53 protein-coding genes and 1 pseudogene (1 of these 54 cut by a window edge) are annotated in these 56,917 nt (G+C 69.2%); 25 read left to right on the top strand and 29 right to left on the bottom strand.

What is annotated here, in order from left to right; translation table 11 throughout:
• The coding region (locus tag GRC12_RS04580; protein WP_244372019.1) for a CPBP family intramembrane glutamic endopeptidase at positions 1–901 on the top strand (901 nt) is incomplete at its 5' end.
• 381 nt (positions 902–1,282) lie between these two features.
• On the opposite strand, the gene GRC12_RS04585 is transcribed toward GRC12_RS04580, so the two are convergent.
• Positions 1,283–1,651 carry a hypothetical protein gene (locus GRC12_RS04585; protein WP_208777534.1) on the bottom strand — a complete coding sequence of 123 codons (369 nt, stop codon included), beginning with the start codon at positions 1,649–1,651 and terminating at the stop codon, positions 1,283–1,285.
• Between the two features lie 218 nt (positions 1,652–1,869).
• On the opposite strand from GRC12_RS04585, the gene GRC12_RS04590 reads away from it, so the two are divergent.
• Positions 1,870–2,754 (top strand): nuclease, encoded by an 885-nt coding sequence (locus GRC12_RS04590; protein ID WP_208777536.1) that lies wholly within the window; start codon positions 1,870–1,872, stop codon positions 2,752–2,754.
• Positions 2,755–3,070: 316 nt separating this feature from the next.
• Here GRC12_RS04590 and GRC12_RS04595 read toward each other — a convergent pair whose 3' ends face one another.
• From GRC12_RS04595 to GRC12_RS04625, 7 genes are all read right to left on the bottom strand, one after another.
• On the bottom strand, positions 3,071–3,847 hold the full coding sequence (locus tag GRC12_RS04595; RefSeq protein WP_208777538.1) for a polysaccharide deacetylase family protein: 777 nt from the start codon (positions 3,845–3,847) through the stop codon (positions 3,071–3,073).
• A 173-nt stretch (positions 3,848–4,020) separates the two neighbouring features.
• Positions 4,021–4,437 (bottom strand): response regulator, encoded by a 417-nt coding sequence (locus tag GRC12_RS04600; RefSeq protein WP_244372020.1) that lies wholly within the window; start codon positions 4,435–4,437, stop codon positions 4,021–4,023.
• Between the two features lie 639 nt (positions 4,438–5,076).
• Positions 5,077–5,649: a transcriptional regulator gene (locus tag GRC12_RS04605; protein ID WP_208777540.1), complete on the bottom strand. Its 573-nt coding sequence runs from the start codon at positions 5,647–5,649 to the stop codon at positions 5,077–5,079.
• A 95-nt stretch (positions 5,650–5,744) separates the two neighbouring features.
• A complete protein-coding gene (locus tag GRC12_RS04610) occupies positions 5,745–7,271 on the bottom strand; it encodes a helix-turn-helix domain-containing protein (RefSeq protein ID WP_208777543.1) in 1,527 nt (508 codons plus the stop codon).
• Complete coding sequence (locus tag GRC12_RS04615) at positions 7,271–7,582, bottom strand: helix-turn-helix domain-containing protein (protein ID WP_439959867.1); 312 nt, start codon at positions 7,580–7,582, stop codon at positions 7,271–7,273. The genes GRC12_RS04610 and GRC12_RS04615 overlap by 1 nt, the downstream gene beginning before the upstream one ends.
• Before the next feature lie 257 nt (positions 7,583–7,839).
• Positions 7,840–8,727: a pyridoxamine 5'-phosphate oxidase family protein gene (locus tag GRC12_RS04620; protein WP_208777545.1), complete on the bottom strand. Its 888-nt coding sequence runs from the start codon at positions 8,725–8,727 to the stop codon at positions 7,840–7,842.
• 14 nt (positions 8,728–8,741) lie between these two features.
• The gene (locus GRC12_RS04625) at positions 8,742–9,185 is read right to left on the bottom strand and encodes a VOC family protein (protein WP_208777547.1); all 444 of its coding nucleotides are present in this window, start codon (positions 9,183–9,185) and stop codon (positions 8,742–8,744) included.
• Positions 9,186–9,291: 106 nt separating this feature from the next.
• Between GRC12_RS04625 and GRC12_RS04630 the strand changes: the two genes are divergently transcribed.
• Positions 9,292–9,837: a CGNR zinc finger domain-containing protein gene (locus GRC12_RS04630; RefSeq protein WP_208777550.1), complete on the top strand. Its 546-nt coding sequence runs from the start codon at positions 9,292–9,294 to the stop codon at positions 9,835–9,837.
• Between the two features lie 181 nt (positions 9,838–10,018).
• Here the strand turns inward: GRC12_RS04630 and GRC12_RS04635 are convergent, their stop codons facing one another.
• A complete protein-coding gene (locus tag GRC12_RS04635; RefSeq protein ID WP_439959869.1) occupies positions 10,019–10,264 on the bottom strand; it encodes a hypothetical protein in 246 nt (81 codons plus the stop codon).
• 87 nt (positions 10,265–10,351) lie between these two features.
• Here GRC12_RS04635 and GRC12_RS04640 point away from each other — a divergent pair, with 87 nt between their 5' ends.
• Entirely contained in the window at positions 10,352–10,783 is a 432-nt protein-coding gene (locus tag GRC12_RS04640; protein WP_208777568.1) for a type II toxin-antitoxin system PemK/MazF family toxin, read from the top strand.
• Positions 10,764–11,576, top strand: coding sequence for a class I SAM-dependent methyltransferase (locus GRC12_RS04645; RefSeq protein WP_208777570.1), 813 nt, complete (start codon positions 10,764–10,766; stop codon positions 11,574–11,576). The genes GRC12_RS04640 and GRC12_RS04645 overlap by 20 nt, the downstream gene beginning before the upstream one ends.
• 140 nt (positions 11,577–11,716) lie before the next feature.
• On the opposite strand, the gene GRC12_RS04650 is transcribed toward GRC12_RS04645, so the two are convergent.
• Complete coding sequence (locus GRC12_RS04650; RefSeq protein WP_208777573.1) at positions 11,717–12,799, bottom strand: class I SAM-dependent methyltransferase; 1,083 nt, start codon at positions 12,797–12,799, stop codon at positions 11,717–11,719.
• A 324-nt stretch (positions 12,800–13,123) separates the two neighbouring features.
• Here GRC12_RS04650 and GRC12_RS04655 point away from each other — a divergent pair, with 324 nt between their 5' ends.
• Positions 13,124–13,792, top strand: coding sequence for a Type 1 glutamine amidotransferase-like domain-containing protein (locus GRC12_RS04655; protein ID WP_208777665.1), 669 nt, complete (start codon positions 13,124–13,126; stop codon positions 13,790–13,792).
• A 169-nt stretch (positions 13,793–13,961) separates the two neighbouring features.
• Here the strand turns inward: GRC12_RS04655 and GRC12_RS46330 are convergent, their stop codons facing one another.
• Positions 13,962–14,096: a hypothetical protein gene (locus GRC12_RS46330; protein WP_280117417.1), complete on the bottom strand. Its 135-nt coding sequence runs from the start codon at positions 14,094–14,096 to the stop codon at positions 13,962–13,964.
• A 267-nt stretch (positions 14,097–14,363) separates the two neighbouring features.
• On the opposite strand from GRC12_RS46330, the gene GRC12_RS04660 reads away from it, so the two are divergent.
• Positions 14,364–15,305, top strand: a complete 942-nt coding sequence (locus GRC12_RS04660) for an aminoglycoside phosphotransferase family protein (RefSeq protein WP_208777575.1) — start codon at positions 14,364–14,366, stop codon at positions 15,303–15,305.
• A gap of 36 nt (positions 15,306–15,341) precedes the next feature.
• Here the strand turns inward: GRC12_RS04660 and GRC12_RS04665 are convergent, their stop codons facing one another.
• On the bottom strand, positions 15,342–16,106 hold the full coding sequence (locus GRC12_RS04665) for an NUDIX hydrolase (RefSeq protein ID WP_208777577.1): 765 nt from the start codon (positions 16,104–16,106) through the stop codon (positions 15,342–15,344).
• Between the two features lie 119 nt (positions 16,107–16,225).
• Between GRC12_RS04665 and GRC12_RS04670 the strand changes: the two genes are divergently transcribed.
• The gene (locus GRC12_RS04670; RefSeq protein ID WP_244372021.1) at positions 16,226–16,438 is read left to right on the top strand and encodes a hypothetical protein; all 213 of its coding nucleotides are present in this window, start codon (positions 16,226–16,228) and stop codon (positions 16,436–16,438) included.
• A gap of 4 nt (positions 16,439–16,442) precedes the next feature.
• On the opposite strand, the gene GRC12_RS04675 is transcribed toward GRC12_RS04670, so the two are convergent.
• The 3 genes from GRC12_RS04675 to GRC12_RS04685 all read right to left on the bottom strand — a co-directional run bounded on the left by GRC12_RS04675 (position 16,443) and on the right by GRC12_RS04685 (position 19,186).
• Positions 16,443–17,876: a hypothetical protein gene (locus tag GRC12_RS04675; RefSeq protein WP_208777579.1), complete on the bottom strand. Its 1,434-nt coding sequence runs from the start codon at positions 17,874–17,876 to the stop codon at positions 16,443–16,445.
• A 104-nt stretch (positions 17,877–17,980) separates the two neighbouring features.
• Positions 17,981–18,145 carry a hypothetical protein gene (locus tag GRC12_RS04680; protein ID WP_208777581.1) on the bottom strand — a complete coding sequence of 55 codons (165 nt, stop codon included), beginning with the start codon at positions 18,143–18,145 and terminating at the stop codon, positions 17,981–17,983.
• Positions 18,146–18,634: 489 nt separating this feature from the next.
• Positions 18,635–19,186, bottom strand: a complete 552-nt coding sequence (locus GRC12_RS04685) for a hypothetical protein (protein ID WP_244372022.1) — start codon at positions 19,184–19,186, stop codon at positions 18,635–18,637.
• Positions 19,187–19,567: 381 nt separating this feature from the next.
• On the opposite strand from GRC12_RS04685, the gene GRC12_RS04690 reads away from it, so the two are divergent.
• The 3 genes from GRC12_RS04690 (at position 19,568) to GRC12_RS04700 (ending at position 23,150) form a co-directional block, all read left to right on the top strand.
• Positions 19,568–21,232 (top strand): FAD-dependent oxidoreductase, encoded by a 1,665-nt coding sequence (locus GRC12_RS04690; protein ID WP_208777585.1) that lies wholly within the window; start codon positions 19,568–19,570, stop codon positions 21,230–21,232.
• 174 nt (positions 21,233–21,406) lie between these two features.
• A complete protein-coding gene (locus GRC12_RS04695) occupies positions 21,407–21,796 on the top strand; it encodes a hypothetical protein (RefSeq protein WP_308286473.1) in 390 nt (129 codons plus the stop codon).
• A 232-nt stretch (positions 21,797–22,028) separates the two neighbouring features.
• Entirely contained in the window at positions 22,029–23,150 is a 1,122-nt protein-coding gene (locus GRC12_RS04700; RefSeq protein ID WP_208777589.1) for a PP2C family protein-serine/threonine phosphatase, read from the top strand.
• Positions 23,151–23,285: 135 nt separating this feature from the next.
• Here the strand turns inward: GRC12_RS04700 and GRC12_RS04705 are convergent, their stop codons facing one another.
• Complete coding sequence (locus GRC12_RS04705) at positions 23,286–23,963, bottom strand: HdeD family acid-resistance protein (protein ID WP_208777591.1); 678 nt, start codon at positions 23,961–23,963, stop codon at positions 23,286–23,288.
• A 512-nt stretch (positions 23,964–24,475) separates the two neighbouring features.
• On the opposite strand from GRC12_RS04705, the gene GRC12_RS04710 reads away from it, so the two are divergent.
• The 7 genes from GRC12_RS04710 (at position 24,476) to GRC12_RS04740 (ending at position 32,241) form a co-directional block, all read left to right on the top strand.
• A complete protein-coding gene (locus GRC12_RS04710) occupies positions 24,476–25,534 on the top strand; it encodes a hypothetical protein (RefSeq protein WP_308286474.1) in 1,059 nt (352 codons plus the stop codon).
• 194 nt (positions 25,535–25,728) lie between these two features.
• On the top strand, positions 25,729–26,976 hold the full coding sequence (locus tag GRC12_RS04715; RefSeq protein ID WP_208777594.1) for an MFS transporter: 1,248 nt from the start codon (positions 25,729–25,731) through the stop codon (positions 26,974–26,976).
• Between the two features lie 543 nt (positions 26,977–27,519).
• On the top strand, positions 27,520–28,128 hold the full coding sequence (locus GRC12_RS04720) for a hypothetical protein (protein ID WP_208777597.1): 609 nt from the start codon (positions 27,520–27,522) through the stop codon (positions 28,126–28,128).
• A 13-nt stretch (positions 28,129–28,141) separates the two neighbouring features.
• Complete coding sequence (locus GRC12_RS04725; RefSeq protein WP_208777599.1) at positions 28,142–29,482, top strand: Dyp-type peroxidase; 1,341 nt, start codon at positions 28,142–28,144, stop codon at positions 29,480–29,482.
• 27 nt (positions 29,483–29,509) lie between these two features.
• Positions 29,510–30,598: a catalase family protein gene (locus GRC12_RS04730; RefSeq protein ID WP_208777601.1), complete on the top strand. Its 1,089-nt coding sequence runs from the start codon at positions 29,510–29,512 to the stop codon at positions 30,596–30,598.
• Positions 30,599–30,620: 22 nt separating this feature from the next.
• The gene (locus GRC12_RS04735; RefSeq protein WP_208777604.1) at positions 30,621–31,157 is read left to right on the top strand and encodes a TetR family transcriptional regulator; all 537 of its coding nucleotides are present in this window, start codon (positions 30,621–30,623) and stop codon (positions 31,155–31,157) included.
• A gap of 313 nt (positions 31,158–31,470) precedes the next feature.
• Positions 31,471–32,241, top strand: a complete 771-nt coding sequence (locus GRC12_RS04740; RefSeq protein WP_208777606.1) for a methyltransferase domain-containing protein — start codon at positions 31,471–31,473, stop codon at positions 32,239–32,241.
• Between the two features lie 265 nt (positions 32,242–32,506).
• Here the strand turns inward: GRC12_RS04740 and GRC12_RS04745 are convergent, their stop codons facing one another.
• Positions 32,507–32,752: a hypothetical protein gene (locus tag GRC12_RS04745; RefSeq protein WP_439959868.1), complete on the bottom strand. Its 246-nt coding sequence runs from the start codon at positions 32,750–32,752 to the stop codon at positions 32,507–32,509.
• 405 nt (positions 32,753–33,157) lie between these two features.
• Between GRC12_RS04745 and GRC12_RS04750 the strand changes: the two genes are divergently transcribed.
• Entirely contained in the window at positions 33,158–34,711 is a 1,554-nt protein-coding gene (locus tag GRC12_RS04750; protein ID WP_208777608.1) for a hypothetical protein, read from the top strand.
• A 177-nt stretch (positions 34,712–34,888) separates the two neighbouring features.
• Here GRC12_RS04750 and GRC12_RS04755 read toward each other — a convergent pair whose 3' ends face one another.
• Positions 34,889–35,758, bottom strand: coding sequence for an alpha/beta fold hydrolase (locus GRC12_RS04755; protein WP_208777610.1), 870 nt, complete (start codon positions 35,756–35,758; stop codon positions 34,889–34,891).
• 245 nt (positions 35,759–36,003) lie between these two features.
• The gene (locus GRC12_RS04760; RefSeq protein WP_208777671.1) at positions 36,004–36,309 is read right to left on the bottom strand and encodes a hypothetical protein; all 306 of its coding nucleotides are present in this window, start codon (positions 36,307–36,309) and stop codon (positions 36,004–36,006) included.
• Between GRC12_RS04760 and GRC12_RS04765 the strand changes: the two genes are divergently transcribed.
• On the top strand, positions 36,278–38,311 hold the full coding sequence (locus GRC12_RS04765) for a transglycosylase domain-containing protein (RefSeq protein WP_244372023.1): 2,034 nt from the start codon (positions 36,278–36,280) through the stop codon (positions 38,309–38,311). The genes GRC12_RS04760 and GRC12_RS04765 overlap by 32 nt on opposite strands.
• Before the next feature lie 48 nt (positions 38,312–38,359).
• A pseudogene (locus GRC12_RS04770) lies at positions 38,360–38,835 on the top strand (helix-turn-helix domain-containing protein); the annotation flags it as partial.
• Here GRC12_RS04770 and GRC12_RS04775 read toward each other — a convergent pair.
• On the bottom strand, positions 38,807–39,052 hold the full coding sequence (locus GRC12_RS04775) for a magnesium transporter (protein ID WP_244372024.1): 246 nt from the start codon (positions 39,050–39,052) through the stop codon (positions 38,807–38,809). The pseudogene GRC12_RS04770 and the gene GRC12_RS04775 sit on opposite strands and share 29 nt — an antisense overlap.
• A gap of 146 nt (positions 39,053–39,198) precedes the next feature.
• On the opposite strand from GRC12_RS04775, the gene GRC12_RS04780 reads away from it, so the two are divergent.
• Entirely contained in the window at positions 39,199–40,218 is a 1,020-nt protein-coding gene (locus GRC12_RS04780; protein ID WP_208777615.1) for an Lrp/AsnC family transcriptional regulator, read from the top strand.
• A 47-nt stretch (positions 40,219–40,265) separates the two neighbouring features.
• Here the strand turns inward: GRC12_RS04780 and GRC12_RS04785 are convergent, their stop codons facing one another.
• From GRC12_RS04785 to GRC12_RS04815, 7 genes are all read right to left on the bottom strand, one after another.
• A complete protein-coding gene (locus tag GRC12_RS04785) occupies positions 40,266–41,717 on the bottom strand; it encodes an MFS transporter (protein ID WP_208777619.1) in 1,452 nt (483 codons plus the stop codon).
• Positions 41,718–42,070: 353 nt separating this feature from the next.
• Positions 42,071–44,173, bottom strand: a complete 2,103-nt coding sequence (locus GRC12_RS04790; RefSeq protein WP_208777620.1) for a SpoIIE family protein phosphatase — start codon at positions 44,171–44,173, stop codon at positions 42,071–42,073.
• Positions 44,174–44,289: 116 nt separating this feature from the next.
• On the bottom strand, positions 44,290–46,137 hold the full coding sequence (locus tag GRC12_RS04795; protein ID WP_208777623.1) for a phosphatidylglycerol lysyltransferase domain-containing protein: 1,848 nt from the start codon (positions 46,135–46,137) through the stop codon (positions 44,290–44,292).
• A gap of 655 nt (positions 46,138–46,792) precedes the next feature.
• Entirely contained in the window at positions 46,793–47,545 is a 753-nt protein-coding gene (locus GRC12_RS04800; protein WP_244372033.1) for a tetratricopeptide repeat protein, read from the bottom strand.
• The gene (locus GRC12_RS04805; RefSeq protein ID WP_208777627.1) at positions 47,500–48,006 is read right to left on the bottom strand and encodes a hypothetical protein; all 507 of its coding nucleotides are present in this window, start codon (positions 48,004–48,006) and stop codon (positions 47,500–47,502) included. The genes GRC12_RS04800 and GRC12_RS04805 overlap by 46 nt, the downstream gene beginning before the upstream one ends.
• Before the next feature lie 141 nt (positions 48,007–48,147).
• Positions 48,148–49,170: an SDR family oxidoreductase gene (locus GRC12_RS04810; protein WP_208777629.1), complete on the bottom strand. Its 1,023-nt coding sequence runs from the start codon at positions 49,168–49,170 to the stop codon at positions 48,148–48,150.
• Between the two features lie 157 nt (positions 49,171–49,327).
• Entirely contained in the window at positions 49,328–50,377 is a 1,050-nt protein-coding gene (locus GRC12_RS04815; protein ID WP_208777632.1) for an aldo/keto reductase, read from the bottom strand.
• Positions 50,378–50,453: 76 nt separating this feature from the next.
• On the opposite strand from GRC12_RS04815, the gene GRC12_RS04820 reads away from it, so the two are divergent.
• Both GRC12_RS04820 and GRC12_RS04825 read left to right on the top strand, forming a co-directional pair.
• Entirely contained in the window at positions 50,454–50,990 is a 537-nt protein-coding gene (locus GRC12_RS04820) for a TetR/AcrR family transcriptional regulator (protein ID WP_208777634.1), read from the top strand.
• A 135-nt stretch (positions 50,991–51,125) separates the two neighbouring features.
• Positions 51,126–51,809 (top strand): class I SAM-dependent methyltransferase, encoded by a 684-nt coding sequence (locus tag GRC12_RS04825; RefSeq protein WP_208777637.1) that lies wholly within the window; start codon positions 51,126–51,128, stop codon positions 51,807–51,809.
• A 19-nt stretch (positions 51,810–51,828) separates the two neighbouring features.
• Here GRC12_RS04825 and GRC12_RS04830 read toward each other — a convergent pair whose 3' ends face one another.
• Positions 51,829–52,071, bottom strand: coding sequence for a DUF5302 domain-containing protein (locus tag GRC12_RS04830; protein WP_208777639.1), 243 nt, complete (start codon positions 52,069–52,071; stop codon positions 51,829–51,831).
• An 84-nt stretch (positions 52,072–52,155) separates the two neighbouring features.
• On the bottom strand, positions 52,156–54,588 hold the full coding sequence (locus tag GRC12_RS04835; protein ID WP_208777642.1) for a SpoIIE family protein phosphatase: 2,433 nt from the start codon (positions 54,586–54,588) through the stop codon (positions 52,156–52,158).
• Positions 54,589–55,095: 507 nt separating this feature from the next.
• On the opposite strand from GRC12_RS04835, the gene GRC12_RS04840 reads away from it, so the two are divergent.
• Positions 55,096–56,917, top strand: the 5' end (the start) of a protein-coding gene (locus GRC12_RS04840) for a beta-galactosidase (protein WP_244372025.1). Its footprint extends 2,249 nt past the window's final position; only the first 1,822 of its 4,071 coding nucleotides appear in the window; the start codon lies at positions 55,096–55,098; its stop codon lies beyond the right edge, outside the window.

A 56,917-nucleotide genomic window follows, 5' to 3' on the forward strand; every position in this document is an offset into this window, starting at 1 on the left:
GTGGGAAAGAGGGCTTGCGGCCGGGGCGGCGTGGAGCAGGTGGATTCCGTCATTCCGTATCAGCACAAGTCCCGTGGCTCCGCGATCTCCTGGCTACGCTCAGCCTGTGATGGATCGGTGGAGGAGCCACGCGAGTCGCCATCCGGTGTGCGGCGCCGTCGAGTTGACACTTGCCTGGCATGTCGTGCTGGTGCTGTTCGCCAAGGTGATCCTGCCGCCATTGGCCCCGTCCTGGTTTCCTGGTCTCGGCGCTACGGTGGTCAACGCGGTGGGTTTCGCGGGCGCCTGGTTGGTGCTGTGGCGTTGGGGGTGGCTGCGGACGTCCGGGGTGGCGACACTCGGCCGGGGGCGGCGCTGGTGGCTGGCCGTGCCCATGCTCCTTGTCGCCGGCTCGTACGCCATCGTGGGCCTCGACGGCAGTAGGACCGTTCTGGTCAGCTCATTGGTCTCGTTGTTGTGGGTCGGTGTCAACGAGGAAGTGACCAGCCGGGGCCTGGTGCAACAGGTCCTCGTTCCGCTCGGGGCGCTACGGGCGGCGATCGGCGTCGGTTTCCTGTTCGGTGTCGGCCACGTGCAGAACTTCCTGTTCTTCGGCGCCCCGTTGAACGACACGCTGTGGCAGATGCTGTCCGCCGGGCTGTTCGGCTTCGCCTGCGCCGGGCTGCGCTTGGCGATCGGCTCGGTCTGGCCGATGGTCGTAGTGCACGGTCTGGACGACTTCTTCCAGATCCGTTCGCCCGGTGCGGCGCCGGACTGGTGGCAGGTGTGCGTGTACGTCTTCCACGTCCTGTTCGGGGTGTGGTTGGTGCGACGATACGGCAGCACGGCCGCCGCAGGGTCGTACGGTGCCGCTGACGCGAAGCACGACGGGCGCCCCGATCAGGCCGAGACTCTTGACTGACCCCCTCCGGTGCGGTCGCAGGCAGCCCGAAGCGAGGCGGCAGGTCATCAAGGCCGACCATGCAGGTGGTTGTTCGGTGCGCCGAGGGGGCCGGCAGGGACCGGTGATGCCGGCAGAGCGGCCGACCCCGGTACAGCAGGTGCCGTTGAGGATGATCGTGGGATTCTTGTGTGCCACGACGTCGCCCCAGTCGGCGCCTGGTCTGGCCAGGGTCCACCGCTCACCGCCCGGGAGTTGACGGGAAGGTACAGGGGGCGGTCCCGTTGGCGTGCTGTTCCGCGGCAACGGCGCAGCCAACTCCCCATCCCCGTGTTCATGTAACTGCCCAGGTGGCGGCCGTTGCAGCGGTCGGGCCCCGCTGGTGACGCGGGGTCCGATGGATCAGTCCTGCCAGTCCAGCTGTGGCTCGGGGATGCCGATGGAACGCGCGTAGTCCTGCGCCTGCCGACGGCCTTCCGCCTGCTGACGTGGATAGCGGAAGACCTTGTCGGCGAAGACCACGAACGCCTCCGCCGTGGTGTTGTAGTTGACATACCAGCCCCCGGTCGGTGCCAGGCAAGCAGCCAGCTGCTCGGCCAGACGCTCGGCATCGGCCTCCTCGGCAGCGAAGTCCAGGAGAGTCCACTGCTGCGGCTGCTCGGCCGCCGCGTTCTTCACCTCCACCCTGGCGATCTTGGTGATGTGCAGCGGGACTCCGGCCAACTCGGTTCCGATCCGCAGACTTTCCGCGATCAGCACGCCTTCAAGCACCCGGTCCTCCTTGATCTCGACGCGGTGAGACTAGCGAGGACGTGTGACAGTGGCGGACCGGGATCGCGTCAGCCCCAGGGGAATGCCTTGGTCCCCTCCGCCGCCCCGCAGGGCGGTCCGACTCCGGCAGTCGCGGCCCATCAGATGATTCCCCTGCGCCGATATGCACTCTATGTCATTATCGAACACGTACGGTAATCATCCGTAAGGGAGTCGCCATGCCTATGCTGCTCATCAAGGGCTCGTTCAAGATCTCGGAGAGGGCCAAGCCGGACGGCGACACCGTCCCGTTCATCCCGGACAACGTGGCCGACTGGAAACTCGTACCCGGGTGCAAGCCGATCCTGCCCGCCGCCGACGGCCACGCCAACGTCCGGCTGGAGGGCATCGACGCGCTGGAGACCCACTACGGGGGCAACTACGGACCCGACCAGCACCAGCCGATCGGCCTCGCGCACCAGGCCGCGGACGAGTTGCTGTCATTCCTCGGCTTCACCAACATCGTCCGCAAGCCGGACGAGACCGTCACCCTCACCCCCGCCAGCGTGCCCGGCTTCATCCTCACCCGGGGCACCGACGTCTACGGCCGCTGCGTGGCCCTGGTCGGGCGCGGCACGCCGCCCGGGTGCAGCGGCTACGAGATCGAGGTCGACGACGCCCTGCTGAAGAAGACCGCCAACCACCACCTGCTCTCGCTCGGCCTGGCCTACCCGACCTTCTACACCGGATTTCCCGTCTCTCTGCGCAAGGTCCTCGCCGCCGCCGCCCAGCAGGCACGTCAGTCCACGCCACCGCTGGGCGTGTGGGGCAAGGACGTGACGCAGTCCGGAGTGAAGATCACCGGCATGGCCTCGCTCACGGCCGACGACGGAGCGGTCATCCTCCCCAAACTGTTCCGCCGGCTCAAGGAATACCTCGATCTCAACCCCACGGATCCGTCGTTGGCCTGCCTCCCCTCCTATCTGGGCGGAGGCGCCGACAAGTTCCACATGCCGCCGACCTCAAAGGAGATCACCGGTCTGCAGCACGCCATTGAGATCACCAACGGCAACACCGTGAGGATGACCCATCAGCCCGAAGAGATCATCTTCGTCGAGAAGTGACCAGGCCGTCAGCCTCCGCGTTCTGACTCTGAACCGGCCCTGAGCCCGTGAGCACCGACACCTGCCGCACGGCTCACCGGCGTGTTCCCGCGGTCTGCCAGCCTGCTGCATACGTACGTCCGGGTCGCAGCTGGCCGCCGGGGACCTGACCTACGCCCACCCGTGTCCGGCGGGGGCACCGAGGCGATGCCCCCGCCGTGCACCGCATGTGACAGGCTGTCGCCCCTCCTCCCGTGAAGGAACCGGGGCCCCTGCCCCCGGGTGACGCGGCGACCCATGAGGCGGACGCATCGCTGTCAGCTAGCCAGGCAGTCAATCACCTGTAGATCTTGCCCGGCTCGGCCTTGGCCGGAGCGAGGAGCTGGGAGACGGTCACGAAGGTGTAACCCTGCTTGCTCAGCGCCTGCAGGATGGACGGCATGGCCGGCACGGTGCCCTTGTGCAGCGGGTGGAGCAAGATGATCCCGTCGCGGCTGGCGCCGTCGAGCACACGTTTGATGATCAGCGCGCTGTCGTCCGTCTCGTAGTCCTTCGCGGTCACCGTCCACAGCACCTGCGCCATCCCCATTTCCTTCGCGACCTTGGAGACGCGGTCGTCGGTGCGGCCCTGGGGCGGGCGCATCAGCGTCGGTTCGCTGCCGGTGATTCCGGAGACGGCCCGTGCCGTGCGGCGCAGTTCGTCACGGATCTGCGCGTCAGAGACATCGGTAAGCACCGCGTGCGTCCAGGTGTGGTCCCCGATTTCGTGGCCGTCCGTCGCGATCCGCCGCACCACGTCCGGGAACTTGTGGATGCGCCGGCCCTCAAGGAAGAACGTCGACGGCGCCTTGTACTGCTTCAGGAGGTCCATGAGCCGGTCGGTGGGTTCGCCCGGGTTGCCGTCGAAGGTGAGCGCGATGCACTTGGCCTTGCGGCAGTCCACTTGCCCTGACGGTACGCCTGTTCCAGATGCCACCCGGTCACGTTCTTCGCGCGGGGAAAGGGTTTCCATCTTGTTCGCCTGGATGACCATGGCGACGGTCACCGTCACGGCCGCCACCACGGCCAAGGTCAGGGATATGAGCAGGCGAGGCCGCCTTCTGAGGATCTTCACATGAAGGAGAAGATTTCAGCGTCGTGCGGGTTGCTCGGCAGCCTCGATAGTGAGGTAGAACACATGTGCGTCTCGTCGGCCTTGCCGTGGCACAAGCCCTCTTGGCCAGCGCAAGCCCTCTGCGCTGAAGCGTCGCAGCAGTTCCTTGTCTACGAGCGGGGGTGGACTGTCCGTCATGTGACCGATGAGCGCGGCCGTCGCGGCGGCCGACAGCGCGCCGCCACCGCCCACGACCTCGGCGATTCCGACGACGAGTAAGAAGGGCTCACGGTCTTGCTCAGGAAGCCGTTGGCGCCCGCGCGCAGGGCGGCGAGGACGATGTCGTCCTGGTCGAAAGTGGTCAGCACGATCACCCGCGTCTTCTCGGGTGGATGCTCTGCCCGGATCCGGCGGGTGGCTTCGACACCGTCGATGCCCGGCATCCGGATGTCCATCAGCACCAGGTCGACGGGGTGGTCGCGGAGGAAGGGGACGACCTGGAGCCCGTCGGAGAGATCCCCCGCGACGACGAGACTCGGGTCGAGCTGAAGCAGCGTCCGGATCCCGGCCCTGATCTCATCCTGGTCGTCGACGATCAGAATCCGTGTCATCGGACCACTTCTCCCAGCGGGCTTAACACCGCGTGGACCCGGAATCGCCCGTCGTGACTGTCGATCGTCAGCCGCCCTCTGGAGGACTCGACGCGTTCGCGCGTCCCCACGAGGCCAAGCCCGTGACGCGGATCCTGCCGTCGTGCTCGCGCACATCCACCGTCGCCGTCCCCTCTCCGTGCCGGTGCGTACGGCTGGGCGCACATGAGCGTGCTGACTGCGGGGGTGGAATGGGCGTCGCGTCGACGACGGTGCGCGCGGTGAACGGGTTGACCGCGTGGTGGGTGGGCGCCTCGGAGGGGGAAAGGCGTTCTGGCGGCGGGGGTGTGGCCGCTGCTGGCCCACCTCGCCGACGGGGCCGAGGGCGCGGGTCGGGCCAGCTGACCGAGGCTCTCGGGCTGCCTGCCGGGCAAGCGACGGCCGCGGCACGCGAGTTGCTTGCCGCCATGGGCACCATGCGGGGACTGGACACGGCTCTGGAGCTGTGGACGAAGCGCACGCTACAGCTGAGGCAGGAGTGGAAGAAGGCCTGTCGGTCGACGCCCATGGGGTACCCACCGGGGATCCCGTGCGCGACCACGAGGCGCGGACGCCTGGACGGTGAAGCGACTGATGTCAGCCCAGGGAGCCGGGACCCGCTCAGGCGGCGAAGCCGATGTTCGTGACGTACTCGTACTGGCCCCACTGCGAGCCGAGGTCGATGACCTGATCGATCCAGGCGTTGTCCAGCTCCGGGTCATCGCCGGCCGCCCAGGCGGCCACGATGCGGTCCCAGCGGCGCACGTTGAGGGTGCGGAACTCCACGACGCGCTGGCGGGGGCGGTCGACGCCGGACTGGTTGAGGGGATGGATCTCGACGCGGGTGCCGCGGCCCTCGCGGTTGAGGCGGGCGGTGAGATAGCGAGCGATGTTCTGGCGGCGCACAGTGCGGTAGGCCTGCTCGATCCGCTCGAGGTTGCGCCTCGAGGGCGCGCGCCGGCCCTCGAGCCAGGCGCGCAGGGTGCGGTCGGTGACCGTCAGGCCGGCCACGCGGGCGGCGGTGCGGGCGTGGTCGGTCCGGGTGAGGTAGTGCAGACGCGCGAGCAGGCCTCGGCGGACGGTGACTGGGGTGGTGATGTAGCCGGCGAGGGCGTCCAGCTGGCGGGCGACGGCTTCGTGGCCCTTGATGCCGCGCGCGCCGTACTTGCCGAACTCGATGTTCCGCTCAGGCATCAGCTCTTCCGGTCTTCCGGTCACTCGTTGTGTGGATCACTGTAGGGGGTGTACGGGCCGTACGAGCGGTCGATGCCGCGCCGGTCCGGCCCGGGTCAGCTGTCGTCGGCGGGGTCGGGACCGACGCCGACGGTGTAGACGTCCTTGACCTTCACCTCGGTGACGCCTCGGCCCTCGGGGAAGACCGCGCGCCAGTCGCCGATGACGTGTAGTTCGTCGGTGCCCATGGCGCGGACCACCATCAGGCCCTCGTCGTAGGCGCGGTGGGCCTTCCACCACAGGTTGGCGAAGGCCTGGGAGCGGATGAGGTGCATCCAGTCGGTGCGGTACAGCTCCCGGTTGTAGTTCGACTCCCCCAGCGTCGAGACGAACTTCGAGTACATCGCCTTGACGTACTCCAGCGTCACCTCGTCGCCGTCGGCGATCGCCCGCTCGCGGGCGTCCTTGAGGGCGACGCGGAACTTCTCCAGCAGCCCCTCGGTCGCGCCGGAGGTCCACGACTCGTGGATCTCCGGCGGCTCGCACAGCCCGTACTTCGGGCCGGACAGACGCAGCAGCAGGCGCAGGGTCGGTTCGGTCACCCACAGCGGTCCGGGCTCGTCGCGGGAGCCGATCGGGTTCGGCAGGAACGCCTCGTGTTCCCAGGGGGGCGGGGTGATCAAGTGGACGCCGGCGCGACGGCGGTCGTGGTGGTTGCCGGTGGAGTGTTCCAACTGACCTAGCGGCAGATGCGTCTTGAGCGCGCTCAGGTACGCACCGTTGACGTCCAGCGCCGTCACTTCGTGCTCGCCGGGCGGCAGTTCGGGCCTGGTCCATCTGGGCCGGGCCTCCCAGATCTGGTCCGCGCCGCGCGCGGTCTGCTTGCGCAGGATGTCGGGCAGCCACGGATGCGCGATCACGTCGTAGCGCCCGCCTTTGCGGCTGTGGTCCAGCAGCGCCATCGCGTCCGGGATCGCCCGTTTGGTCAGCGCCGCAGTGGCCGCGTCCGCGTCACCGGCATGCTCCTCGAGCGCGGCGGCGACCGCGGAGGCGATCAAGTCGGGCGTGTCGGCCGCCTGTACGCGGCGGCCGGCAGGGACGATCCGTACCCCGCCGGGCGTTCGTGCGCCCGAGTGAGGCCGAGTACGGGAGGGGGTCGGGCTCTGCGCGCTCGGCGCGGCGGGCACGGCCGGGGTGGTGGCGGTTACGGCTGCGGCGCACTCGGCGGGGTCGAGGTGCTGCGGGTACCCGGCCACCTCGTGGCGGGCCGGCTGCCCGCACAGCACGCACGGCCGCGCGACTGCGAGCACGTCGACATCGTCGTTGTGCCCGACGTCCGGCCCGTCGACCGCGGACATGTCACCCTCGGGCTCTTCGGCCGTGGGGTTCTCGGCACAGGCGGGCGCCAGCTTGGTCCGCGCTCCCTCCAGGAAGTACGCGTACTTCTCCCGTACGTCCCCGCTCGGCTCCCGCCCCGCTTCCCAGCCCCCGACCGTGGAGGGACTGACGCCGAGGGCGCGGGCGAGGTCCGCACGCGAGAGGTTCAGTTCCTCCCGCAGAGCGCGCCGCTCGTCGGCGGGCGGCAGCGCGACGTCCTTCCCTGCTCTGGCGAGCAGCGCGTCGATCGCCTCGAAGTCCGTCATCACACTCCCCCGTCCGTCACCGCCGCTGGGCGGGCCGCATCGGACTGGCGGCCGACGGTACGACGCCGCCCGGCCGGCAGCGCCTCCACGGCTCGGGTGGGACCCGCGAGGAGATCGAGGACATCGATGCCGTAATGCACGGCGACCACCTCACAGTCGGCCAGACTCCACGCCGCGACACCCGACTGACGGCGGCTCACCTGCGCCTGGCTCACGCCCAACGCGGCCGCGAGCTCGGTCTGCGACTCCCCCGTCGCATGCAGAAGCGCCGCCACGGCCGACCGCACCCGCTCCTCCAGCGTCATACTCACAACGCCGAATCTATCATCCTGCACTCATCATTGATGCGTATGACGCATCAACATGCGGGGCGCTCACACGGCACGCCGGCCACGGTGCGCCTTGATGATCCGAATCGCGTCGGGGAAGGGGGTTGGCGGGCATCCGGTCCCTCGCCCCGACCGGCGGTCGAACCCGGACCGACCTGATGCGCAGCACCGCTCGCCGCGGGTGCGCGTGGAGCGATGCGGCGCTTCGTGTGACCGCAACCGGCGCATTGCATGTGACGCTAGGTCGTCAGCGCCGGATTGGCGGGAGAGGGTTCCGGATCTGACCAGCGCAGAGGGAGCGCGCCGGGCGTTTCGATCGTCTCCGACACGGTGAAGCGCACCCGCCGCTCGCCGTCCGCCGCGAACTCCGTGTGTCCCTCGCCGGTCAGTTGGAGTGTGGTGCCCGTCGTCCAGTCGAGGAACAGCAGGCCCGCGCGGGGGTCGGAAGCGAGGTTGCCGAGGGTGAGGAACATGGCATTGCCCGGATAGTCCTGCCAGCTCAGCCTGCGCGGCGAGTCCAACCGTACGAAGCCCGGATTTCCGCCTCGGTGGCTGATCTCGACCCTGCCGTTATGAACGCTGGCGACGAAGAAGGTGTCCGCGGAGGCGATGAACGCCCGCTGTTCCGGGGTGAGTTCACCGCCGTGACTCGGGCTTCCGACGGTGCGCTCTGACAGCAGCTCAAAACGTTCCCTGCGCTGGATGTACTTGGGGCAGTTGGCGAACACGCGCTCCGCCTCCACCTCGAAGCCGTTCCCCGTTGGTCGCAGTCTGCCGTTGAGGCGCATGCGGCGGCGGGTGCGGGGGTCCAGAGCGATGGTGGCGACCTCTGTGCCGTCGGTGGTGAGGGCCGGGAGGAGAGGGTCGTCCGGGTGGAGCCGACCGGTGACGGACATCTGGTGGGCGCTGGTGGCTCGGACGAATCCGGGCTGCCCGGCCAGCGCAGTGGCCCAGACGCGGCCGGTGTCCGGGGCCGCCGCGCCGAGCATCAGCAGCGGCTGGAGTTCGAGGAAGGCTGCCGCCACCGGCTTGATCCGGTCCCCGATCGCCCGACCGACGTGGTCGGCCATGTCGCGGACTCCGGCCTGGTCCTGCAGTGCGCGCGATCCTTCGTGGTAGACGGCCATGGCGGCTTCCATGCCTAGAAGAAGCCGCAGGTCGGAGCGGACTCGTTCGGCACGGGTGCTCCTTCGGCGCCGGACGGCACCGAGATCTCCAGGCGCGTCCCGTCGGGGTCGTGGAAGAAGATGCCGCCCGACGCGGAGTCCTCGCGGTGCGCCACCACACCGTCGTAGGCGAAGTCGACGCCACGGCTGCGCAGGGCCTGCTCGTACTCCCTGACTCGTTCGATGGAATCGGCCTCGAAGGCGAGGTGGTGCAGCCCCGCACCGCCCGGGTCGTACGCGTCACTCGCCTGCTCCCACAGCGTGAGGACCAGGCGCTGTCCGTCGCCGAGGAACACGTACCGCCTGCCCTCCTGCTTGCCCTCTCCGACCACCACGAAGTCCAGGACGTCGCGGTAGAAGGCGAGCGAGCGCTGGAGATCGGTGACATTCAGACCGATGTGCCCGGTGCGCAGAGTCATGGCTCCCCTTTACAGACGTAACCGTTGAATGCCAGATTAGTGGTTAGAATCGAAAGGAGTCAACCAGTCACATAGACTTCAGGGGTTAGCCCGGAAGGAGTCGACCATGTCCGCCGCCGTCCACGACCCGCGCCCATTGACCGGCGAACCCCTCGCGCTCGACCTGCTCAACACCCGCTGGAACAGCGATGGCGCCGTGCAGGATCTACTCGTCGACACGGACGGACTCGCGCTCTGGCTCCGGGTCAACGGACTCGGCGGCCGGTTCCCCGCGGACGGCGCGACACTGCGCCATCTGCACCAGGCGCGCGACGCACTGGCGAAGGCCCTGGCCGGGAAGCCCGCGGAAGCCGGGGCCGAGGCAGTCGACGCGGTTCTCGGGCACGGTCGGATCCGTGCCACCCTCACCGCCGCCGGACCCGGTGAGATGCCCGAGTTCAGCGACCCTTCCTGGGGGCCGGCCTGGCTAGCGGCGCGCAACTACCTGGAACTGCTCACCGCCGCCCCGGACCGAATCCGCGCATGCGCTCACGAGGCGTGCATCCTGCACTTCTACGACACCTCCCGCAACGGCACGCGCCGCTGGTGCTCCATGGCGGCCTGCGGCAACCGCGCGAAGGCATCACGGCACTACAGCCGCTCGAAGCGATGACGTACGACGGCTGAAGCCGTCGCCGCAGGATGGGTTGCCGGGGGATGCACGAAACGGTGACCAGGCACTCACGTGCGCGGTGCTGCCTCCAGCCGACTCAGGAACCTCGGGTTGCCGCCCTAGACCTCGTCCCCTGTGACCCAGCCGACGCGGTGTCCGGCGGCCAGAAGCCGTTGGATCATCACTCGGCCAGTTCCGGCTGCGGGTGTATTGGCGCTGAACCCCGACGGTGCGACTCTGCGATCGTCCAGTGGTACTTGCGCGGCAGATCCGGCAGCAGGCCCAGCACCAAGTGCTTGGCCCGGATGCGGGGTTCGACCCGCGCGAACCGCCCGGCTATCCGGCTCATCAGGCCGTCGAACGCCTCCTGCCAGCGGGCAGGGTCTACGCTGTGACCTACGGCCACCGCGTGATCGTTTGTCATCACACGCCGATGATCAACGTGGCCGCACCCGTCTACACAGCGCGTCAGGGTCGCGCAGCGTACGCATGCGGTCCTGTGTCAGGAGGACATGTGCAACGTGGCGAAGTCTGGTGGGTGGAGTTCGACGAGCGGCGGCCGGTCGTACTGCTGTCGGAAGGCGACGCGTCCGGGATCCGGGTGATGCAGGTGGTGGCTCCGGCGGGCGTCGACATCAGCGGTCTGGGCGTCGAAGTGGTAGTAGGCGCCATGGACGGACTGCCCTTTGAAGGCGTGCTGCGGTTCGCGTTCCCGCGTCCGGGCTTCACCCCTTGCACGTGGCTGACCACCGTGTCCCGGGACGACCTGATCGAGCGGGCGGGCGCCCTGCCCTGCGCGAAACTCCACGAGATTGAGGATGCCCTCCGACTCGCTGGACAGGTGAAGGAGCGGACCCCCGCGACGACCGAGAAGCTCAGCGAATTAAGGGACGCCCTGCGTCTCGGTGGACGTGAGAAAGAGGCGAATGGTGCAGACGGCGTTTGATGCGTCCGAGCGGCGGGCCTGGGCGGGGCAGGCCGATGCCTATGCTGCCGGCTTTGCCAAGCTCTGTGCGTACCCGGTGCCGAAGCTCCTCGAGGCTGCGGGAGTCAGGGAGGGTGTGCGGGTTCTCGATGTGGGGACAGGGACGGGTACCGCCGCCGCTCTTGCATGTGAGCGGGCAGCGAAGGTGACAGCGGTGGACGCCGAACCCGACATGGTCTCTCGCGCCGCGCTGGCGGCTCCGCAAGCTGATGTGCGGCTCGCCGCTTTGCCCCACCTGCCCTTCTCCGACGACGCATTCGATGCCACGGTCGGCAATTTCGTCCTCAACCATGTCGGACAGCCCCGGCAAGCCCTGGCGGAGTTGCGAAGGGTGACGCGGACAGGTGGGCGGGTAGCCGTCACCATCTGGGCGGCTCCCGCGGCCGCCGGTCAGACGCTCCTGGGTCGGGCGGTTCAGGCCGCAGGTGTTACTCGGCCGACCCATCTGCCGGCTCTCGCTGCCGAAGACGACTTCCCTCGCACTGAACAGGGCCTCGTCACCTTGCTCGAGGCGGCGGGGCTGACGGACGTCGTCTGTGACACGGTGACCTGGGACCACCAGACGACGCCCGAGGAGTGGTGGAGCGGACCAGCCGCCGGGGTGGCGACGATCGGTCAGATCGTGACGAGCCAGCACCCGGAGGTCATTGACGAGATCAAACACCACTTCGAGGCGTTGCGCGCGGAGTTCACCGGCCCGGACGGTGCATTGAGCTTGCCGCACGCTGCCTTGATCGCACATGGTCAGGCTTGACTGGCCTTGCTGGACTCGAAGTCCGAGGCTCGTCGTACGTCTCGGGCGCGCGCGGCGTCGGGTGAGCGGCGTGCGAGTGCCGCGAGTCGGTCGTGCAGGACGTCACGGGTGAACCTCTGGTGCGGGGCGTCAGGCAGCCGTCAGCTCTTCGTCGCAACGTAGTAGACGTTGATCGGGTCGCCCTCCACGGCCTCGACATCGACGGTCCCGAAACCGGCCTCCTTCAGCATCCGCACTGCCGTCTCCTGTCCCCACACGGTGCCCAGGCCGGCTCCGCCCGTGCTGAGCGAGGTCGTCATGCAGTAGAAGACGGAGAATCCGTACAGCGCAGGCCCGAAGGGGTGCCCGATGTTCTCCTCCAGCCTGCTGGACGCGGCGATGTCGCCCATCAGGAATGTGCCGCCCGCGCGCAGTGCCCGCGCGATCGCTGTCAGTGTCTCGGCCGGCCGGGCCAGGTCGTGGATCACGTCGAAGGCTGTGATGAGGTCGTATTCACCGGTGATCTGCGTCGAATCGGCCAGTATGTAGCGGAGGTTGTCGAGCCCCGCACGAGCCGCCTGGGCGCGCGCGGTCTCGATGCCGGCCTCCGACTGGTCCAGGCCGTGGAAGCGGCTGGCCGGGAAGGCCCTGGCCAGCACCAGGGGGGCGTGCCCCTGCCCGGTGCCCACGTCGAGCACGTCGATGCCGGCGCGCAGCCGCTCATCGAGTCCGGGGACCAACGGCACGATCGTGTCCACCAGCGCCAGGTCGTAGACACGGGCGGTCTCCTCGGCCTGCAGGGCCTGGAAGCGTGGATAGGCGGAGTACGGTACGCCGCCGCCCTCGCGGAAGCAGCGCACCACCTGCTGCTCGACCTCGCCCATGAGGCCGATGTAGGGCATCATCCCGGCCAGGTTGTCCGGTCCTGCCGCGGTCGTGAGCGAAGCGGCGTGCTCGGGTGGCAGGACGTAGGTCTGGCCCTCCGGCTCGTACTCCACGAACCCGCCGACGACCATGCCGCCCAGCCACTCGCGCACATACCGCTCGTCCAGGTCCGCCGCCTTGGCGATCTCGGCGCTGGTGGAGGGCGGAAGCTCGGACAGGGTGTCGAAGAGACCGCATTGGTGGCCGGCACTGGCCAGCAGAGCGAGCGCGGCCTTGTTCAGGACATCGACGACTTCGCCCGCAAACGCCTCCTGCTTGGCGGGGTCCAGGGACACCTGCTGCCTGTCAAGAGTGGACATGATCACTCCTTCCGCCGTGGCGGCCGCGCTGCACCGGAAAACCCGGTGCCCCATATGTCACAGTACGCCCCGCACAAAGCCATGAATCTTACGAAGCGAGAACGCCCGCCCCACGATCACGGCGGACAACGCCGCCTCGACTCCGTCACGCCCGAGGAGTGGGATATCAACGGCCGCCACTCGGTGCTCCGGTCTCCATACCGGGCGGTGGTCCACCGATGGTCGCCTGTCTCCCCTGCCAGTCGCTGGCGCAGCTGTGCCATGACGGCATGGGTGGTTGTCGGGTTCGTTGCGCGCGTCGTCCAGTCGTGTTTGGCTCGCCCGATGAACCTTTTGTTGACGGCCAGCGGCCTGCGCAACGCGACACTGCGGGATGCACTGCGGGACATGCTGGGAAAGCCGTTCGGATCAGCGAACGTCGTCTATGTTCCCACCGCGTCGGTGGCCGAGCCCGGTGACCACGGGTGGTTCGTCGAGGACATGAACCGCGTGCACGGTCTCGGTTGGCGGGAGTTCGACGTCCTGGAGCTGAATGGACTCCCCCGGCAGATGGTGCTCGACCGGCTGCTGCACGCCGACGTCATCTACGTCGAGGGCGGCAGCCACTACCACCTCGCCCGCAGCATCACCGGCAACGACCTGGCCGACGGCTTCCTGCAGGCGCTGGAGAGTCGGGTCTATGTGGGCGTCAGCGCCGGGTCGATGATCTTCAGCCGCCATCTCACCGCGCACTCCGCCGACGTCATCGGGGACACCGCGGACCTCCACGTGCTCGGCGCTACCTCCGTGGAGCCGCCGTTCGGCCTCTTCGACTGGTATCTCAAGCCCCATCTGTACTCGCCGCATTTCCCCGAGCGGGACGATGCCTGGGCTGATCGCATCGTCTCGCGGGCCGACTTCCCGATCTATTTCATCGATGACGACACGGCCGTGCGCGTCAGCGACGGCAAGGTGGACGTCGTGTCCGAAGGCCGGTGGCGGTTCCATCCATGACCCACCGCACAGCAGCCCTGTCAAAGGCAGAATCTGCCGGAGCTGCTGCGCCGCCGAGTTCTTCTACGCCGAATGGCGCTGGCACATACCCCTGGGCTCCCGCCACCCGTACGACCGGGTCCTCGGTTGTACGGGCGGCGGGCGCTGTCTGCTGTTTACGAGGCCCGGGTCAGAGGTGCTGCTCGGTGGCCCGGGTGCGCTGGTACTCGTCCTGGGGCGCGTCGGTGATGTACGCCGGGATCGGGAAGTCCCCCAGCGGGGCCCTGGGGCCCGCAGCGTCCCGGTCCGTGGGGACCTCGATCACGGCGGGCGCCCCGGACTGCACTGCTTTGCTCGATGGGCTGGCCGTTCCGGCCGCCGTCGGCGCCGAGCTGGCCCGGCACGACAACACCCGTGTTCTGCGTCCTGGGTGACGGCAACTTCCTCGTCCGAAGGCTCCATGACCCAACTCGCCGCAGCCGCAACCCGAATCGCCGAACCGGCGGCGCCAGCTGAGCTTGCCAGGAGGTCGAGTGGCGCGACCTTCAGGAGAGTGAGGCCTGGCCCGCCTGCCCCGATACTGTGGCTTCACATGACCACCTCCGAGACCGAGATCACCGCAGACCTGGTCCGTGACCTGCTGCAGGAGCAGCATCCAGACCTCGCAGGGCTGGCCATCCATGAGGTGGCGGGCGGCTGGGGCAACCAAATGTGGCGCCTCGGGGACGAGTTGGCCGTGCGCATGCAGCGCATGGATCCCACCCCGGAACCTCAGCTCAAGGAGCGCCGCTGGCTACCGGTGCTCGCCCCGCGCCTGCCGCTCCCGGTGCCGACACCGGTGCGGTTCGGTGAGCCGTCCGAGCGCTTCCCCAAGCACTGGACCGTGATGACGTGGGTTCCCGGTGAGCCGCTGGACCACGCCTCGATCAGCCGCGGCGACCACGCGGCCGACACACTGGCGGGCTTTCTCCGGGCACTCCACGTGGAGGCGCCTGCCGACGCGCCGGCCAGCTCGGACTTCGGCGCACACCCCAAGAAGTGCACGGACGGCTTCGACCACTTCTTCGACGCCGTCGTTCCCGATGACCTCGCCGACGATGTCCGCGCCGTCTGGGACGACGCTGTCGCGGCGCCCGAGTGGGAGGGCCCGCCGCTCTGGGTGCACGGCGACCTTCATCCCGCGAACGTCGTCGTCTCGGACGGAACCCTCTCGGGCATCGTCGACTTCGGTGCCATGTGCGCGGGCGATCCGGCGTGGGATCTCGCTGCCGCATGGGTGCTGCTGCCGGCGGGCACCGCCGCATGGTTCTTCGACAGGTACGCGCGTGCGGACGAAGCGGCGATCCGGCGCGCCCGCGGGCTGGCCGCTATGAAGAGCCTCTTCCTGATGCTCATGGGGCGGAACGGGGATCGTGGCCTCCCCGGCGGCAAGCGGCACTGGGGACCCGCCGGCCGGGCCGCACTCGATCGCGTTCTTCAGTCTGATCTTGCAAGGAACCCGGGGTCTTCAGACCCGGGAGGAAATGCATCCTGATACCGGCGGCGCGGGAGCGCCGCCGGTATCCCTCGGTCAAGGGCGGGTCACCGAGTCACTCAGGAGTATCCGTACGTATCGGTCGACGAGGGGTTCGAGGTAGTCGGCGTGGGGCCCTTCCAACGCCGCGAGGTCTGCCGGTCCTTGGACGAAGGCGATCCGGTCGAGTTCGGGGAGCTCACCGACGGCCGCCGCTGTGGAAGAGACTGCGGTGAACCGGTCGATGAGCAGTGCGGCGGGCTGCGCCCGCGCGGTGAAGTGCACACCGACATTGCCGTGGTCGCCGCAGGTCACCGCCCACAGCGTCAGGTCGTCGGGGACGGTGTGAAGGCCGAGTTCTTCGAGGAGTTCGCGTGCCGCGTTGTGACGCAGTGACGCGCTGTCCAGGGGCTGACCGGCGTCGGGGTGCTCGACCGATCCACCGGGCAGGTGCCAGCGCCCGGGGTGGGCGGTGGCCGTCGACATGCGGGCGATCAGCAGTCTTCCGTCGTCGGTGGGCTGGAGGACGTCGACGAACAGGGATGGCAGGGCGGTGGCGCCGGGCACGCGGCGCAGGGCGAAGTTGCGGTACGTGACGCGGGTCCAGCCGAGGAGGAGTTCGTGCGGGTGCGGCCGGGTGAGGCTGGTGCAGGCCACGACCGGGCCGTCGAAGAGGGCGGAGTTGGTACGGATCAGTTCGTCCCAGACGCGGTCTCGTGCCGCTCGGTGTTCGGCAGACAGCTGAGGTGGCGGCTCTTCGACGAGGCGGAGTTCGGTGGCCTCGATGACGTCAACGGACGGGCCTGTCGAGGGTGGGGGCACCACCCCAGGCTGTCACACCGGTCCAATGTGTTCGGACGGCACCGCTGCGCGTGTAGCCAGGGGGTGCCGGCGTCCTATCCGCCAAGGCATCCGGCCGACAAAGGAATAAAGTGCATGCTATGGGCACAAATAGTAATGAATTTCAGAACAGCGGCAGCGAGGACGGGGACAGCGGCGAGGCCGAGCGCAGGGCGGGCGAGAAATTCATCAGCGATCTCCTGGCGCGCGGCGAGGCGGTCTTCGAGGGTCAGGAGCCGACCCCGAGGACGACGCATGTGATCAAGCGCGAGGACGACGGACGGCTCACCGTCCGCCGTCTGCGCTTCCGCTGAATGCTCAGTCGAAGCACCGCCGGACCAGGGCGAGGCCCTCACCGGTGGCGCTTCGCGTGATCTCGTGGGTCTTGAGCCGGGAGGGGCTCAGGTCGGTGAACGCGGTGTCGGTGCGGTGTTCCTCGGGCACGTGGACCCGGCCGCGGCGGAAGAGGTCCTCGAGGTAGGACGTGGCGACGTGCTCGGGGTCGGAGGGCCGCACCGAGCCGCCGGCGGGATCGGAGCCGGCGATGCCGAAGCGCCGCTCCTGCGCCGGTGCGGAGAGGGTGAGCGGCTGTGTGACGCCGTACGTCGCTCCGTGGACGGTGACGGCCGTCAGGCCCTCGTCGTCGCCCCCACCGGGCGTCGCCTCGCTGATTCCAGCGCCTCGGCGTGCCACTTCCGGCTCGGTGACGGAGGCGGCTGCCTCCAGGGAGAGGATGCCGTGACGGATGAACGCCGAGCGCAGGGACTGGCCGTACGTGCCGCCGTAGCGGCGCTGGTCCGCGGCGATCATGTGACCCGCTACCTGGGCGTAGTAGGCGGACACCACGGGGGCGGACACGACGGCGTCCACCAGCAGTTGCCCTGCGATCTCGGCCGCCCTGGCCAGACCGGCCTGGTCCTGCAGGTCCTGTTGGCGGAAGATCCCGGCGACGATCTTCAGGAACGCGCCGCTGAACACCCGCGAGAAGGAGTGCGGCTCGCTGGACAGGATGCTCGCGGGCTCGTTCGGCGACAGCAGGACCGGGTCACGGTAGAAGAAGTTGTTCGACAGGTTGCGCAGACAGTCCGGATCCACCGCGTTCGGGTGGCCCTGACGGATGGCCCAGCCCAGTTGCTCGGCCATCCGCGACACCCGCGAGGAAAGTTCCAAGTCGCCCTGGGTCTCGGCCAGTACGGCGATCCGCAGCGATTCCAGCGCCAGTGAGCTCAGCAGCGCGCTGATGTCACCGAACGCCTCGTGCAGGGCGGCCGTCTCCGCGCTCGCCGTGTTGAACAGCTGAGGGCGCAGGGCGTCGAGGACCGCGTGCCCTTCCTCGTGCTGGACGACCTCGTTGCTCTCGCACGCGGCGACGGTGACGCCCGTGACCGTACGGCGGAAGAACCACAGGCCTCTACGGTCGTAGAAGGCGTTGAGGTCGTCTCCCGCGTTGAGGTGAGCCGTGAGAGCCCGTCCGACCTGCGGATGCCACTGCGTTCCGGTCGGAACCAGCGGACCCCAGGTCTTGCTGGCCCTGCTCAGCGAGTCGGCCGCCACCCAGTAGCGGAATGCCTCGGTGCCGGGCCCGGCACCGTTCGGGTGCGGCGCGGCTTCCGCGATCGCCGTCGGGAAGGGCTGTGTGTCCAGCTGGGGGACGGGGTGCGGTACGGGCATGTTGACCTGCGGAGGAAAACCGGGGTCGTCCTCGTAGACCAGGACCGTCGGCACCGTCGCTTGCTGCGGTTGCACTGTCATGGCAACTCCCTGAGAGAGGTGCGTGGCTGCGGACATGCGGAGCACTTTCGGTGAAAAGCGCTCCCGTACATGGGAATTGACTGGTTGACACGTACGCCGTCTCGTCAGGGAGTCAGCGTGATGGTGAAGTCGTTGTCGTCTCCTACGTCCTGGAGGCGGTAGCCGATCTGGGTCGCGTCGGTGCTGCTGGTCCATTCGCACCACTCGAACTTCTCCGGCGGCACCACTCTGGCAGCCGCTCCCACCGGGACGACCACTCCAGTGCTCATCTCATGGGGCTGCGGCCCAGCGCCCTGACGGGCCCGTGGACAGGCGCCCACCCCCACTACTTTCCGCATCGCAGGCGGCGCGGATTCAGGGCGGGTTCTTCAAGGGGTTATCCAACGCAGCGCGTATCGTGGGAAATTCACCATGAGTGGTTTCCGCGCACCTCCAGGAGGCGGCTGCGCTGCCTACTTCACCATCCCTCACCTGGATAGGCTCTGCAACCGGACCGGAGTACACCCCGAGTTTGTGGTGGTGCCACGAGGCCATCTCGTCCGTGCCACTCGGATGGCCGACTACCAGTGGCGGTGTTCCAGAGCTGTCCGCACAATGCTCCACGGCGCCACCCGCAAGGTCGGCACCCTGGGCGGCCGCACGACGGATGCGTTGCTGAACGCGGCCAGGCGCCTCTCGCAGGAACCCACGGTGAAAGGCGAGGGAGACCCGCGTGCATCAATGCCGAAGTCGCCGCACCCGCCTGCTGCCTACTCCGGTCACGTCGGCGCGGTGCTGTCACCCGGAGGCCGGCGCAGCAGGTGCAGACAGATGACGGCGGCGACGACGGTCCGCCGATCGCTCGCCTCCAGGCGGGGGTCCATGTCGACGACGTACTGCTGCAACCCGATCCACGAGTCGATGGTGCTCACCGTGACCCGACCGAGAATCCCTTGGGTGGGCACTCCTTCCGGGGCGGTCTCGGTGAGATGCCATCGGGTGAACGGCAGCCCGGGCCGGCTGAGGAAGAGGTGGCGTCCCCGGTCCGTCTGGAGCTTGAGCTGTAGGGACTTGAAGACTCCGGGGGCGTCCGCGTGGCCGACCTCCCGTTGCGCGGCGTCGGTGAAACGGAACTCTGCCGGCCCGGAATGCTCGATGTGGACGATGACCTCGCCGGAGGTGTGGGTGAGGACGCAGTGCGTGTCGTCGGTGCAGGTGACCGTGGCAAGCGCGGTTCCCTCCGGGGTGGACACGGCCAGGGCGGGGCCCAGGTATCTGCGCCACCGCGAGCGCTTCGGCTGCGCGACCACGACGGCATCCAGGTCGAACAAACCAGGCTCCGTCATCCGTACTTCGTCATCCGCCACGGCTCCCCCCTCGACCGAGTATGTTCACTGTGCCGGAGAACCGGCCCAACTCCCATCCCCCGGACAAGCATTGGCGAGACGTCGTCATGGCCGCAGTCAAGGTGTCGTATCACCGTCTACAAGGGCGTAGAGCCGGTCCGTATTCGTCGATTCCCCCCGCATCGCAGAGAGCGTTTACGGGACAGTGGGGGGAGGTCGCCGTCCCTGCGCTTGGCTAAAGTGGGATGCAACGGCGTAAGGGCCGATGTCTTGGCGCCAGAATCCTCCACGTTTTTGAAGCAACTGCAGCACCTGCTGCACTGTCTTAATCTTCGGTGGCTCCCGCCCAGCGAAGCGAGGTACCCCATGGCCGAGCCTGCGCCGGAGAAGCCAGAGTGGGCCCCGGTATCGCTGCTGTCCGGCGATCAGCTTGCGAGGCTGTCGGCTGTCGGAACGCAGTACGCTGCGGCCCCCGGCGACGTTCTCTTTCTGGCAGGTGACGCTTCCTACGACTTCTTCGTCGTTCTGGAGGGAGCTGCGGAGATCGTCGATCGGTACGGCCAGCCGGAGGAGCGGCTCGTCGCGCGGTACGGTCCCGCGGAGTTTCTGGGTGAGATCGGCATGCTGACGGGCGAACGCTCACGCTTCACCGGCGTCATGAAAACCGCGGGCCGGTTGCTGCGGGTGCCGCTGCAGCGGATCCAGACAGTCGTTGCGCAAGACAGTGATCTCAGCGAGTACATCCTGCGGACATTCCTCGTACGGCGGGCCAACCTGCTGCGGAGGGGTGCCGGCATCACGCTCATCGGCTCACGGTACGACGAGCGATGCCGGGTCCTGTTGCACTCGTTCTCCTTCAGCAGGATGGCAGTGGAGTGGCTGGATCTCGAAGATCAGCCAGAAGCCGAAGCAATCCTGCGAAGGCTCAAGGTACCCCTGTCAGACCTGCCCGTCCTTCTCGTCCCTGGACGACCGCTGATCCGCAACCCGCAACCGGCTGACATTGCTGCGGAGTTCGGTGAACCCGCCGATGCGGGCGAGGGTCATGAGATCTTCGACCTGCTCATTGTCGGCGGTGGCCCCGGCGGGCTGGCCGCCGCGGTCTACGGCGCGTCCGAAGGGCTTCGGACGGCCCTCGTGGATGCTGACGCCTTTGGCGGTCAAGCCGCCACTTCATCACGAATAGAGAACTACCTGGGATTCCCCGCCGGTCTGCCCGGCGCCGAACTGGCGGCCCGCGGGACCATTCAGGCAGCAAAATTCGGTGTTCACCTCCACCGGAACGCCCGCGCTGCAGCCTTCGCCAGCAAGGGCGGAATACACACCGTCACCTGCGACGACGGCCGGGCATTCAGCGCTCGCGACGTGATCATCGCGACCGGGGCGCGCTATCGGCGCCTGGCTGTGCCGGGCATCGAAGCCTGGGAGGGCAACGGCGTCCACTACGCCGCAACGGTCGTCGAGGCGAAGTATTCGCGCGGGCGGCCGGTGGCAGTGATCGGTGGCGCCAACTCGGCGGGGCAGGCCGCGTTGTTCCTGGCCCGTACGTCACAACCAGTGCACCTCGTGGTCCGAGGAGCCGACTTGGACCATTCGATGTCTCGCTACCTGATCGATGCGATCGCCGCCGAACCGAACATCCACGTGCGGGTCCGAACAGAGGTCGTCGGCATTTCCGCCGGCTCTGAGGTCACGGGGCTTGATGTGGTGGACCGGGTGAGCCAAAGGCGCTCCGCCTTGACGGCCAGCGCCGTCTTCGTATTCATCGGTGCCACGCCCTGCACGGATTGGCTCAAAGGTCGGATGGCGATGGATTCCGACGGCTTCCTGCTGACCGGACATGACGTCACCTTCTCATCGACAACGCATCGCCTACCGCTCCCCTATGAAACAAGCACACCCGGCGTTTTCTGCGTCGGCGACGTGCGCAGCGGAAGCGTGAAGCGGGTCGCGGCCGCTGTGGGTGAAGGTTCCGCGGCGGTCCGGCTCGTCTTCGAACGACGCAGAGCGGATGGCGCCCAAGTTCTGTGACAGCGGCATCAGCCCGTCCCCAGTCCTGCAGGGGCGTCGTATTGATCGCACGGCAATGCGCCAGAAACCTGCTGGTGCGTGCCTTCGCGAGCAGGTGCATCCTGAGAGGTGGAGCGTACTTCTCGGACCAGGGAGCAGGTTATGCCATCCCTACACTTCCACGTGAACTCCTCGATGAGCCCAGCCGAGGTCATGGCGGTGTTGACGAACTTCAGCCCCTCCCGCGTCGAGGAGTGGCCCTCCATCGATGCCGAGCACTTCCAGGTCCACGAGCGTGGAGATATGTGGGCGGAGGTGACCGAGGGAAACAACAAGTCGTGGGAACGCGCACGCTACGAATGGGACCCCTCGAAGAACACGGTCACCGTCACCACGCATGACTCAGTACCTTTCGGCTCGGGCGGATGGCAGTTTCACATGACGCCCACGGACAACGGCACGCGCGTCGACGTCAGACTTGAAAGGCACCCCACCTCGTTCACCTCAAAGGTGAAGTCTTCGATCATTCCCCTGGCCGGACCGGTATTCCGCAAGTCTTTCCGGGAGCCGCTGCACACCACTTAGCCGCACCGCCGCTGGGCCAAAACGCCGCCGGGCGCCATGTGGATGCAAAGCGTCTGAGGAACCGTCACATGGCGCCGGTGCCGGCAGAAAGCCCGGGCACGTCACAGTTCATCTCCGCCGCCCTCGATGCTCCCTGAAATGTGATCTGAGGCGACGATCGTTGCGGTCTCGCAGGGTGACGGTTCGCGGAGTGGCGCATACTCGGATGGGCGGGTGGTGGAAGGCTTGCGGCATGGGCTTTCGGCAGCGGCTGGATTTCAAGCGTTTCTGGCGGCCGGGTCACGTCCCCGTGCTGGTCGTTTTTCCCCTTGCGTTGATCGTCACCGTGTGTGTGGTGGACGTACTGGCGCCGCCGGACATCCATCTCGGTCCGCTGCTCGTCGCGGCGCCCGCCATCACGGTGGCTTTCGCCGGGGCACGGGTGACCGCGCTGATGGGTGCCCTCGCAGTGCTGGCGCAGGTGCTGATCGGTCTGCTCAGGGGGGTCGTGACCACCGCCAACATCCAGGCCCAGATCGCTGCTCTGGTCGTTGTCTCCGTCGTGTGTGTCGCTGTGTGCGTGGTGCGGGATCGACGTGAGCGGCAGTTGCGTCGGGTGCGATCGGTGGCCGAGGCGGCGCAGAGTGTCCTCTTGCGGCCACTGCCCGCGCAGACGGGTGCGCTCCAGATCGCCGGTCTGTACCTGCCCGCCGAGGAGGAAGCGGATCTTGGTGGGGACCTGTACGCGGTCGCGCGAACCGCCGAGCACAGTACTCGGCTGCTGATCGGTGATGTGCGAGGCAACGGCCTGGCCGCGATCAACAACGCGGCACTGCTGCTCGGCGCATTCCGTGCGGCCGCCCATCGGCAGGCCACCCTTCCCCGTCTCGCCGTCCACCTGGACGCCGCATTGCGCTGGGACACCAGTCAGTGGAGGCCCCCGTCGGAGCAGGACACCAATGAGGACTTCGCCACGGCCATACTGCTCGACATCCCCGACCACGATCCGGTCGTCCACCTGATCACGTGCGGCCACCCGCCGCCGTTGCTGCTGCGCGGAGACCGCATCACCCCACTGGTGCCCGAGGCGAGCCATCTGCCGATCGGGCTCGGCGGTGTCTTCGGCCTCGATGTCTACGACGTGCAGACGTTCTCGTTCGACGTCGGCGACCTGCTGCTGCTGTACACCGACGGCGTCATCGAAGCCCGCAACGCCGAGGGGGCTTTCTATCCCCTCACCGAACGGGCGCCGCAGTGGGCCAAGGATGACCCCGACGAACTGCTGCGCCTCCTCCAGGACGACCTGCTGGCGCACGTCAACGACCACCTCAATGACGACGCGGCGGTGGTCGCGATCCGTCGTCTGACAGCCTGATCTCGAGCAGCCTGAGCCCGGGTGGCTTCTATGCCGGGAAGTGGTGTACGTGGCGCTGCCTTGGTCGGGAGCGCCGTCGGTGATCTGCGGCGTGGGCGCGGGAGTGGCCGGTGTGCCGCAGGAAGCCGTTGCGTGTCAGTGCTGGGGATGCGGCTGAGAGCGGAAGAGAGGCCGTCGCTCGGCGGCCGTACCGGAAGCGAGACGGCCGACTTCGATGCGCATCCGGATCGCGTGGAACACCTCGACCACTCCGAGCACGATGGCCATGATGCCCGCGGTCAAGGTGAGTACGGCGATCGAGGCGAACGGCGAGACGATGAGCGCGATACCTGCCAGCATGCCGATGATTCCGGAGAACAGCATCCAGCCTCGCGCGGGCATGGCCGGGGCGGAGGCCGCCGTGGCCGTCGCCATGATGCCCCGAAGGAGCCAGCCGAAGCCGATCCACAGGGCGAGCAGCAGAATCGACTCCATCGCGCCCCTGAAGCAGATCAGCCCCAGCAGGATGGAGAGCGCACCCGTGATGAAGTGCAGGGCCCGAAGATGCCCCGGAACGTGTGTGCCGAAGGCGGCGGCCAACTGGAACGCACCCGTGACCAACAGATAGACGCCGAAAAGCACACCGACGACCCGGAGCGTCTCCCCCGGCCAGGCGAGGAAGACGACCCCCAGGGCGATGGCGGCCAGGCCCGTGGTGAGCAGGATCTGCCAGCCCATGTTCGCCAACGTGCCGAAGCGTTCGTTGACGGAGTCGTCCTGTGGTTCTTGGCCGAACTGGGTACCGCTGAGCGACGGATCGGAGGGTGATGTCATGACGCACTCTCCTCCCAAGAACAAAGTGGGCGGACCGGTCCCTCCATCCTCCTCCGCTCAGCCCCGTGCCGCCCGGCAAAGACGAAAGATCGCTGCCTACCTGCTGCTCACCTTCTGGCTGAACGTCCCGCGGGGCGGGATCGCCCTGAGCTTCGTACGGCGCCGCGAATACGGGTGAGACGGACGGGACCGCGTGGCCCGCGGCGCCCATCAGCTCAAGATCCCGGCATGTGACGCACTTGTACTCCGGCATTATCCGCAGGTGCGGCGAATGTCCCCATGTTTCACGACGTAAGAGATTTCCCATCAGTGGAACCTTGCCCCCGGCCCCTCCCTCCTGCAGGGCAGAGAAGGGGGTCGAATTGGGCGACAGCCTCACGACGGCGAGCGACACGCTCACGCAGCGGTTCGTACCGAGGTTCCGTCAACCGTCTCGGCAGTGGCGGCATCGTCCCGAGCCGAGGAATGCGCTGCCGGCCCTGGCATTGTTCGTCTCCCTACGGCTCACAGGTGTGATCCTTGCGGCCCTGTGGTCGCTGCACCTGGGCAAGCACCCGCGCACCGTACTCGGCCTGGAATGGGACGGCCGCTGGTACTGGCACATCTCCCAGTACGGCTACGGCATGATCACCCACTCCCCAAGAGGCCACAGTGTCTACAACGACCTCGCGTTCTTCCCCCTTTTCCCGGGCCTGATCCACGCAGTGAGCACGGTGCTGCCGATCGGCCCGATCAACGCGGCGCTGCTCATCGCGTGGAGTGCTGCTCTGATCGCGGCCTGGGGTGTGTACGCGGTGGGCGAGCTGCTGCACACGCGACGCGTGGGCATCATCCTCGTCGCACTGTGGGCGCTGCAGCCGCACGCGATCATTCTGACGATGGCGTACACCGAGGCCCTCATGACGGCCTTCGCCTCGTGGGCGCTGTATGCGGTGCTGACTCGTCGCTGGCTGGCTGCGGGAACGCTGGCGGTGCTGGCCGGCCTGTGCCGTCCCAACGGCATCGCCGTGGCGGTCGCCGTCGTCATCGGGGCCGTCGCTCATCTCTGGCAGCTGCGCCGCGCCGGTGAGCCCACCGTTCCACGCGCCTGGGCGGCCGCCGCCCTGGCTCCCCTCGGATGGCTCAGCTACGTCGGCTGGGTGGGCCTACGCACCCACAGCCCCCTCGGCTACTTCCGGGTGCAGAGCCTGTGGGGCTCACGGTTCGACTTCGGCCACTACACCGCCCACATGATCAAGCACCTGATCATCGGGCACGACACCTTGGTCGGCTACGTGACCGCGGCGATCGTCCTCGGCTCACTGCTGCTCTTTGTCTTCTGCGTCGTGAACAGGATGCCCGCGCCCCTGCTCGCGTACTGCGCGGCACTCGTCGTGATCAGCGTCGGCGGCACCCACTTCTTCACGAGCAAGCCGAGGTTCCTGCTGCCTGCCTTTCCTCTGCTGCTCCCGCTCGCCCTCCATCTGGCGCGCAGCCGCCTGCGCACGCTCGTGGTCCTGCTCGCCACAACGGCCGGTGTCTCACTCTTCTACGGCACCTACCTGATCACCGTCTCCCACGCGACGCTGTGACGTGGGCATCGCAGGCCGGATCAGCAACTGCCGCCGTCCCAGCCGCCACTAACTACTGACGGTTCCAGCAGCGACGACGTCCACGCCTCTGCACGGAGGGCGGCGCGGGTGGCCAGGGCCGGAGAGCCGCCGGGCGTATCCTGCGGTCGAAAAACACGTTGACGGGTGCGCCACGCAACTCGACGATCGAGCACATGTCCGCCGCCCTGGCGCCTCTGCGTCACAGCCCGTTCCGTCACCTCCTCACCGGTACGACGGCGAACCTGCTCGGCAACGGAGTGGCGCCGATCGCCCTGGCCTTCGCCGTGCTCGACGCCACCGGCTCAGTCAGCTCGCTCGGACTGGTGGTCGGCGCCCGCTCCCTCACCGGCATCCTTTTCCTGCTGTACGGCGGGGTGTTGGCGGATCGCCTGCCGCGCGGCCCGCTGCTGGTCGGCAGCAGCCTGGTCAGCGCCGCGAGCCAAGCGGTGACCGCAGCCCTGGTCCTCGCGCACAGCGCGGCCATCCCCCTGCTCATGCTGCTCGCCGCGGTGAACGGGGCGAGCAGTTCCTGCTACCAGCCCGCCGCCCAGGCCCTGCTTCCCCAGACCGTCCCGGGCGAGTCCCGCCGCGCCGCCCTCGCGCTCTCCCGGATCGCGGGCAACACCGCGACGATCGCGGGCGCCGCCCTCGGCGGCGTACTGGTCGCCGCGATCGGACCCGGCTGGGGCCTTGCCCTCGACGCCCTCAGCTTCGCGCTCGCCGCCGCGTCCTTCACGCTGGTCCGCGTCCAGGTCGCGCCGCCCTCGCCCAGCCCTGGTGTAATTCATGAACTGCGCGTGGGCTGGCGGGAGTTCACCTCCCGCAGCTGGGTGTGGGTGATCGTGGTGGCCTTCTGCTTCCTCAACGCCGGCCTGACCGCCTCGTTCACCGTCCTCGGCCCGGCCGTCGCCGACACCACCCCGATCGGCCGCACCGGCTGGGGCCTGGCACTCGCCGCATCCTCCCTCGGCGCGGTCGCCGGTGGCGTCCTGTCGCTGAGATGGCGGCCCCGGCGCGCGATCCTGGTCGGCTGCGCGCTGATGGGCCTGACAGCGACGACCCCGCTGCTGCTCGCGCTGGCCCCGCACACCTGGTTGCTGGTCGTGGCCAACTTCGTGGCGGGCGTGGGCGTCGAACAGGCCGGCGTCGCCTGGTACTCGACCCTCAACGAGCAGATCCCCGAGGACCGCCTTGCCCGCGTCTACGCCTACGACGATCTCGGCTCCTACCTCGCGCTTCCGCTCGCCCAGCTCGCCGCCGGACCCGCCGTACTCCTCCTCGGCCTGCATGCCACGCTCTACGCGGCCGCCGCGCTCATCCTCCTGGCGACCATGACCATGGTCGCCACCCCCTCCATCCGCGCACTGGCCCCGAAGCCTGCACAACCACTGCCCGTCTCCGAAGATCCGGTGCTCGGCTGAGCTGGACACGCAGGCGGATGCTGGATGGACGGCAGTTCTCCGGCGCTCGCGCGCGTCTGCCAGGACGCCGTCCTGCCTGCCCGACCCACTCTCACGCAGCGGAGTGCCTTACCGGTGAGGAGGAGCAGGGTGCGGGCACGTCCATGAGGCACACCGGGTGCCCGTCCGGCCTGGCGGGCCTCGGTTCCGTCGTGGGCGATCAGAGTTCCGCAGCCTGGGCACAGTCACTCTGACCGGGCCGCCCTGCCGGGTGTCGCCGACCGCATGTCCGGGGGGAACCCCTTCGGGGCCCACTCGCACTCGACCACCGCAGTAGTCGATCAGCTCCGGCAACCAGGCAACGGCCTCCGGCTGCGATGAACTCGTTAAGCCTGGCCCGCCGTGCGAGTGGCACGTTGACAAGCCGAAGCGGTTAACTGATGATGTAATCAGTTATGCTGAGACAGTCAGAAGATGGACCTCTTCCCGCTTGCGCACCGTCTCGCGACGGCCTTTTTATAGCGGTATCTGGAGCATTGCCGCATTTCCCCAAGGAGAGACGCCATGAGCGAAAACGCCCTGCATGCGAAGTTCCAGCAGTTTCCGGATGCCGTTCGCGAGAAGGTCGAGACCGCACTGTCGGACGCCAAGATCGCCCTCAAGCTCAAGGCCGCCGAGATCCTCGCCGACAAGGAGGAGATGGCCGAACACGCCGTCACCACAGCCGGCCGGATCGGCGCCAAGAGCGGCGAGGTGTCCGAGCTGACGACGATCCTGCCGCTGAAGCCGAACGGCGCCGAGCGGCTGCGGAAGTTCTTCCACCTGGTCGGCGGGAACCTGGCAGGCGCCGGTCAGGTCGGCACCCTGCACAACATGCGGTTCGTGTTCCTCGACAACGACACGAAGCTGCTGTTCGCGACCGCCTTCGACGGCGAGTGGGACCCCTACATCGACGACTTCGCCACCAAGATCCCCGAGTTCATGGACTACCTGTTCAGCAACGTCGAGGGCTGGCCCGGCATCACCTCGCCAGATGTGAAGGACTTCATCGTCAAGTACCAGATCCCGGCGGAGGCGTGGTTCGTCGCCCACCCCAGCCTCACCGTCTCGGAAGGCCACCGGCTCAAGCGGCAGGAGGCCGCCGTACAGCGGTTCCTGTCCGACCTCAACTGAAGGCAGGCGCACCATGCCTTCCCCGCTGTTCCGGCGGCTGCGCCGCCCGCCCACCCTGGACCTCGACGACATCCAGGCGACCGTGCTGCGGGCCCGGCCCGAGCCCTACTTCGGCACCCACGCGATCCTGGAGATCACCGAACCGGCCGCGGGCAGGGAACTGCTGCGCCGACTGGCCCTGCGGGTGACCTCGGCGGCACGCTGGGACGAACCACAGCCTTCCTGGCTGGCCCTCGCCCTCAGCTACCAGGGACTGGTCGCACTGGGGCTGCCGGAGACCTCACTGGCCTCCTTCCCGGCCAACTTCCGTGCCGGGATGGCGGCCCGTGCCGAGCGGCTGCGGGACACGGGCGTGAACGCGCCGGACCGTTGGGAGTTCCCGTTCGGCACCCCTCGCGTGCACGTGGCCGTCACGGTCTACGGCGCGAGCGAGGACGACTGGCGCGCCGAAGTCGCCGCCTACGAAAAGGAATTGGGCGCGGTCCCGGGTGTGCGGCTGCTGTCGCACCAGGACTTCGCGGCCGACGGGTTCAACGTCTTCGGCTACCGGGACGGCTTCAGCCAGCCGGTGGTGGAGGGCAGTGGCGCCGAACCGCTGCCCGGCGACGGACGGCCCATCAAGGCCGGTGAGTTCGTCCTCGGCTACCCGAGCGAGACCGGCGTACCGCTGCCCGTACCGGCTCCTGACGTCCTGGGCCGCAACGGCACCTATGTCGTCTTCCGCAAGTACCACTCCCACGTCGCCGCCTTCAACAAGTGGCTGCACGACAACGCCTCCACCGAGGCCGAGCGCGAGCTGCTGGCCGCCAAGCTCGTCGGACGCTGGCGCAGCGGCGCACCCCTCGCCCTGACCCCGGAACGCGACACTCCCGCGATCGGCGAGGACCCGAACCGGATCAACGACTTCGACTACTCCGCCGACCCGCGCGGACTGCGCACCCCGCTCGGCTCCCACATCCGCCGGATGAACCCGCGCGACACCAAGCTCACGGTCCTCACCGACGTCAACATCCGCCGGATCATCCGGCGCGGCACCTCCTACGGCACCCCGCTGCCCCCGGACCGCCTCAAGGACGACGGCAAGCCGCGCGGCCTGGACTTCATCGCCCTCGGCGCCCGGGCCATCGACAACGTCGAGTTCCTGCAGAGCGAGTGGGTCGGTTCCGGCAACTTCATGGGTCTGGGCAAGGAGAAGGACCCGATGATCTCGCTCCAGGACAAGGGCGCCTACTTCACCGTGCCGGGCACCCCGCCCCGCCGGGTGCAGAACATCCAGTCCTTCAACACCCTGCTCGGCGGCGAGTACTTCTTCATGCCCAGCCTGTCCGCCATCCGCTGGCTCAGCAGCAACTGACCCCCACCTCGCGCGAAGGCACTCCCCATGACCTCGTACGTCCCCTACAGCCCTGACCTCGAACAGCCCTTTCCGGACGAGGACGAACTCGTCCGCCAGGTCGTCGCGGCCATGGGCAAGGCCAACCGGCAGGTCGCCGACAAACACCGGCACGGCCTGCGCGACGCCCACGCCAAGAGCCACGGCGTCCTCGCCGGCGAGCTACGCATCCAGCCCGGCCTCCCGGCCCACCTCGCCCAGGGCCTCTTCGCCGAACCGGCCACTTACCCGGTGATCGTCCGCCTCTCGTCGGCCCCCGGCGACCTGCGCTCCGACCAGGTGCCCGTCCAGCGCGGCCTGGCGATGAAGGTGATCGGCGCCCCCGGGCCCCGCGCCCTCGACGACGGCTTCACCACCCAGGACTTCCTCCTCGTCAACCACCCCACCCTGCCCTTCGGCAACATCGCCGAGTACGCCAAACTCCAGGACCTGCTGGAGAAACAGCCCCGCCAGAGCGACCAGCAGCTCCAGCTGACCGGTGCGGCCGCCCGGGTGGCCGCCAAGGCCCTCACCCGTCTCGGACGCCCGCTACCGCCCGCCGTCGAAACCCTGGCCGCCGCCAACGACCACATCCTCGGCGAGACCTTCCACTCCATGGCCGCGCTGCGCTACGGCGACCACGTGGCGAAGATGTCCGCCGCGCCCCGCTCGGCGAACGTCAAGGCCCTCACCAGGAGCCACGTCGACAAGAAGGCCGGCGAGTCGGCTCTGCGCGACCTCGTCACCGACTTCTTCGCAGACAACAGCGCCGAGTACGACATCCGCGCCCAGCTGTGCACGGACATCGACCGGATGCCGGTGGAGGACGCCTCGGTCCTGTGGCCCGAGGAGCTGTCACCGCACCAGACCGTGGCCGTGCTGCACCTGCCCGCCCAGGACGCCTACAGCGACGCCCGCCGTCGCTACGCCGACGACGTCCTCTCCTTCAGCCCCTGGCACGCCCTCGAGGCGCACCGCCCGCTCGGCTCCATCATGCGCTCGCGTCGCGCCGCGTACCCCGCCTCCAGCGACTTCCGCCACCGCTTCAACGGCATCGAGCCGCAGGAACCCTCCGACATCAAGGAGCTTCCCGCCTGACCCGGGCCCCGACCGGTCCCGGATGCGGCTGCGGCTGCGGATCGAGGAGCTCGCCCGCGCCTCCGGAGTCGTACGGCGCACCCTGTTCGGACACTTCCCCGGACGGGCCGCGCTCCTGGACGCCTTGGCCGAGGAGGCCGCGGAAGCCCTCCAGGCCGCCGTCGCGGTCGCAGCGGACACGACCGAACCGGCCGACCGGGCGCTCGCCCTCTTCTCGTTGTCGCTCTGGCCCGTCGGCGATCGCTACCGGATGCTCCTGGCGCTGGCCCGACGGGACCTCGGCATGGAACGGGTCGCCGGGATCCTGGAGCCCGCCCGGATCAGGGCCACGGCCATCGTGGCGCAGGGACAGCGGGACGGCGTCTTCCACTCCCAGCTGCCCGCCCCGGTGCTGAGCGCCGGCCTGGAGGCGATGACGGTCGCCCTGCTGGAAGAGGTCAACACCGGGGCGCTGGAGGACGACGGCACCCGGGTGGCCGTCACCGCGCTCATCGCGGCCGGCGTGCCGGAGAACCGCGCCCAGATCGTCGTCGACGAGGTGGCCGCCGCCGAGGGGTGAGATCGCCCCAGCAGTCCGACGTGCCCCTGGTACGAAGCGCCGGGGTCCTTCCGGCGGTGCGTGGGGGTGGTCTTCGTCTCCGCGGGAGGACGGTCTCGGCGGAGATATCCGATCTGGGTCGGAGGGAGCCACGGAAACGGCGGCCCCAGTGCCCTGGACGCGACAAGTGTCGACGACTAGCACGCAAGGGATCACCGGTTCATTTGTCGGCAGGCGGACCGCCGCGTAGCAATTCGCTCGTCCCACTGCGCCTCCGTGCCCGTGATCCCTATGCTGGCACCGAAACTTGGCACGATCTGGTGGGGTATGTTCGATGAAGGCAGCAGACGAACAAAAGTCCGTATTGAAGTCGGGCGTCAAGCGGCTCCTGGGACGCACGGGATTCGACATCGTGCGCAGCACCAACAACCTGGGCGGCGTCGACGACTTCATCCCGTTCGAGGCAACGATGAAAGCCGCACGAGCGGCCGGTCTGTCGGTGGGTGACTACATCGACGAGGTCATGAACGGGACGCCCGGCGCCACCCAGTCCACCATCGACGAACTACGCACTCTCGGCGTCTACGAAGCCAAACCGAAGACGGTGCTGGAGATCGGCCCCGGATCCGGGCGGTACTTGGAGAAGACTCTGAAGGAGTGTTCACCACAACGCTACGAGATATACGAGACGGCAGCACCCTGGGCCACCTACCTGGTGGACACGTTCGACGTGACCGCCCAACCGACCTCGGGGAGCAGTCTCGCCCCGACACCCGACGCGAGCATCGACCTCGTGCAGGCTCACAAGGTCTTCAACACCGTGACGTTCCTTGGCGCTTCGCGGTACTTCTTCGAGATGGCGCGTGTCACCCGGCCCGGTGGCCGGATCGTCTTCGACGTCATGACGGAGACCTGCCTGGACCCGGCTGCGGTACGCGCCTGGGCGACAGAGGGCGGCTCGGGCCACGACTCCTACCCGGCCGCCATGCCACGCCGGACATGCGTCGACCTCTTCGCCACGCTCGACTGCAGCCTGGAAGCCAGCTTCCTGGCTCCCATGGGCATCGCCTCCACTGAGGTACTCGTTTTCGCAAAAGCGGCCTGACGCTCGGAAGGCTTCACGGCAACTCGCCATTGCCACCATGTCTCGCATCGAGTCGTGACCGTTCGGTGGTCCGGCTGACGCCGTCCAACGCCTTGCACCACTTGGCGATCAACGTGGTGTCAGTCGGCCAACCGGCCCTGACGGAACGCGACTCGATGAGCACCTTGCATACCCGCCCCCGAACCAGGCCGCCTACGCTCGAACCCCGAGTTGACCCACCCCGTGTCCAGGGGCCCCGGACGGTGGCGGGGTGTGCTGCGCCCGCTCATGGTCGCCGAGGCTCGTAGGCGGTGGCCAGCACGGAGACGGTGACCTCATCGGGCAGGAGGCCGTCATCGTTCGGGTCTGTACGGCCCACGTGGCGTGCGCTCGGTGTCATCGCTACCAGGTCCAGGGCATCCAGCCTGGTCAAGGGTGCGGTGTACTCCACTTGTTCGGTGACGGTGCTCTCGAAGAATGGGTCAAGCGCCCGGTGCAGGCGCTGTTCTTTGGCCGGGTCGATCGTGACCATCGCAGGCAGTCGGTCGCGCAGCTCTGCCAGGTGCCGCTGGGTGGGACGGACCACGTACCGGTGGACAGGAACCGGTTCCGGGCTTGGACCATGGCCGCGCCGCGGCCGGGGTGCAGGTGGCGCGTGCTGCCTCAGGAAGGAACGGGCAGCGTCGGGAGCGGGCCGTGGGGCGCCAACCACCGCACGAAGGGCGCTGCGAACACCCTGGCCGCCGAAGTCGATCCGCGTCGCCCGGCCCGACGGCGCACCCAGCTACGTGATCATGGACAACTCGTCCGCCCATCGTGCCCGGCAGCGCGGACACCTGAGCCCGGCTGGCCGCAACCATTTCCGCACCTCGTGGGTCACACCTGTGAGGCATGGCGGGCCGGGACCCTCCCGGCGCGCGGGGAAGGTTTCGGTCGGATGGCAAGACGATCAAGGGTACGCGCGGTCGCGACGGCGGCGGCGGGCGCGCTGGCGCTGGTGGCGGCGGTGTTCGGCACGGGTCCGGCCCGCGCCGACACGGCGGACGCCGCACGAGAGATGACGGTCCAGTTCGCCGAGCACCAGCTCTTCATCGGGACGGAGCCGCCGAGCGTGGCCCTGTCCTACCGGTGGAAGGTGGCCGGCGGGGGCACGGCACACCACGTCCACCTGACCGTCGACCTGTCAGGTGTGGCCGACTTCGCCGAGCCGGAACCGTCGGAGCACTGCGAGGGCAACCTCTGCACGCTGGACCTGGCGTCCGCCACCTCGGACTTCCACGCCTTCAGGCTGGTGCCGAAGCCCGGTGCGGCCATCGGCAGCAGCGGCACCGTGACCGTCTCCGGCACGGCGTCGGACGCCACCGTCACCGGCGACCACCTGACCCTGACCAACGGCAAGACGCAGCTGAAGGTGAGCGCGTCCGCCGAGCAGCTGGACCAGGTGCCGGGCGACACGCTGACCTTTCCGCTCACCGTGTGGAACAACGGCCAACTCCCGGCGGCCAAGGGGGTGCAGCTGCGGATCGACACCACTGCCGGGCTGCACCTCCAGGGCTCCTGGGCCAACTGCCGCGACGTGCCCGCAAGCGGCCGCGGGGGGCACATCGTGCGCTCGACCCTGTGCGACTTCCCCACCCCGGTGGAGCCCGGCCGGCAGTACGCATTGTCGTCGCCGCTGCGCGTCAAGGTCGGCGACGAGGCCCTGCGCGACAAGATCTTCTACGAGTTCACCCCGCTGACCAGCGCCGCCCCGGCGAACGGCCCCGGGTCCCCGCTGACCCTGGTTCCGAGGGGCGCGATGCCGTCCGACGGGAACAGCGCCCCGTACTTCACCACCTACGTCAACAGCGTCAACCACGCCGACTTCGCCGTCACCGGGGACACCGTCACCGGGCGGCGCGGCGGTCACGCCACGCTGCACGCCACGGTGATCGACCGGGGGCCGGCGGTGGTGGAGGACCTCCTCGACGAAGACGCCTGGCTCCCGGTCCTCGTCAAGCTGCCGCCGGGCACGAAAGCCACGAAGATCCCGGACAACTGCCAGCCGCCGCCCACGGACGACGGGTCGGACCCCGGCCCCCGGATGGGCCGGTCCTCCTACCAGTGCGACTTCGGCGACCCCGCCCCGGGGGACAGACACGTCCTGTCGTTCACCGTCGCTATCGGCCCCCGTACCCCGGCCGTCTCCACGGGCCAGGTCCGCACGCTGGAGGTCATGAAGGGGCTCGACCCCGACGCCTCCAACGACAGCGCGGCGCTGACCCTGCGGCTGACGCAGGACGGCTCCGCGGCCGGCGGTACGCCCGGCGGGTCCGGCTCCGGCTCCGCGGCCGGAGCGTCCGGCTCCGTTTCGGATGGCCCTTCCGCAGGGTCCGGACCGCTGGCCGACACCGGATTCGGCGGCGGCCGGATCGCCTGGGCGGCCGGCGCGCTGCTGCTGGCCGGCGGTATGGCCGTAGCGCTGTCCCGACGGTCCCGCGGTGGGAACTGACACCGTCAGGACGTACGCGCTGCGGTCGAGCTCGGCGTTGCGGTCCGGGTGACCCCTTCCAGGTCTTGTGCACTGGAAGGTGATGCCGCGGCGGGCGAGCAGGCACGGCAATGCCTCGCGGCCTATCCAACCGCCGGAACCGTCAACCCGGTGAACCCATGTGGTCAAGGGCACTCCCTACTTACGACGTCCGTCGAAGAAGTCCGCCAGGCTGGAAGCGAGCGCCTCGGGAGCCTCTTCGGCGACGTGGTGGCCGGCGTCGATGCCGTGGCCGCGTACGTCCACGGCCCAGTGCCGCCAGATCTTCACCGGATCCCCGTACAGGTCCTCCAGGTCGTCCCGGAGCGACCAGAGGATCAGCGCCGGGCACTGTATCCGCGTCCCGGCCGCGCGGTCGTCCTCCTCGTGCCGCCGGTCGACGGTCAGGCCGGCCCGGTAGTCCTCCAGCATCGCCCGCACCACGTCGGGGTTTCTCATGGCCGAGCGCCACTCGTCGTAATTCTCCTGCCCCATGCTCCGGGGATCGCCGCGATACCAGCTGTCCGGATCGGCGTTGATCACCCGTTCCGGGATGTCCGGCTGGGCGAAGAAGAACCAGTGCCACCACTGGGTGGCGAACTCGGCCGTGATACGCGACAGATGCTCGCTCAAAGGCAGACAGTCGATCAGCGCCACCCGCGCGACGGCGCCGGGGTGATCGAGCGCGAGACGCAGCGCGACACTGCCTCCGCGGTCGTGTCCGGCGAGTGCGAACCGGGAATGGCCCAGGCGGTGCATCACCTCCACGACGTCAGCGGCGACGGCCCGTTTGGAGTGTCCCGTATGGTCTGCCGTGGGGGCTGGACCGGTGGACCGGCCGTAGCCGCGCAGGTCGGGGCAGACCACGGTGAAACCGCGTTGGACCAGGAGCGGGGCGACTCGATGCCAGGTCGCAGAGGTGCGGGGGTGGCCGTGCAACAGCACCACCGGCGGCCCCTGCCCGCCGTAGCGGACGAATATCGACGCCGCGTCAACCTCGACTCGCCCGCCCTCAAAGCCCTCGAACAACGCCGGAACCTCCCTCGTCGGCCATCCGCCACTCATGGCACCACCGGCCCAGCACTCCCCGTTCCCACGCCGCGTCACCACCGCGCCTCCAGCCCGCAGGCGCAGCCTCCCCGCACCCGCGAGCCCAAAACTGGCCCAGCCCGACCCACCTCCCGCGTACCCCGCGCGAGTCCCCAGACGCATCCGCCTATGCACCAACGCGCTTACGTGCCGGTCTTGCAGGTCGCTCTACCGACTCACGCCCATCAGAAGTACGACAATGGGATCCAGCTCGCGGTGAGCGTGGCGTCTGCGCGCCCGTCCACGCCCTGTCCGACGGCGTGGCTGGCGCCATCGTCGTCGCTGGCGCGATCGTCGTCGCCCCCGGAAATGTCCGTGGCGACCAGGATCGACGATTGCTCGCTCTGGCAGCGGGCGGGAGTCACAGGATCGCGTCGTACCCTGCGCGCCATGGGTTTGGTGCGTTCCGGTGGGTCCCGTTCCGGGGGATCGATGTCGTCGGCCTCATCGTCGGGAACGATGGCCGTGCAGACGGTGAAGTTTCTCGGCATCAGCGCACTGGCGGGCGTGCTGCTGGCCGGCATCGCGCTGCCGGCCACCGGTGCGCTCGGTCTGTCCGCCAAGGAGGCGGCAACCGATTTCGACGACCTGCCCGGCGACCTCAAGAGCCCGCCGCTGAGCCAGGCTTCACACATCCTGGACGCCGACGGCCACCTCATCGCGACCGTCTACTCCCGCGACCGGACCGTCGTGCCCCTCAGCCGGATCAGCCCGGTCATGCAGAAGGCCATCGTCGCCATCGAGGACGCCCGCTTCTGGCAGCACGGCCCCATCGATCCCAAGGGGGTGCTGCGGGCGGTCGTCAAGGACACCCAGGCGGGCGGCGCCGAACAGGGCGCCTCCACGTTGACCCAGCAGTACATCAAGAACGTCTTCATCGAGGAGGCGGGCGACGACCCGACCGCCGTGGCCCAGGCCACCTCTCCGACCCTGGGCCGCAAGGTCCGGGAACTGAAGTACGCGATCCAGGCCGAGAAGGAACTCGGTAAGAAAAAGATCCTGGAGAACTATCTCAACATCGTGCCGTTCGGGGAGCAGTCGTTCGGCATCGAGGCGGCCTCCGAGCGTTACTTCAGCACCCACGCGCAGGACCTGACGCTCCCGGAGGCCGCCCTGCTGGCCGGCGTCGTGAACGGCACCACGCTGTACGACCCCGTCGAACACCCCCAGGCCGCCCGCGACCGCCGCGACACGGTTCTGCAGCGTATGGCCGACGTCCATGACATCACCCAGGCACAGGCCGACGCCGCCAAGAAGCAACCCCTCGGGTTGAAGGTCACCGCGCCCAAGAACGGCTGCATCACCGCCGTCCAGGGTGCCGGCTTCTTCTGCGACTACGTCCGCGAGGCGTTCCTTCAGAGCCCCGTCTTCGGCAAGACCGAGCAAGAGCGGGCCGAGCGGTGGGCCACCGGCGGTCTGACCATCACGACCACCCTGGACCCCAAGGCGCAGGCTGCCGTCCAGGCGTCCATCACCCAGCACGTCTACGCGACCGACTCCGTCGCTACGGCCGTCACGCTCGTCCAGCCCGGCACCGGCAAGATCCTGGCCATGGGCCAGTCCCGCCCGTACGGCTTCGGCAAGAACGAGACGCAGATCAACCTCAGTGTCGACCACGGCATGGGCGGCGGAACCGGTTTCCAGTCCGGCTCGACCTTCAAGCCGATCGTCGCCGCGGCGGCGATCGACGGCGGCACCGATCCCAACACCGTGCTGCCGGCGCCGTATTCGATGAACTACCCGAGCCCGGTCAGCACCTGCGGCAAGCCCTGGGTGGGTGATCCCGGCGCCCCGCCGCTGTCGAACGAGGACAGGTCCGAAGTCGGCCCGATGAACCTGAAGAAGGCGATGGCCCTTTCGGTCAACACCTACTTCGTCCAGCTCATCAGCAACATCGGGATCTGTCCGGTGGTCCACATGGAGCAGCAGCTCGGTGTCCGGCAGGCGAACGGCGCTCCGCTGGAACAGGTCCCCTCCATCACGCTGGGTACGCAGGTGGTGAGCCCGCTCACGATGGCGTCCGCGTACGCGGCCTTCGCCAACAACGGCGTCTACTGCACGCCGGTGGCCATCGAGTCGATCACCGACGCGGGCGGCACGTCCCTGCCGGTGCCGCGGACCTCATGCGGCCAGGCGATGTCGCCGACGACGGCCGCCACGATCAACACGCTGCTGAAGGGTGTGGTCGAGGACGGCACCGGTCAGCAGGCGGGTCTCAAGGACCGCGACAGCGCGGGCAAGACCGGTACGACCGACAATCGTTGGGCCGCGTGGTTCGTCGGCTACACCTCGAACCTGGCGGGCGCGGTCTGGGTGGGGGGCCCGTCCCACAACGTCTCCATGACGGACATCACCATCGGCGGTGTCTTCCACCACGAGGTCTTCGGCGCCGACACCCCGGGTCCCATCTGGCGCGATGCGATGGCCGGCGCGCTCGCCGGCACCTCCTCGCCCGCACTGCCCACCGTCGAACTCGCCGCCGACAAGCCGTAGCCACCACCTAGCGGCGGCGTTGCTCATCCTCGTTGACCGTTGGTGCGGTTACGGGCTCGGCGCAGCCAGGGTTCTTGGCGCACCGAAGCGTGTGCGGCTCGCTGGGGACGCGGTTCCAGCGAGATGTGCGCGGACAGCGCGTCGAGGAAGTCGCGCGCGTCGAACATCTCACCGGCCGAAGCGACACCGACGGTCCTCCACATCGTGCGCCTCGATCACGGCTCGTCCGTCGCCAACGCCGCCGCCCGTCGACTGGTCGTGCAGCCGCATCGCGCCGGCGGCCAGGCCCAGTTCGTCTGTGGCTGCTCACTCAGCGGATCCGCCGCGCCCAGGAACTGCTGGAAAAGACCGACGACAGTGTCGACACCATCGCGGAGGCCACCGGCATGGGCACCGCCACGACACTGCGCCGCCACTTAAACCGTACGGTGGGGGTGCCTCCCGACACCTACCGCCGCACGTTCCGCACGGGGGCGCGAGTCGACTTCCCTCCGGTCAAACACCCGGCACCGCGCGGGCGGTGAGGAAGTAGATCACGAGACCCGTGGCGTCCACCGGCGTCGTCACCATCGGGGCCGAGACCACCGCGGGGTCGATGTGGAGGCGCTTGGCCAGCAGCGGCACGGTACCGCCGGCCGTCGCCGCCCACCCGCAGATGATCACCAACGCCACCTCGACCACGACGGCGATGTGTGCGCCGACGAACAGGGGACCCAGGACCATCCCGAGCGAGGCCGGCATGGCTCCCGGGACCACACCCACCCGGCACTCACGCCGGACACCGCCGCGAGGTCGGAGACGCGCACCTCCCCTGCGGCCGGCACCCGGACCGCGGCGGTGGCGGCTGTCTATTCCACGGAGCAGGCCCCCCATTGAAGGATGTGTGCATGCTGGACCATCTGGACCGTGCCCTGATCCACGCGCTGCACATCGACGGACGCGCACCTTTCAGCCATATCGCCGCCGCCCTGGACGTCTCGCCGCAGACCGTCTCCCGGCGCTACCGCCGGCTGCGCACCGAGGCGTCCTTACGGGTCGTCGGACTGCCGGATCCCCATCAGGCGGGCCAGACGCAGTGGCTCGTCCGGCTCACCGCGGCGGCGAGCTCCGCGCAGGACCTGGCCCACGCGCTGGTGCGCCGACAGGACACCTCGTGGGTGAAACTCACCTCCGGCGGCACCGAGATCGTCGCGATCATCCACGCGCCGACCGAGGGCGGCGGCAGCAACTCCCTGTTGTTGCGGGACATTCCGCGCACCAACCACATCACGGCCGTGTCGGCGCACTGCATTCTGCACACCTACCTCGGCGGCTCGACGAACTGGCGCCGCAGCGCGGACACGCTGGACGAGGAGCAGCAGCGCGTTCTGCGCGAGCGCGAGGCGGCCGACACCGCGTACGCACCCGTCCCGCGGCAACTCACCGACGGTGACGCAGACTTGCTGGTAGCCCTGCAGAAGGACGGACGGGCCACCCACGCGGAGCTTGCGCAGGCCACCGGTTGGTCTCCGGTCACGGTGGCGCGCCGGCTGGCGGATCTGCAGGCGGGCGGCGCCATCTTCTTCGACGTCGAGGTCGACACCGGGCACTTCGGCGCCAACACAAGGGCACTGCTGTGGATGTCGATGAGCCCGGCGCACATCGAGGACGTGGCGGCAACCCTGGCCGGACACGACGAGCTGGCCTACGTCGCCGCGACGACGGGACCCACCAACCTGGTGGCGCAGGCCCTGTGCCGTGACCCGGCCGACCTGCACCGCTATCTGACCCGTCGGCTGGGTTCCCTGGACGCGATCCACACCCTGGAGACCAGCCCGGTCCTGCGGAACCTCAAGGCGGCCAGTCCCATCATGACCGACGCGGCCCGTACCAGAAGGCCCTCGGCACCGGCTCGCTCCCGGATGTGACGAGCGGCGGCCAGAAGGCCGCCGCGCGCACTCTCGAAGTAGCCCGGCTAGTGTGCCTCACCGGTATCGGCCGAAGCGCTGTCGTCGCCCATCATCCGGCTGGTCACGAAACTCACCACGACGAGCGCGACGGCGACCCAGAACGAGACCTGCACGGCATGCAGGGCGGCGTAGGCACCACCGCCATCCGCGCTGCCCAGGTACACGCTGCCGAGGATCGCCACGCCGAGCGTTGCGCCCAACTGCTGGACCGCGTTGAGCAGGCCCGCGGCCGAGCCGATCTCCTGCGGCTGAAGCGGCTTGAGCGCGATGGTGAAGAACGCCGGGCTGAACAGGCCGACCCCAAGTCCGACGACCCCGAGTGCGAACAGCAGCGGCGTCGGGTACGTCTGCGGGTCCGCCGCGTGATAGACGGCGATGGCGCCCAGCGCGCCGACCAGGAGGACGGCGAGTCCGAGGGACATCATGGGCTGTCCATAGCGCTTGACCAGATGCGCACCGGCCACCCAGGAGGCGACGGCCAGTCCCACCGACCACGGAGCCAGGGTGAGCCCCGCTTTCAACACGTCGGTGCCCAGGCCGAGTTGGAGCTGGAGCACGATGACCGTCATCAGACCGTTGGTGACGGCGAAGAAGGACGTCGACGTCACCAGCGCGACGGGGAAGCCGCGGTGGGCGAACAGGCTCGGCTCCACCAGCGGGCTGCGCCCGGCCGCGGCCACCGCGCGCTGATGCACCGCGAACACGGCCATAAGGCACAGCCCTGCCACGATGGCCGCCCAGCTCCATCCCGACAGGGCGGTCAGGTCCGCGCCGATCAGCGGATGGACGACGAGCCCGATCCCGGCCATGGCCAGCAACGTTCCGGTCAGGTCGAGGGAGGGCCGCTTGGGAGCACGGTTCTCCATCAGTTTGGGAGAGATCGCGAGGACCACCAGCGACACCGGCACGTTCACCAGGAACGCCGCACGCCACGAGGAGCCGAACAGGTCGGCATGGGTGAGCACACCGCCGAGCACCGGCCCGCACACGGCGGCCAGGCCCATCACCGGACCGATGCTGCCCAGTGCCTTGGACATCTCGGGACCGGAGAACATCGTCTTGATCAGGCCGATGGTCTGGGGAATGATCACCGCCGCCGCGGCTCCCTGCACCACGCGGAAGGCGATCAGGAGCCCCACCGTGGGCGCCGCGGCACAGGCGGCGGACGCGACCATGAATCCGGTGACACCGATCACGAACAGCCGCTTGCGGCCGGCGATGTCACCCAACCGCCCGCCGGTGATCAGCAGCACCGCGAACGGCAGGGTGTAGGCGGTGGTGAACCACTGGATGTCGGACACCGACCCGCCCAGTTCGGCGTGGATCTTCGGAGCGGCGACCTGCACGATGGTCGCGTCCAGCAGGTTCATCGCCTCACCGAGCAGCAGGGCGGTGAGCGCCGGCCACCGCCATCGGTACGCCGAGGGCATCGGCGTCAGCACACGCTCAGCAGTCATCGGGGTTCCTCTCCACCGTTGTCGACACGCCGGCCCGGCCCCGGCCGGCGGGGCGTCGGGGGCCGACCACGACTCAGCGTGAGGGCGGGAGAAGGAGGCGCTCCAGCCAGAGCCGGGAGATGGTGGATTCCTTCCATCGACGCCGTCCCCGGTGTCGATTTCGCACAACGCCGGAGGATGCGTGCCCGGGGGCCACCGGCGCCGTCGGGCGCGGGTGTTGAGGCCACACTCATGGTGTGCGGTTCCTTCACCTGGCCGCCCGCGGTGCTTCCCCGCCGGCCCAGCCGACGGGGAAGCGACGCACTCGACCGCACCCTGGTCCACGCACTGCACATCGACGGCCGCGCCTCGGGTCAGAGGATGTTCTGCAGCACGAGAAGGGCCACATCGTCGAGGCGCTGCCCGTTGGTGCCGGCCCTGCTGAGCACGGTGTCGATGAGCACGTCGAGATCTCCGACGTCGGCCTCGGCGAGATCGTGCGCGAGGCGGGCGATCGAGTCGTCGAGGTCCACGCCCGGTGCTTCCACGAGGCCGTCGGTGTACAGGGCCAGCAGTGTTCCTTCGAGAAGCGGGATCTCCGTCAACGGGAAGGTGGCGTCGGGATCGATGCCCAACAGTGGTCCCGGCGGGACCTCCAGCGGCCCGGTCTTGCCGTCGGAAAGGCGCAGGATCGGTGGGGGGTGGCCGGCGCTGGCCAGGGTGACGCGGCGGCGGGAGAAGTCGAGGTGGGCGTAGAGGCAGCTGGTGAACAGGTCGGGATCGAGGTCGCTCAGGAGCTCGTTGGCGCGTTGCAGGACCTGGTCCGGGGGCGTGCCGAGCGCCGCGTGGGCGTGGACGCCCGTGCGTACCTGGCCCATCAGGGCAGCGGCGGCGACGTTGTGGCCCTGGACGTCGCCGATGACGGCGGCGGCCGCGGTGTCGCCGAGGCGGATGAGGTCGTAGAAGTCCCCGCCGATGTCCATGCCGCGAGTGGCGGGCAGGTAGCGGGCGGACACCCGCAGTCCGTCGATCGAGGGGAGACTGCGGGGCAGCAGCGCCTGCTGGAGACCGTGGGCGAGTTCGTGCTTGGTGTCGTAGAGGCGGGCGCGGTCGAATGCCTGGGCGATGAGACCCGCCAGGGAGGTCAGAACGGCTCGTTCCTCGGCCGGAAAGGCGTGGGGATGGTCGTACGACAGGACGCAGACGCCGACGGGTCGGCCGGAGATGATCAGCGGGAGGAAGGCCCAGGCCTGCTTCCCGCTGACCAGCGGTGCGTCGGGATGGGTACGCCGCATCTCCTCGGCGTCGGCGAAGAACGCGGGAATTCCGGTGGTCAGGGCCTGACCCGCGGGGGTGAAGGTGGTGTCGAGGGGGAGCCCGTCCAGTCGTTCGATGGTGTGGTCGGCGTACCCGCGGTGACCGGTGATCCGCAGCCGGCCCGCCTCGGCGGTGGACAGGACCAGCCCCTGGGCGCCGAAAGCGGGCATGATCTGGTCGGCGACCAGATCGACGACGTCCTGGACGCCGACGACCTCGGTCAGCGCGGCGGCGAGATGGGTGAGCTGGTACAGCTGTCCCGCACGGGCCGGCATGACCGGCGGACCGGACGCGGGCGAGGCCCGCTCCTGCGCGCGGCTGGGCAGGATACGGGCGCTGATGCCGCTCTCGTCGGGGTACAGGTGAACCTCGAGCCACTGCTCCGGCGGACGGCACGCGGTGAACGAAACGGGCTCCCGGCTGATGACCGCTGCGCGGTAGCGGTCCTCGTAGAAGGGATCGTCGAGCCAGCGCAGGGACTGCCACGGCTGCGTGCCCAGCAGTCGCGACGCGTCACGGCCCAGGAGCTCAGCGGCGCCGGAACTGACGTAGGTGAAGCGGCCCTCCAGGTCCAGCGCGCAGCTTCCGCCGGGCAGCCGCTCGACGAAATCGGCGAGGGCCAGTTCCGGGGGCGCGTACCGGCGGCCGATTCCCACCGGCACTGCGCGCGGCCCTCCGGTGCGGTCGCCCGCGGCCTGTTCGGCGGTTTCCTCCAGCAGGCGGGCCAGACGCCGGCAACTGGACGTGATGTTTCCGCGCTCGCGCGGGGTCATGTGCGGCGGACGCGCTGCGGACCACATCAACAGCAGGCACCCCCACTGCCGCACGCCGGTGATGGGCGCGGCGACCAGCGACATCGGGTAGGGAAGGACCATCGCGGTGCGCGGATAGGAGCGGGCCATCTCCTCCTGGCTGGCCACCCACACCATCCGCTCCTCGCGCACGGCCTCGGCGACCGGTGCCGGGGAGGCGAGCGGAACCTTCGCCCAGGGTGCGGCGAACTCGACCGGCGCCCCGCACACCGCGTCCAGACGCAGCAGCCGCCCGTCCGTCGCGAGCAGGTAGAGAGCGCCGATGGACGCGCCGGTACGGCGGACCGTCTCCGCGAACGCGGCGTCCAGTGGGCCGGTGTCCGTACGCGGACCATCCGGACGGGTCAAGACCCCTCGCCGCCCATCTCCATCCTCACCGTCTGCCCAGAACCCGTATTTTTTCACCTATTGCCGGGCATATAGACCGTCGCAGCAACGGGGCCACGCGAGGACGTCGTGGTCGGTCACTTCCCCTCGGTTGTGCTGGTTCGGTCACACGGGGTACCGGGACCGCTGCGCAGTTGCCAGGGCAGCGTGAGGAACCCCTCTGCGCGGGCGCTCGCCAGGCCGATCCGGGGGATGTCACTGCTGCGAGTGAAGAGCAGGTAGCGCGGTTCCCAGATGGGGCGGTACTTGGCGTTCGCGCGGTACAAGGACTCGATCTGCCACCAGCGGGAGAAGAACGTGAGGGTGGCGTGCCAGAGGCGGAGCACCGGGCCCGCGCCGAGACGGGAGCCGCGTTCGAAGACCGAGCGGAACATCGCGAAGTTCAGGGAGACGCGCTGGATGCCCAACTCGGCTCCTCTGAGGAGGAGTTCGACCACCATGAACTCCATCAGCCCGTTCTCGCAGTCGCGATCACGGCGCATCAGGTCCAGGGAGAGGCCGTGCTCGCCCCAGGGGACGAAGCTCAGCAGGGCCCGGGGGACGTCGTCCGCGTCCCGGCACACCAGCATCACGCAGCGGCCGTCCGACGGGTCGCCGAGGCGGCCGAGGGCCATGGAGAAGCCGCGTTCGGTGGCGCCGTCACGCCAGCGGTCGGCAGCCTCGATGAGCGTCGCCATCTCCTCGGCCGGGATGTCCTGGTGGCGGCGGATCTGGACCGTGTAACCGGCCCGGCGCACCCGGTTGTGTGCCTGCCGTACGACGCGCATGGCGCGGCCTTCGAGGGTGAAGTCGGCGATGTCGACGATCGCCTCGTCGCCGAGTTCCAGGGCGTCCAGACCGTGGCGGGCGTAGATGGTGCCCGCCTCCTCGCTCGCGCCCATCACCGCGGGGGTCCAGGCGTGCTGGCGCGCTTCGGTCAGCCACGCGTCGATCGCGCCGGGCCAGGCCTCCGGGTCTCCGATCGGGTCACCGGACGCCAGGCTGAAGCCGCCGACGACCCGATAGGTGACGGCCGCCTTGCCGGTCGGGGAGAAGATCGCCGCCTTGTCGCGGCGCAGGGCGAAGTAGCCGAGGGAGTCGCGGGCGCCGTGCTTGTCCAGCAGGGCGTGGAGCCGTTCCTCGTCCTCGGGGCCGAGCAGCCGGCGGCCGCGCGGGGAACGGAAAAGGGCGTACAGGACCAGGCAGAAGGCCGCCGCGAGCAGGATGTTGATGATGATGTCGATCCAGCGGGGGGCGCGGACCGCGGTGACCGTGTCGGCGAGGGGACCGACGCTGACGCCGCGCAGGAGGGCGTAGGCGATCTCGTCGGCGAGGGTGGCGCCGGGAAGTTTGTTCGTCGCGTGGACGAGGAGGGTGCCCAAGCCGCCGGTGACCGCCAGGCCGCCCACGCCGACGGCCAGTGCCAGCTTGGGGTTGGAGGGGTCCCCCACCGCGTTGAACTCGCGGCGGCTGATCAGCAGTGCGGCGACGAACAGACCGGTCAGGGCGGCGGAGAGCCAGTTGAAGGCGTGGGCGCGGTACTCGTGCTGCGTGAGCGCGAGGACGTACAGGGCGAACAGGGGGGCGGACAGGACGAGATTGACCACCCACGCGGCCCGCTTGCGGCGGCGCATCACCAGCACGAAGAAGATCGCCAGGGCCGCCGAGACCAGGCCCGCGGTGGCCAGGTACGGCGTGAAGAACTGCCCGGAGTGATGGGCGTGCTGCCGGTGCAGATGGAGGGTGATACGGCCGTTGTTGTGCTCGTTGACCTCCTGCCGGAACGGCAGGGACATCACCGCCGCTATGTTCAGTACGGCGATCAGCCGCAGGTACCAGACGGTGGTGTCTGCGGCCCGTCGGCGCAGTCGGCTCGGCCCAGTGCCCGGTGTGCGTTTCGCGGCGGAGGGACGCGTGGGTATCGGGGCCGACAGTTGTGAGGTCATGGTGGCCGATCACCTTGAAGGTGGAGGACGGTACGGGGACGAAGGCTGACCTTACACTTTGTAGTGTGTTGCCGGAGGCCGGTAGGGGGACCGGCCCGGGTACGGAAACGGTGTGAAGCCGGGGCGTGCGGTCTTACCGATGATCCCATCGTGCAAAACCCCGTCGTCCGTCACGACCCTCCCTTCGACGCGTGCCCTGACCGGCACGGCGAACCCCAGGCACTGCACCGCGACCGGCACGCGACGGGGGGCGGTCGCGTGCACGCAGCGAGAGATCCTGCCGCGTTGGAGGAGTTCTACCGGCGCCACATAGACGGTGTGACCCGGTTCGTGACACGGCGCATCACCGATCCACACCTGGTCGCGGACCATACGCCGTCGAGTGGTGGCGGGCGGCGGTCATAGAACTCGTCGTCGACCAGCTGACCAGGAGAAGCCGCCGCGGCGCTCGGCATAGGCCCGGTCGCGGTACGTGGACGGCTGCACCGCGCCCGTAAGACCCCGCGCGCCGCCGCCAAGCGCGCCCAGCAACCGGACGGCACCGCCACCCTGAGCCTGGAGGACATCACGCTCAGTGGCCACAACAGCGCGACCCGGTTCGTATCGCCAACGCCGCGCACGGAGCCCCCCTACTCCTTGCCGCACCGAGGCTGCGTCAGTGGCCGTCGAGGAGTTTGGTGACCTCCTGTGCCCGTGGGGAGTCCAGCGCCGTATAGAGCGTCAGGGCTGCACGGAGGTGGGTGACTTCCCCGGCCACGTCCTCGCCGGCTCGCAGCACGGCGGCCGTACCGACGTGGGCGCGGGCCTGTTCTTCCTGCTCCTCGATCTCACGCGCCACTTCGAGGGCCTGTGCGTGGGCGTCGAGGGCCTCGGCGGGGCGTCCGAGGCCGTGCAGGGCCTCGCCCAGGCCATTGAGGGCGCCGGTCTCGCCGTAACGCTCGCCGATCCGGCGGAACAGTTCCAGGGCCTCGCGCTGATGCCCGGCCGCTTCCGCGTGCCGGCCCAGGCCGCTGAGCGCGTTTCCGAGGTTGGACAGCGCATGCCCTGTTCCCGAGGTGTTTCCCAGCCGTCGGAACAGGGTCAGGGCAGGCTCCAGGTGCCCCGCCGCCGTCGTGTGGTCGCCCAGCCGCACGAGCAGGATGCCGAGGTTGCCGAGGGCGCTCGCCTCTCCGAAGGGGTGGTCCATGGACCGGTACAACGCCAGGGCACGCTCGTACCGTTCGACGGCGGCGGTGAAGTCCTCCACCAACTCCAGCACGATGCCGAGGTTGTTCAGCACGTCGGCCTCCCCCTGCGCATCGCCGACCGAGTGGAAGAGCACGACAGCCCGTTCGTGCTGCTCGGCGGCCTCCCGGTGCCGACCTATGCCGTGCGCTCTCCGGCGTCGGTCTGGCGGGGAGCTCTCCAGCCGTGGCGGACCCCGTCCGGCTCCCGACGGTCCGTCCTGCGTACCTCGGGAGTGTCGAACCCCCGGGTCAGGATCAGGCTGCGCAGGGTCGCGTATCCCAACAGGACCGTCCCGGCCAGCGTGACGAGGGCCAAGAGGTCGGCGCGGCCCCGCCCGTCACCGGTACGCAGCACCTCCACCAGGCCCCAGCCGCTCAAGGTGGCCAGCACGGCCCACACCGGCCAGAGCAGCCGGTGCGCGCGCCGACGCCGCCGTACCTCGGCCGTGGACCGCAGCACCACCCGCAGGCGCGCGTCGCAGTGCCCGCAGAACTCGCTTCGCTCGTTCACCCGGTCGGCGAACCGCTCCAGACTGCCTGCTGTGCCGACCAGGGTCGCTGTCCGCGTGGTGTCCCCGGCCTGGCCCGTCACATGGGTGTGCGTGATGTTGTACCGGAAACCGTCCGAGAGTCCGTCGGCCACAGCCCCTCCCCCACTCACCTCACTCCTGAAAGGTAGTTGCTCCACTCCGAAGCGGTTCACACAGACACATGAGCGGAGATGTTGCCGGGTTGCCGGAGGGGGAGCTCGAAGGACAACGTCACTGGCCGGCCGTCGTCCCGGTCATCGGCCGATGCCGTGCGCGAGGAGACTCTCGGCGGTCTCGGCGATGGTGTCCTCGATCGGACGGGCCCGCCACCCCAGGAGTCGCTCGGCCTTGGCGCCGGTGGCGTCGAGATCGCGGCCGAGCTGGTGCCTGAGCAGTCGCAGTTCCGGGTTCACGACGCCCAGCGCGCGGGCGAGCCAGACGGGCAGTTCGCGGGTCGGGGCCTTCGCGGCGCGCTCACCCAGGCGGTCGCGCAGTATGCGGGCCATCTCGACGACGCGGAGGCTGTGTCCGGCGACGGCAAGGAAGCGTTCCCCGGCGGCTGCCGGATCGGTCATCGCGCGCACGTGCAGGTCGGCGACGTCGCGTACGTCCACGTAGCCCATCGCGAAGGGCGGGCATGCCGGGACCCGCCCCTCGAGCATCCTGCGCACCAGACGCAGGGACGGCGGGTCGTCGGGACCGAGCACGGGACCGAGGACACCCACGGGATGCACCGCTGCCATCTCCAGACCATCGCCCTCCTCTTCGACGAACCGCCAGGCGGCGCGCTCGGCCAGGGTCTTGGAGCGCTGGTAGGGCGGAATGTCGCTGTCGAGGTCGGTCCAGTCCTCTTCGGTGAACGGGGTCGAGCGCGGGGGGTGCCCGACCCCGATGGCGCCGAAGGCGCTCGTGAGGACGACCCGGCGGACTTTGGCGTCGCGGGCGGCGCGCAGCACGCGTACGACGCCCTCCCGTGCCGGGACGACCAGGTCGTCGTCGTTGGCCGGGGTGTGCCGCAGGGTCGGGGAGGCTACGTGCAGGACGTGGTCGCAGTCGGCGACGGCGTCGTCCCAGCCCCCGGAGTGTTCGAGGTCGGCGCGTACGACCGTGAGGCGGTCGTCGTCGAACGGCCCGGCCGCGTGGAGCCAGGAGCGCAGTGCCGGTTCACGCCGCAGGTCGCGGACCGTGGTGCGAACGGTGTGTCCGGCGTCGAGCAGGGTCAGGACACACCAGCTGCCGATGAATCCTGTTCCTCCGGTGACCAGTACCGATGTCATCTGTGTCTCCTCGGCTCGCGACGTTGTAGAGGGGTGAGTACGGCGGGTCCTGCCAGGGGGCGGCGGTGATGAACTCGGCGGGCCAGGCCACGAGCGGGCCGAGGAGGGGCGGGAAGGGCTCCGGCGTCGGCGGCAGCGCCGGAGCGGACGAGGAGCCTCATGCCAGGGCCATTCCGGGGATACGCCGGCGGATGGCCTCCAACTCGGCTTCGTCCGAGACGCCCTGCCAGTCGTACCGCGGCGTGTACGGGGCCTCCAGGGCGCGCACCTCGTCGTCGGTGAGATCGACTTCCAGGGAGGCCACGGCCTCGTCGATCTGCCGGATCGAGCCGGCGCCGACCAGAGGGGCGGTGACGACGGGCCGGCGCCGCAACCAGGCGAGTGCGATCTGTGCGCGGCTGACGCCGTGAGCCTGTGCCACCTGACCCACCGCGTCGACGATCGCCTTGTTGGACGCCTCCTGCTCGGGCGAGTAGAGGAGGTCCGCGAACGCTCCGTCCGTCTCGGCACGTGCCGTGGCGCGGGCGTCGTCCCACGCGCGTGCCAGGCGTCCGCGCGCCAGGGGCGACCAGATGACGGTGCCGACACCCTCGTCCAGGCAGAGCGGGATCATCTCGCGCTCCTCCTCGCGGGCGAGGAGGTTGTAGTGGTTCTGCATCGACACGAAGCGCGCCCAGCCGTTCTGCTTCTGCAGGTGCAGGGCCTTGGCGAACTCCCATGCGTGCATGGACGAGGCACCGAGGTAGCGGACCTTGCCGGCCTTCACGAGGTCGTTGAGTGCTTCGAGCGTCTCCTCCCAGGGCGTGGAGTGGTCGTTGCGGTGGATCTGGTAGAGGTCGATGTAGTCGGTTCCCAGACGGCGCAGGGAGTGGTCGACCTCCGTCATGATCGCTTTGCGCGACAGCCCCCGTCCGTTCGGGCCGAGGCGCATCGGGTGGCGCAGCTTGGTGGCGATGACCACGGTGTCGCGGTCGGCGTAGTCCTTCAGCGCACGGCCGAGGATTTCCTCGCTTGAACCGTTGGAGTACATGTTCGCGGTGTCGAAGAAGTTGATCCCCGCCTCCACCGCGTGCCGGATGAGCGGCCGGGCCTCCTGCTCGCCCTTCGACCAGACGGGGTGCCCGCGGTCGGGCTCGCCGTAGGTCATCGCGCCGATCGCGATCGGTGACACGTCCATGCCGGTGGTGCCGAGCTTGATGTAGTGCATGGTGCCCCTCTAAAGTAAGTGGAGAGCTCTCCGAATACCGTAGTGGAGAGTTCTCCACTTAGCAAGGTGAGGTCCCGTGGTCCGTTCAGACGCCCGCGAGAACCGGGCACGCATCCTCGCGGCCGCCCGCGAGGCGTTCAGCGAGGACGGCAACGCCTCGATGAACCAGGTGGCCCAGCGCGCCGGAGTCGGGGCGGGCACGCTGTACCGCAACTTCCCCACCCGCGAGGCCCTGGTCCTGGCCGTCTACCAGGACGAGGTCGCCCGCATCACCGGCACCGTGCCGGACCTGCTGGCAGAGCTGCCGCCACTGGAAGCGCTGCGCCACTGGACGACCGACCTGGTCGACGCCATGCGCAAGAAGCACGGCCTGGGTGACGCCCTCAGCGCCGGGGCGCACCAGGCGATCGCCGAGGAGAGCTACGGCCCCGTCATCGCCGCCCTCACCCAACTCCTGGACGCCGGCAAGAAGGACGGTGCCATCCGCCAGGACGCCGACCCCGGCGATTTCCTCCAACTCACCGGGGCACTGTGGCGCGCCGCGTCCACCCCTGAGGACCGCGCCCCCCACATGCTCGGGCTCATCCTCGACGGCCTGAGCACGCACCGGTAGGCATCCACACACGACAGCGCCCGGCCCCGTAGCACCGTGCCACCAGGACGTGAACGCGCGGACGCGGTGACTGCCGTTTTGCCGGACCGGCAACAGAAGTGGCAGGCCAGGACCCGGTTCGGCGACCGTGGGTCCGTGACCGACAACGACATCGCAGAAGCATCACCCGCGTCCGACACCCCCTGGCCTGCCGACGCATACCTCGGGGACCCGGCGGTGCGGGCGGAATGGGACAACCGGTACTCGGACCGGCAGCAGTTGTGGAGCGGCCGGCCCAACGGTGCGCTCGTGGCCGACGTCGCGGGACTCACCCCCGGCCGGGTACTCGACGTCGGCTGCGGGGAGGGCGCGGACGCCGTCTGGCTCGCGCGCCGCGGCTGGGACGTGACCGCCCTCGAGGTCTCCGGCGTGGCACTGCAGCGGGCGGCCGGGCACGCACGGGACGCCGGGCTCGCCGTTCACTGGGTACACGCCGCGCTGACCGACGCGATGCTCCCGCCGGCCTCCTTCGCCCTGGTGTCGGCGCAGTACCCGGCCCTGTTGCGCACCCCTGACGGCGCGGCGGAGCGAGCGCTGCTCGCCGCCGTCGCGCCGGGCGGCATTCTGCTGGTCGTGCACCACGCGGGGATGGAGAGCCAGCAAGACCACGAAAGCGGCTTCGACCCGGCTGACTACGTGTGGCCCTCGATGGTCGTCGACCTCCTCGACGACGACTGGGAGGTGGAGGTGCACGAGCAGCGGCCTCGTGTGGTGCCCGACGGCGGCGCCGGCGCGCACCACACCGACGATCTGGTGCTGCGCGTACGCCGGTTGCGCTGAGCCCGGCTACGTCAGCCGCTCAGCCGCCGCTCTTGCGCCGGAACGACCGCTGGTGCGCGGCCGGGCCGTGCGCGCCGCGGATCTTCGACGTGTCACCGTTCGTGGCAGCGTCAGCGGAGTCCGCCTGCGCGCCGCGCTTGCGGGCCAGGGCCTCACGGAACTTGCGCTTGATGTCGTCCTGGCCGTCGCCTGCGGGAACAACAGCGGACGTCTCGGCGTCAGCCGGCTCCGAACCTTGCTGGGATGCGGTCTCTGCGGTCATCGTGTCCTCCTGAGGCTCGGGCTGTTGCGAGCACAGCTTGCCATGCCGGGAGGGCGCGCGGCGTCAGCGATGGCTCCGGGACGCTCAGCCGGACAGCGGTTGTTCGGCCCAGATGGTCTTGCCGGCGGAGGTGTGGCGGCTGCCCCAGCGCTCGGCCACCTGCGCCACGAGCAGCAGTCCGCGTCCGCCCTCGTCGAAGACCCTGGCCCGTCGCAGGTGAGGCGCGGTGCTGCTGGAGTCGGAGACCTCGCAGATCAGTACGTCGGCTCGGATCAGTCGTAGCTCGATGGGCTCGCTGCCGTAGCGGATGGCGTTGGTGACCAGTTCGCTGACGATCAGCTCGGTGGAGAAGTCGAGTTCGGCCAGGCCCCAGGCGGTCAGCTGTTCGCTCGCCATGCGGCGGGCGCCGGACACGGCGGCGGGGTCGGCGGGCAGCTGCCAGGTGCGGACCCGGTCCGTCCCGAGTCCGGAGGTGCGGGCCAGCAGCAGGACGATGTCGTCGGCCGGCGGGTCGGGCCGTACCTTGCGCATCACCTCGTCGCAGGTTTCCTCCAGGTCGGCAGCCGGGCGGCGCAACGCCTCGGTGAGCAGCTCCAGTCCTACGTCGAGGTCGCGACCGGGGGTCTCGATCAGGCCGTCGGTGTAGAAGGCGAGAACGCTTCCCTCGCTCATGTCGATCCGGGCGGCCTCGAAGGGCAGTCCGCCCAGGCCGAGCGGTGGCCCGGCGGGCAGGTCCAGGAGCTGTACGGTGCCGTCGGCTGTGACCAGGACGGGTGGCGGGTGTCCGGCCCGGGCCAGATCGCAGACTCCGGCCACGGGGTCGTAGACGGCGTAGAGGCAGGTGGCACCGACCTCTCCCGAGGCTCCGTCGGTGTCGCGTCGCGCGTCGGGGCCTTCCTCCCGGTCGAGCCGGATGACCAGGTCGTCCAGCCGGGTGAGCAGCTCGTCGGGCGCGAAGTCGGCGTCCGCGAGGGTCCGTACCGCGGTGCGCAGGCGGCCCATCGTCGCAGACGCGTGCACGCCGTGGCCCACGACGTCGCCGACCACCAGCGCGACCCGCCCGCCGGACAGCGCGATGACGTCGAACCAGTCGCCGCCGATCTCCTCCCCTGAACCAGCGGGAAAGTACCGGTAGGCGAGGTCCATGGCCTCGGCACGGGGCAGCCTCGCGGGCAGCAGGCTGCGCTGGAGGGCGAGCGCCGTGCGGCGTTCGCGGGTGTAGCGGCGGGCGTTGTCGATGCTCACCGCGGCCCGGGCGGCGATCTCCTCGGCGAGCAGCAGATCGTCCTCGCCGAACGTGTCCGCCGTCCGGTGCCGCAGGAGGTGCATCACGCCCAGGGTGATGCCCCGTGCGCGCAGCGGCACCATCATCACCGAGTGCATTTTGAACCGGCGCATGCTCTCGGCGCGGGCCGGGGAGGCCGTCGTCCACTCGCGCAGCTTCGAGTCGCTCGCACGGTAGTAGGCGCCCTGTCCGGTGATGAGGGCCTGCGCCGGTGGTGTTCCGGGCGGGTAGAAATCGACGTCGCCCGCCCGGACCGCGGATTCCGGGCAACCGGAGAGCACCGACCGCTGTGCGGTCCGGCGGCACTGCACCGGTGCGTCAGGCGGTATCGGCTGGGGCTCGTGGCCCTGGACGACCGACTCCAGCAGGTCGACGGTGACGAAGTCGGCGAACCCGTCCACCGCCACCTCGGCCAGCTCTTCCGCTGTCCGGGTCACGTCCAGGGTGCTGCCGATGCGGGTACCGGCGTCGTTCAGCACCGCCAGACGGCGTCGGGCCCAGTACTGCCCGGTGATGTCGATCACCACGGCCGACACCCCGAGCACCTCGCCCGCCCGGTCCTTGAGGGGGGAGAGATAGACCGACCAGGCGTGATCGCGGACCTCGCCGGAGGCCCGGAACGGCTGCTCCTCACGGAAAATCAGCTTGCCGGTGCGCACGACCTGGCGCTGGAGGCGGTCGATCTCATCCAGGGGCGGGGCGGGGTAGATCTCCCACAGGGTCAGGCCCCTCATCTCCTCCTGTGTGAGTCCCATGGCCCGGCTCATCACCTGGTTGCAGGCCACGAACCGGGCCTCGCGGTCGTAGACGGCCACGGGCAGGGGGAGCTGGGCGAGCGTGAGGTCCCACAGTTCGGCCGTCTCCGCGTCGGCCGGCGCGGCGGGGTACGTCATCGCCGCCGGGGCGACGACCCAAGGGGTTCCGGCGGCGGAGTGCGCCAGCGGCAAGCCCCGCAGCTGCACCTTGACGCGGTCTCCGTCTCGTTTGTGCAGTGCCAGATCGCTCGTCCACGGTTCCCCCGCGGCCAGGCGGCGGCGCATCGCGAACGGCAGCTTCGCGGCGAGCAGGGAGGCGGCGGGACGGCCGACGACCTCCTCGGCCTCATACCCGAGCAGTCTGCTCGCTCCTGCGCTCCAGGCCATGACGGCCCCGCGGGCGTCGATGACGACGGCGAAGTCCTCGGGCGTCCCCGAGTCCCTCGCCGCTGCGCTCGTGTCGGGTTCCTGGTCCATGGGCGGTGTCCGGCATCGTTCCTCTCGCGCCGCAGCACGAACAGCGCCGCGGCTCGGCGCTACGTCACCGATGACGGGCACTGACTCCAGCATCCCGCCAAGACACCCCCTGCTCAACCCGCTCGACGCGGGCGGCGGACCGGTCGGGGAAGAACATCACCCCGATGCTGTGCGTGGCGACGGCGCTGAGGTGCGTGCGCGTCTTCGCGGCCAACCTCCCCTGCGGGTCTGATCCCGGTGTCGTGACGTGCCGTCAAGTGGCCCGCCCTCGTGCCGGTTTCGCGTCGGCCCCTGCCGTCTCGACCGTGTGCTTCCGACCCATTGTGTTGCTCCTTGCGCGGCTCTACTGTTCGACTTTGCCTGAGTCTGTTTGATGCTGATTGCTCAGGCGGTATGGAGGCCGCAGTGCGGAGTAATCGAATCGGTTCAAGAGCTGCGAGACCCGGCCGCGGCCGGTGGTGGAGGACGGTCCTCGCGACGACCGCGACCATCGCCCTGGCCGCGGGCATGACCGCGCCCGCCGTGGCGCAGGACAGGGGCGGAAAGACCTCCGCCACCTCGGCCGGCAGCCCGCAGGCACACACCGTGAGTCTTGACGGCTACTCGTTCCTCGTCGACGGAAAGCGCACCTACCTGTGGTCCGGCGAGTTCCACTACTTCCGGCTCCCGAGCCCGGACCTGTGGCGCGACATCTTCCAGAAGATGAAGGCCGCCGGCTTCAACTCCACCTCGCTGTACTTCGACTGGGGCTACCACTCCCCCAAGCCGGGTGTGTACGACTTCAGCGGAGTGCGTGACGTCGACAAGCTGCTCGACATGGCCCAGGAGGCCGGGCTCTACGTCATCGCGCGCCCGGCGCCGTACATCAACGCGGAGGTCGACAGCGGCGGCCTGCCCGGCTGGCTGACCACCAAGGCCGGGAACAACCGCAGCGACGACCCGCGGTTCCTGAAGTACGCGGACGAATGGCTGACGCAGATCGACCGGATCATCGCCCGCCACCAGTTGACCAACGGCACCGGCTCGGTCATCGCCTACCAGGTCGAGAACGAGTACTACAACGGCTCCGCCGCCGGCCGCTCCTACATGCAGCACCTGGAGGACAAGGCCCGCGCCGACGGCATCACCGTGCCGCTGACCGGCAACAACAACGGCACCTTCAACTCCGGTACCGGCGCCCTGGACGTCGACGGGCCGGACTCCTACCCGCAGGGCTTCGACTGCTCCAACCCCACGAAGTGGAACGGCGTACCCGACATCAGCTACGACCACCCGGCCGGCAAGCCGCTGTACTCCCCGGAGTTCCAGGGCGGCGCCTTCGACCCCTGGGGCGGGCCGGGCTACGACAAGTGCGCCCAGCTGATCAACGACCAGTTCGCCAACGTGTTCTACAAGCAGAACATCGCCGTCGGGGCCACCGCGCAGAGCTTCTACATGACCTACGGCGGCACCAACTGGGGCTGGCTGGGCATGCCGGAGAACTACACGTCGTACGACTACGGAGCGGCGATCCGTGAGACCCGCCAGCTCGACCCGAAGTACGACGAGGACAAGCTGATCGGGTACTTCACCCAGTCGGTCGCGCCGCTGACCAAGACCGAGGCGATCAGGACCACGCCGCCGGACGACTCCGCGGTCGTCGACACCGCCCGGATGAACGCCGACACCAAGACGCAGTTCCATGTGCTGCGGCACGGGAACTCCACGTCCACTGCGGTCGACAAGACCCACATCTCGCTGGACTTCAACGCCCAGCCGGCCGCGGACACCACCTACACCTGGGACGACCCCGACTCCGCGCTGCAGTACACCGGTTCGTGGTCGCACGTCGCCAACCAGAGCTACACCGGGGGCGACTACAAGCACACCGAGTCGTTCTCCAACAAGGCCGGCGACTCCCTCACCGTCCCCTTCGACGGCACCGCGATCCGCTGGATCGGGTCGAAGACCAACAACCACGGCTACGCCGACGTCTACCTCGACGGCACCAAGGTGGCGACGGTCGACGACTCCGGCGGCGAGAACCAGGCCGTGATCTTCCAGAAGACCGGTCTGCCGGCCGGATCGCACACCCTGAAGATCGTCGTCTCCGGCAGCCACAGCTCGGCCTCCACCGACAACTACGTGGCCATCGACGCCATCGACGTACCGACGGGCACCGCCGCCGCTCAGCCGACCTACCCGGTCGTGCCCCAGCAGCCGGGCACCGCGATCACGCTCGACGGCCGCGACTCCCACGTGATCGTCGCCAACTACCAGCTCGGACACGCACAGTTGCAGTACTCCACCTCCGAGATCATGACCACTGCGGCCATCGGCGACCGCGACG

This window comes from Streptomyces griseorubiginosus, from assembly GCF_017614965.1.
GTDB classification, from domain to species: domain Bacteria; phylum Actinomycetota; class Actinomycetes; order Streptomycetales; family Streptomycetaceae; genus Streptomyces; species Streptomyces griseorubiginosus_B.

What these genes read in the sequence shown, in the direction of transcription:
- GRC12_RS04660 (WP_208777575.1), top strand. Translation starts at nt 14,364, where the DNA reads ATGACCACCTCCGAGACCGAGATCACCGCAGACCTGGTCCGTGACCTG.
- GRC12_RS04645 (WP_208777570.1), top strand. Translation starts at nt 10,764, where the DNA reads ATGGTGCAGACGGCGTTTGATGCGTCCGAGCGGCGGGCCTGGGCGGGG.
- GRC12_RS04725 (WP_208777599.1), top strand. Translation starts at nt 28,142, where the DNA reads ATGCCTTCCCCGCTGTTCCGGCGGCTGCGCCGCCCGCCCACCCTGGAC.
- GRC12_RS04705 (WP_208777591.1), bottom strand. Translation starts at nt 23,963, where the DNA reads ATGACATCACCCTCCGATCCGTCGCTCAGCGGTACCCAGTTCGGCCAA.
- GRC12_RS04620 (WP_208777545.1), bottom strand. Translation starts at nt 8,727, where the DNA reads ATGGCCGTCTACCACGAAGGATCGCGCGCACTGCAGGACCAGGCCGGA.
- GRC12_RS04675 (WP_208777579.1), bottom strand. Translation starts at nt 17,876, where the DNA reads ATGACAGTGCAACCGCAGCAAGCGACGGTGCCGACGGTCCTGGTCTAC.
- GRC12_RS04590 (WP_208777536.1), top strand. Translation starts at nt 1,870, where the DNA reads ATGCCTATGCTGCTCATCAAGGGCTCGTTCAAGATCTCGGAGAGGGCC.
- GRC12_RS04795 (WP_208777623.1), bottom strand. Translation starts at nt 46,137, where the DNA reads ATGACCTCACAACTGTCGGCCCCGATACCCACGCGTCCCTCCGCCGCG.
- GRC12_RS04680 (WP_208777581.1), bottom strand. Translation starts at nt 18,145, where the DNA reads ATGAGCACTGGAGTGGTCGTCCCGGTGGGAGCGGCTGCCAGAGTGGTG.
- GRC12_RS04810 (WP_208777629.1), bottom strand. Translation starts at nt 49,170, where the DNA reads ATGACATCGGTACTGGTCACCGGAGGAACAGGATTCATCGGCAGCTGG.
- GRC12_RS04720 (WP_208777597.1), top strand. Translation starts at nt 27,520, where the DNA reads ATGAGCGAAAACGCCCTGCATGCGAAGTTCCAGCAGTTTCCGGATGCC.
- GRC12_RS04760 (WP_208777671.1), bottom strand. Translation starts at nt 36,309, where the DNA reads ATGCCGAGAAACTTCACCGTCTGCACGGCCATCGTTCCCGACGATGAG.
- GRC12_RS04765 (WP_244372023.1), top strand. Translation starts at nt 36,278, where the DNA reads ATGGCCGTGCAGACGGTGAAGTTTCTCGGCATCAGCGCACTGGCGGGC.
- GRC12_RS04750 (WP_208777608.1), top strand. Translation starts at nt 33,158, where the DNA reads ATGGCAAGACGATCAAGGGTACGCGCGGTCGCGACGGCGGCGGCGGGC.
- GRC12_RS04835 (WP_208777642.1), bottom strand. Translation starts at nt 54,588, where the DNA reads ATGGACCAGGAACCCGACACGAGCGCAGCGGCGAGGGACTCGGGGACG.
- GRC12_RS04730 (WP_208777601.1), top strand. Translation starts at nt 29,510, where the DNA reads ATGACCTCGTACGTCCCCTACAGCCCTGACCTCGAACAGCCCTTTCCG.
- GRC12_RS04630 (WP_208777550.1), top strand. Translation starts at nt 9,292, where the DNA reads ATGTCCGCCGCCGTCCACGACCCGCGCCCATTGACCGGCGAACCCCTC.
- GRC12_RS04815 (WP_208777632.1), bottom strand. Translation starts at nt 50,377, where the DNA reads ATGCACTACATCAAGCTCGGCACCACCGGCATGGACGTGTCACCGATC.
- GRC12_RS04610 (WP_208777543.1), bottom strand. Translation starts at nt 7,271, where the DNA reads ATGACGGACTTCGAGGCGATCGACGCGCTGCTCGCCAGAGCAGGGAAG.
- GRC12_RS04735 (WP_208777604.1), top strand. Translation starts at nt 30,621, where the DNA reads ATGCGGCTGCGGCTGCGGATCGAGGAGCTCGCCCGCGCCTCCGGAGTC.
- GRC12_RS04600 (WP_244372020.1), bottom strand. Translation starts at nt 4,437, where the DNA reads ATGACACGGATTCTGATCGTCGACGACCAGGATGAGATCAGGGCCGGG.
- GRC12_RS04830 (WP_208777639.1), bottom strand. Translation starts at nt 52,071, where the DNA reads ATGACCGCAGAGACCGCATCCCAGCAAGGTTCGGAGCCGGCTGACGCC.
- GRC12_RS04775 (WP_244372024.1), bottom strand. Translation starts at nt 39,052, where the DNA reads ATGCCGGCCTCGCTCGGGATGGTCCTGGGTCCCCTGTTCGTCGGCGCA.
- GRC12_RS04745 (WP_439959868.1), bottom strand. Translation starts at nt 32,752, where the DNA reads ATGGTCACGATCGACCCGGCCAAAGAACAGCGCCTGCACCGGGCGCTT.
- GRC12_RS04785 (WP_208777619.1), bottom strand. Translation starts at nt 41,717, where the DNA reads ATGACTGCTGAGCGTGTGCTGACGCCGATGCCCTCGGCGTACCGATGG.
- GRC12_RS04690 (WP_208777585.1), top strand. Translation starts at nt 19,568, where the DNA reads ATGGCCGAGCCTGCGCCGGAGAAGCCAGAGTGGGCCCCGGTATCGCTG.
- GRC12_RS04605 (WP_208777540.1), bottom strand. Translation starts at nt 5,649, where the DNA reads ATGCCTGAGCGGAACATCGAGTTCGGCAAGTACGGCGCGCGCGGCATC.
- GRC12_RS04695 (WP_308286473.1), top strand. Translation starts at nt 21,407, where the DNA reads ATGAGCCCAGCCGAGGTCATGGCGGTGTTGACGAACTTCAGCCCCTCC.
- GRC12_RS04625 (WP_208777547.1), bottom strand. Translation starts at nt 9,185, where the DNA reads ATGACTCTGCGCACCGGGCACATCGGTCTGAATGTCACCGATCTCCAG.
- GRC12_RS04740 (WP_208777606.1), top strand. Translation starts at nt 31,471, where the DNA reads ATGAAGGCAGCAGACGAACAAAAGTCCGTATTGAAGTCGGGCGTCAAG.
- GRC12_RS04650 (WP_208777573.1), bottom strand. Translation starts at nt 12,799, where the DNA reads ATGTCCACTCTTGACAGGCAGCAGGTGTCCCTGGACCCCGCCAAGCAG.
- GRC12_RS04780 (WP_208777615.1), top strand. Translation starts at nt 39,199, where the DNA reads ATGCTGGACCATCTGGACCGTGCCCTGATCCACGCGCTGCACATCGAC.
- GRC12_RS04700 (WP_208777589.1), top strand. Translation starts at nt 22,029, where the DNA reads ATGGGCTTTCGGCAGCGGCTGGATTTCAAGCGTTTCTGGCGGCCGGGT.
- GRC12_RS04715 (WP_208777594.1), top strand. Translation starts at nt 25,729, where the DNA reads ATGTCCGCCGCCCTGGCGCCTCTGCGTCACAGCCCGTTCCGTCACCTC.
- GRC12_RS04655 (WP_208777665.1), top strand. Translation starts at nt 13,124, where the DNA reads ATGAACCTTTTGTTGACGGCCAGCGGCCTGCGCAACGCGACACTGCGG.
- GRC12_RS04670 (WP_244372021.1), top strand. Translation starts at nt 16,226, where the DNA reads ATGGGCACAAATAGTAATGAATTTCAGAACAGCGGCAGCGAGGACGGG.